Genomic DNA, 56,380 nt, shown 5'->3' on the forward strand with positions numbered 1-56,380 from the left:
GGGCTACCTGAAGGCCACGGGAGCGGAGACGCTTCTGTCGCGGGCCTTCGAAGGGCGGGAGAGCCGGATGATCGTGATGGCGGCGCTGCTGGGCGGGCTGTCACCCTTCTGTTCCTGCCAGGTGATCCCCTTCATCGCGGCCCTGCTGGCCGTGGGCGCACCGCTGAGCGCGGTCATGGCCTTCTGGCTGGCCTCGCCGCTGATGGATCCGGCGATGTTCTCGATCACCATGGGGACGCTCGGGCTCGACTTCGCGATCGGCAAGACGGTGGCCGCCGTCGGGCTGGGCCTCTTCGGGGGTGCGGTGGTGATGGCGCTGAAATCCTCCCCCGTCTTCGCGGACCCGCTGCGCAGCCGGCCCCGGGTCGGGGGCTGCTGCGGCGTGAAGAAACCCTTCCAGGGCGCGCCCCTCTGGGCCTTCTGGCGCGAGGCGCCGCGGCGCGGGACATTCCGCACCACGGTGCAGGAGAACCTGCTGTTCCTGGGCAAATGGCTGCTGCTGGCCTACCTGCTGGAGGCGGTCATGCTGCGTTACGTGCCCGCCGGCTGGATCGCGGGCGTGCTGGGTGGAGAGGGCCTGCGCCCCGTTCTTCTGGGCGCGCTGGTGGGGGCCCCGGCCTATCTGAACGGCTACGCGGCGGTGCCGCTGCTGGACGGGCTGCTGTCGCAGGGCATGGCGCCGGGCGCGGCGATGTCCTTTGTCATTGCCGGCGGCGTCAGCTCCGTCCCCGCGGCGGTGGCGGTCTGGGCGCTGGTCAAGCCGCGCATCTTTGCCGCCTACCTGGGCCTGGCCGTGATCGGCGCGATCCTGGCGGGCCTGGCCTGGGGGCTCATCGCCTGACGCAGGCCACAGCCGCGCCGACAGGGAGAACGGGCGCCGCTGCATGCGAAACGGAAAACCCGGGCGCCCCTGCGGCGCCCGGAGCGCTTTCCAACCTCCGGACAGCAACCTTTCCTTGATCCTGCCGCAGGCCGGGGCCACCAAGGTCACGCGACAGGCTGCGCTGCCCGGTTGTGCAGGCAGGCCCGAAGCCGCGCCGAATGCCACCAGCGGACCCGGAGAAGGGACAACTCCACGTGCCAAGACCGTCCGAGATGTTGCTGTCGCTGGGTAAATCCCTTAACCCCGGCTCAAAGAACTCAGGGAAACGGGTGAGGGCCTTCATGTATCGTGTCTGGAATTTCGTCACGAACTATTCGCTGCTGCTCATCATCGGCGCGCTGATCGCGCTGGGATGGGCCAACCTGGATGCGGACAGCTACCATCATTTCATACATACGGTGATCTGGGACCATGCGCCCATCGGCGAAGCTCACCTGGCCGAGGACGGGTCGGTCGCCTACCGCGAACTGTCGCTGCACTACCTGGTGAACGACATGCTGATGGCCTTCTTCTTTGCCATCGCGGCCAAGGAAGTCTGGGAAGCGGTGATCCTGAAAAACGGATCGCTGCGCGGCAAGAAGGCGGCGACGCCGCTCTTTGCCACGGCGGGCGGCATGCTGGGTCCGGTCACGGTCTACCTCGGGCTGGCGTTGCTGTTCGGGTCGGACACCTTCGACGCGGTGAAGAACGGCTGGGCCATCCCGGCGGCAACCGACATCGCGTTTTCCTACCTCGTCGGGCGGCTGGTCTTCGGCGCGGGGCACCCCGCGGTGCGCTTCCTGCTGCTGCTGGCCATCGCCGATGACGCGGCGGGCCTGATCATCCTGGCGATCTTCTATCCCTCGGCGGAGCTGGCCCCGGAATGGCTGCTGCTGTCGCTTGGCGCGGCCGTTGCGGTCTTTGCCCTGTGCAACGCCCTGCCCCGCCGCCTGGACCGCCACAACCAGGACCGCCCGAATTCCACCTGGGTGCGCGAAAAGCTGGGCTACTGGCCCTACCTGCTGGCCGCCTGCATCAGCTGGTATGGCTTCATGCGCGCGGGCATCCACCCCGCGCTTGGCCTGCTGCCGATCGTGCCGACGATCCCCCATGCGGACCGCGCCTTCGGCATCTTCTCGGAGGCGGAACAGTACCTGTCGGACCTGCTCAACTCCATCGAGCACAAGCTGAAGCACCCGGTGGAGATCGTGCTGTTCTTCTTCGGCCTGATGAACGCGGGCGTCGAGTTCAGCGCCATGTCGGAGCCGACCTGGCTGGTTCTGGGCGGGCTGTTGCTGGGCAAGCCGATCGGGATCTTCATCTTCGGCTTCATCGGGGCGCACCTGCTGCGTCTGGGGCTGCCGGAGGGCATGCGCACCATCGACCTGCTGGTCGTCGGCTGCGTCGCCGCCATCGGCTTTACCGTGTCGCTGTTCATCGCCTCGGTCGCCTTCGATGCCGGACCGGTGCAGGACGCCGCCAAGATGGGGGCGCTGTTCAGCTTTGCCGCGGCCATCGTTTCCATCGTCGTGGGAACGGTCTGCAGGGTGCAGAAGGTCAACGTCTGATCCCGGATCACGGTGGCAGGCCGGGCTGGCCCCGGCTTGCCCGGCCTGACCCTGCCTCCGACAGGGTCACCGACACGGCCACCGACACGGCGCTTTCACGAGAGTTTGCGGGGCGACGTTCCCCTTGAAATCCGGCAGCTTGGCTGCCGGATTGTCTTTTCCGGGTCACATTTTCGCCGGGATCACTTGGCATGTTGTTTCCAGAGCCGACATAATAGAACCATCGTCCGCAAAGGGCGCGTCAACCAAAGTCGGCTAGGCCAGGGTAGATCCATTCGGAGCGCGAATGCTCGAGTTCGTCAACGTCAGCAAGTCCTTCTGGACGGGCAGCCACAGGAAGGTGATCCTTGAAAAGGTCAGCTTCCGGGTGGAACTTGGCCGGTCGCTGGGCATCCTGGCGCCGAACGGCACCGGCAAGACGACCCTGATCAACATGATGGCCGGCCTGGAGAAGCCCGACGAGGGGGAGATCCGGCGCCTGTGCAACATCTCCTTCCCGCTGGGGTTCATGGGCGGGGTCATCAAGAAGCACTCCGCCATGGAGAATTCGCGCTACATCGCGCGCCTCTACGGGCTGGATCCCGACTATGTCGAGGCCTTCTGCCGCTGGCTTTGCGGGCTGGGGGAATACTTCGACCAGCCGCTTGGGACCTATTCTTCGGGCATGCGGGCGCGGTTCAGCTTTGCGCTGCTGCTGGCGCTGGACTTCGACATGTATCTGATCGACGAGGGCATGCCCAACTCCACCGACGTGGAATTCAACAGGAAGGCGGGCGATATCCTGCGCGAGCGGCTGGAGACGACGACGGTGATCATCGTCTCTCACCAGCCCAAGACGCTGGAGAAATTCGCCCGGGAGGCCGCCGTTCTGCGCGACGGCAAGCTGCATATGTTCGACACCTTGGAAGAAGCGAAACAGCTCTATGACTACGAAACCCAAGGCTAGGAAATTCCGCATCCGCCGGGCGCCCTCCGCCGCCGAACAGGACTTCGGCCGCGAGGAGGACGATTTCGGCCCCGACGACATCGAGATGATGGACATCCCCGAGGCCGCGCCCCGGGCCACGGCCCCGCGTGCCGAGGCGCCGCTGGACCTGGGCCAGCATGCCGTGCGCGACGAGGGCCCGCAAAGCCTGGCGGAGCGCCGGCGGATGGCCCTGGAACGGCTGCGCTCTGACGGGATCGACGAGGCACATCCGACCCGGCGCCCCGCCAACGGGACGGAGCCCGCAGGCACCACGCGGCAAGCAGCGCCCCAGCAGGCCGCACCCCAGGCGACGACGCCACCGCGCCGGCCCGCCGCCCCTGATGCGGCGGGTGCACCGCAGAGGCAGCAGCCCCAGCCGCTGCACCCGCGCAGCCTGCCGCCACGTCAGAGCCAGGGCGCCGCAAGGGGACCGCAGGCCGGCATCGCCTCCCCTCATCAGCCGCAGGGCGACGCGCCCGCCGCCACCCCCGAAGAGCTCGATTCCATCCGCAAGGAGGGCCTGACCGGGCGCCAGCTGCGCATGGCGCGGCGCGTGGCCCAGAAGCATGGCCTGAACGTGAGTTCCGACTTCGACGCCGTGCGTCAGCTGCGGGCCCGCGGGGTCGACCCGTTCAAGCGGGCCAACATGCTGGAGGTCGTGCCGCAGCACGGCAGCAAGGAAGTCGCGCAGCGCGAGGGCGACGTGAAGCTGCCGCAGACCGTCCCGGCGGATGGCGGCGCCAAGCTGCCCTCGACCGAGGTGGGCCAGCCGGGCGGCTTCAGCCCCTCTGAACGGCGCCAGCGCGAGATCATGGAGATCCAGCGCGACATCGCCCGCAGGCGGCGGCGCAAGACGATCCAGCTGATGACGCGGCTGGCCTTCTTCGTTTTCCTGCCGACGCTTCTGGCGGGCTTTTACTACTACCGCGTCGCCACCCCGATGTACGCGGCCAAGTCCGAATTCCTGATCCTGCAGGCGGATGCCACCTCCGGCTCGCCGCTTGGGGGGCTGTTGTCGGGCACGCAGTTCGCCACCAACCAGGATTCCATCGCGGTGCAGAGCTACCTGCAGTCGAAGGATGCCATGGTGCGGCTGGACGAGGACCGGGGCTTTGCCGAGCATTTCGCCAATCCCGAGATCGACCCGATCCAGCGCCTGCCGGAGAACCCGACGACCGAGGATGCCTACAAGCTCTACAAGAAATACGTGAAGATCGGCTACGATCCGACCGAGGGCGTGATCAAGATGGAGGTCGCGGCCTCCGATCCGCAGACGGCGCAGATCTTCTCCACCCAGCTGATCGACTACGCGGAACAACGCGTGGACGAGCTGTCGTTGCGCAAGCGGGACGACGCGATGAAATCCGCCCGCGAAAGCCTGGAGAAGGCAAAAGCGGAACGGCGCGAGGCGCAGCAGCGGCTGGTGTCGCTTCAGGAAGGGACGCTGGTCGACCCGGAGGCGGTGATCGGGACCCTGCGGACGCAAATCTCGACCTACGAGATCCAGTTGCAGGAAAAGGAGCTGCAGCTGGCCGCCCTGCAGGACAACGCCCGCCCCAACCAGGCACGGGTGGACGGCGTGCAGGCCGATATCGACCGCCTGCAGGCCCTGCTGGACCGGCTGAACGAGAAGATGACCAAGGCCAGCGGCAGTGGCGCCTCGCTCGCCTCCGACACGGCGCAGATCCAGATGGCCCAGGCGGACCTGGCCACCGCCGACCTGTTCCTGCAATCGGCCCTGCAGAACGAGAAGCAGACCGAGCTGGAGGCAAACCGTCAGGTGCGTTACCTGACGACCTCCGTCCGGCCCGTGGCCCCGCAGGATCCCAGCTATCCGCGCGCCTTCGAGAACACGATCCTCGTCTTCCTCGTGCTGTCGGGGGTCTACCTGATGATCTCCCTCACCGGGGCGATCCTGCGGGAGCAGGTGTCGAGCTGACCCAGGCGGCGCGAACCGGGGGCCAGCCCCCGGACCCCCGGGATATTTCCGGCCAAAAAATGGGCGCGCGCTTTCGCTGTTGAAACGAGGCCGGTTCGCAGGCGGATAAGGAGGAGGCGCGAGCCCCCCTGCCCCGCCCCCGGAAAGGTCACGGGGAGACTGCCTGGGGGGACTGCCTGGAATGAAGGAAGGCCGCTCTTTCGGGCGGCCTTCTTCGTTTCGCAGTTCAGGTCGGTAAGGGGCGCGGCGCGCCCCTTCCATCTTTCCCGAAGTGCTCCGGGAGGGGCGCGCCGTGGGTCACTCCGCCGCCAGGCCGCGGCCCTTCAGCAGGGCGTCCGGCCCGGGCATGCGGCCGCGGAACCGGGTATAGAGCTCATCCGCCTCGACCGAGCCGCCCTTGGACAGGATGTTCTCTTCCAGCGACCTGGCCGTTTCCGCATCGAAGGCCCCGCCCGCTTCCTTGAAGGCGTCGAAGGCGTCGGCGTCCATGACTTCGGACCACATGTAGCTGTAGTAGCCCGAGGAATAGCCGTCGCCGGAGAAGACATGGGCGAACTGCGGCGTCGCATGGCGCATGACGATGGCATGGGGCATGCCGATGCCATCCAGGATCTCCTGCTGTTTCTGCATGGGATCGGCGGGTGCGGGGCCGTCGTGGAATTCCAGGTCGACGAGGGCGGAGGCCACGTATTCGACCGTGGCGAAGCCCATGTCGAAGGTGGCAGCCCCCAGCACCTTTTCCAGCATCTCTGCCGGCATGGGTTCGCCCGTGTCCACGTGAGTGGCAAATTCCTGAAGCACTTCGGGCACTTCCAGCCAGTGTTCATAGAGCTGGGACGGCAGTTCGACGAAATCGCGGCTGACCGAGGTGCCCGAGACGCGTTCATAGGTCACGTCCGACAGCATCTGGTGCAGGGCATGGCCGAATTCGTGGAAGAGAGTGCGGGCGTCGTCGTAAGACAGCAGCGCCGGTTCGCCCTTGGCGGGCTTGGTGAAGTTGCAGACGTTGACCACGATGGGCGCCTGTTCGCGGGGCAGCCGGGCCTGGGACTGGATGGCGGAGCACCAGGCGCCGGAGCGTTTGGAGGCGCGGGCGAAGTAGTCCCCGATGAAGAGCGCCACATGTTCGCCGTTCCGGGTCACCTCGAAATGGCGGCAGTCGGGGTGATAGCCGGGCAGCGTGATTTCCTTGAATTCCAGCCCGAAGAGGCGATTGGCGCAGGCAAAGGCCGCTTCGATCATCCGATCGAGCTGCAGGTAGGGTTTCAGCGCGGTTTCGTCGATGTCATGCAGCGCCTTGCGGCGTTTCTGCGCATAGTAGCGCCAGTCCCAGGGCTGGAACGGCAGCGCCTCGCCATCGGCGGTCAGCATCTTTTCCATCTCTGCCTGGTCCGCCAAGGCGGCGGCGCGGGCAGGCGTCCAGACCTGCATCAGCAGATCGCGCACGCGCGCCGGCGTGCCGGCCATCTCCGGTTCCAGCTTGAAGGTGGCGAAGTTGTCGTAGCCCAGCAGATGCGCGCGTTCCTCGCGCAGGGCCAGGATTTCCTTCACGATCTCGCGGTTGTCCGTCGCGCCGCCATTGGCACCGCGCGCGGCCCAGGCGGTGAAGGCCTTCTGACGCAGGGCTCGGTCGGGGGAGAATTGCAGGAAGGGCGTGATGAGCGACCGCGAGAGGGTCACGACGGGGCCGGGCTTGCCGCGTTCTTCGCCCGCGCCACGGGCGGCGGAGGCAAGAAAGCCCGGCAGCGGGGCAAGGTCGGCTTCGGACAGGTCCATGGACCAGTCACGCTCATCGGCCAGCAGGTTCTGCGTGAACTGGGTGCCGAGTTCCGCAAGCCGCCCCATGATCGCCTTCATGCGCTTCGACTTCTCGCCTGTCAGCGCCGCACCGGCGCGGATGAAGCCACGATGCACGAGGTAGAGCAGCCGCGCCTGATCGGCTTCCAGCCCCAGGTCATCGCGGGTTTCCCAGAGCATCGCCACGCGGGCGAAGAGATCCCGGTTGGCGTTGATATCGGCGAAATGGGCGGCGAGTTTCGGGGAGAATTCCCTCTGCAGCGCCTCTCGCGCGGGCGTGCTGTCGGCACCGGCGAGGGCGAAGAAGGGCGACAGCACCTTCTCCAACTTCTCGCCCGAGGCTTCGAGCGCGAGGATCGTGTTGTCGAAGCTGGGCGCGTCGGCATTGTCCGCGATATCGGCGATCTCTTCCTCATGCGCGGCCAGGGCCTCATCCAGCGCGGGGGCGAAATCCTCATCGCTGATGCGGTCGAAGGGCGGCAGGTTGAAGGGGGTGTTCCACGGGGCGAGGAGCGGGTTGGTCATGGTGTTACCTCATGTCTGGCGCCGCAGACGGGGCAGTCGGGCCGCCGTTTCAGCGCAATCTTGCGGGTTTCGCCCCAGAGGGCGTCGTAGATCAGCATCTCGCCCCGCAGGGGGGCGCCGGCGCCGGTGATCAGCTTCACCGCCTCGACCGCCATCATGGCGCCCACCACCCCCGGCAGGGGGGAGAGCACGCCAGCTTCGGCGCAGGAGGGGGCAAGGCCGGGGGCCGGGGCTTCGGGGAAGATGCATTCGTAGCAGGGGGTGCCGCGCGCGGGGTCGAAGACGGCGACCTGCCCTTCCCATTGCGACAGCGCGCCGGAGATCAGCGGCTTGCCCGCGTGGGCGGCGACGCGGTTGGACAGGTAGCGGGTTTCGAAATTGTCCGATCCGTCGAGGATCAGGTCGTAATCGGCCAGCAGGTCGGCCGCGATACCCTCTGCGAAGGGGCGTTCGTAGGGGCGCAGGGTGACATGGGGGTTCAGGTCCCGGATCGCGCGCTGCGCCGACTGGACCTTGGGCAGGCCGATGTCGGCATCCCGGTGGATGACCTGCCGCTGCAGGTTGGAGGTGGAGACGGTATCGGGGTCGATCACACCGATGGTCCCCACGCCCGCCGAGGCCAGGTAGAGCAGCGCCGGAGAGCCGAGCCCCCCCGCGCCGATCACCAGCACGCGGGCTTCCTTCAGCTTCTTCTGCCCCGGCCCGCCCAGTTCGCGCAGGATGATGTGGCGGGCGTAGCGATCCAGCTCCGCCTCAGAGAAGAGACCGGCCCGGGCGGGTTCGGGCGCCGAAGGCCTGGCGCGGCTGTCGATCCAGCGCAGTCCCCGGCGATACAGAAGGACGATGGCCCCCGCGCCGAGCAGCAGGAGCCAGGCCGGGCGCGGCCCGAGAAAACCGCGCACCGGATGTGTCGCGGGCAGTGCGAAGAGCAGCAACAGGACAACCCCGAGGATCCCGGCCAGCAAGCCGGCCCGCCCCGCGCGGGAAACGCCGAAGCGGCCGCCGGCAAACCACAGAAACAGGGCCAGGAAGAGGATCCAGCCCATGCCTGTCATCCCCGCCCGGTGGAGCCGAAGCCGCCGCTGCCGCGCGCGGTGTCGTCCAGCGCATCCACCAGGTCGAACCGCGCCTGGATCACCGGGGCGACCAGCATCTGCGCGATGCGGTCCCCGTGGGAAATGATGAAGGGTTCGCTGCCCGTGTTGAGAACGATCACCCCGAGAGGCCCGCGATAGTCGCTGTCGATGGTGCCGGGGCTGTTCGGCAGGGTGATGCCGTGCTTCAGCGCCAGGCCGGAGCGGGGGCGGATCTGCACCTCGTACCCCGGCGGAATGGCGAGGCGCAGGCCCGTCGGGATCAGGGCACGCGCGCCGGGGGACAGCTCCAGCTCACCCCGGTCGGGCAGGTTGGCACGCAGGTCGGCCCCCGCGGCGCCCGCGCTTTCGTAGCGCGGCAGGCCGAGGCTCTGGTCGGCGCCCTCATCCCAGGTGATGCGGATCAGAAGTTCTTGCAATGTCTTTACTTTCCTTTGTACGGCCCGGCCTTCTTGCAGCCAGGCCCGATAGCAGCCCGGGGCCGCGAACGATCAGGCAAGGGCGGCTGCGACACGCGCGGCCAGACGCTCTGCCACCGCATCCTTGCCCATGCGCGGCCATTCCTCCGCCCCGTCTTCGGATATCAGGACAACGGCGTTTTCGCTGCCCCCCATGATCCCCGTGGCGGGGCTGACATCATTGGCCAGGATCCAGTCGCAGCCCTTTCGCAGGCGCTTTGCCGTGGCATGGGCCAGGACGTCATCGGTTTCCGCCGCGAAGCCCACGACGAGGCCGGGCCGCCCCTCGGCCATCTGCGACACGGTGGCGAGGATGTCCGGGTTTTCCGCGAATTCGAGGACCGGCAGAGAGGCACCGGCCTGCTTCTTGATCTTCGATCCGGAGGCGGAGGCGACGCGCCAGTCTGCCACCGCTGCGGCGAAGATGGCTGCATCCGCAGGCAGCGCGGCCTCGACGGCTGCGCGCATCTGGGACGCGGTTTCGACCTTCACCACCTCTGCTCCTTCGGGGGGCGGCACCTCGGCCGGGCCGGTCACGAAGGTCACCTGCGCACCAAGCGCCACCAGCGCCCGGGCGATCGCGGTGCCCTGCGCCCCGGAGGACCGATTGGCGATGTAGCGCACCGGGTCGATGGGTTCATGGGTCGGGCCGGAGGTCACCAGGATGTGCTTTCCCGACAGGGGCCCGGCCGTGAAATGGGCCCGGATCGCCGCCAGGATCGTTTCGGGTTCCGACATGCGGCCCGGTCCGTGTTCACCGCAGGCCATGTCGCCGTGATCGGGGCCGGTAAAGGCGATGCCATCGGCCTTCAGCCTGGCGATATTGCGTTGAGTTGCGGCATGTTCCCACATCCGGACATTCATCGCCGGCGCAACGAGAACCGGCGTATCGGTGGCCAGCAACAGGGTGGAGGCGAGATCATTGGCCAGCCCCGTGGCCATCTTTGCCATCAGATCGGCGGTGGCGGGCGCAACGACGACCAGGTCGGCGGATCGGGACAGTTCGATATGCCCCATCTCTGCCTCTGTCGTCAGGTCGAAGAGGGCATCATGCACCTTTTCACCGGCCAGCGCGCCGATGGTCAGGGGGGTGACGAACTCTGCCCCGGCAGAGGTGAGGACGGGCGTGACCGCAGCCCCCTGGGCGCGCAGCAGGCGGATCAGCTGCGGGATCTTGAAGGCGGCGATGCCGCCACCGATGATCAGTAGAATGCGCTTGCCAGCCAGCATGTCCGTCCCTGCTCTTCCGCCACCACCCTTTCGGCAGCATGGGGGAGACTAGAGCCAGCCAACGGCAGGCACAAGCAGGGCGGGCGCATCTGGCCCGGCTCCGCCCCCGGGCTGCCACCCCTGGCCCGGGCGGACAAAAGGCGCCCGGTGGGCGCCTTTGCATCATCCGCGATTGAGCCTTGCGATCCGCGGCTCAGTGCAGCAGGGCTTCGGCCTCCCGCCCCTGCCCTTCGAGGACCTTGCGCATCTTGGAGAAGGCCGCCGCTTCCAGCTGCCGGACGCGTTCCTTGGACAGGCCCAGTTCCTGGCCCAGGCTTTCGAGCGTGCGGGGGTCATCGCGCAGCTTGCGTTCCGACACGATCAGGCGTTCACGGTCGTTCAGCTGGGCCATGGCACCGGCCAGCCAGTGACGCAGGGCGCGCAGGTCGTGGGCCTCTCCCACCTGCTCCTCCGGACGGGCGCCCTCATCTTCGAGCGTGTCGATCCATTCCCGCCCTTCCTCGTCCGCGCTTTGCGTCGCGTTGAGGGAAAAGTCGGATCCGGAGAGGCGCCCTTCCATCATTTCCACATCGCGCAGGGGCACGCCGACCTCGGTCGCGATCAGCTGGCGCAGCTGGTGCCGGTCGAGGGTCTCGCCCCGCGACATCGCCTCACGCTCCAGCCGGGCCTGGACGCGGCGCATGTTGAAGAACAGCGACTTCTGGGAAGAGGTGGAGCCGGTGCGCACCATGGACCAGTTGCGCATCACGTAGTCCTGAATCGAGGCCTTGATCCACCAGACGGCATAGGTGGAGAAACGCACGCCACGATCAGGATCGAACTTGTCCGCGGCCTTCATCAGGCCCAGGCCGGCTTCCTGGATCAGGTCGTTCATCGGCGCGCCGTAGCGGCGGTATTTCGAGGCCATGGAGATGGCAAGACGCATGTAGGCGGTCACGAGACGGTGCAGCGCTGCGGTGTCCCGACGGTCTCGCCAGGCATAGGCAAGATCCAGCTCGGTCTCCGCGTCCAGAAGTTCCGCTTTCATCGCGACCCGCGACAACGAGCTTGTCGAGATTTCTGCTTGCGCCATATCGTCCCCTAACCTGATCCTGTCATTTCAGGCGCCGCGCCCGGCTGAGGGTTCGCCGGTGTCGTTGACACGCCTCTTTGGAAGATTATACGCGCGGAACCCCCTTCCGGTTCCATGCGAGGAGCAAAAAAGTGCCCGGCAGCCTCATCCTGGTCATCGGCGGCGCCGCCTCCGGCAAGTCGGAATTCGCGGAACAGCTGGTCTGCAAGATGGGTCCGGAGCGGCTTTACCTGGCCACTGCGGAGGCCGGCGACAGCGAGATGGACCGGAAGATCGCCGTCCATGCCGCGCGACGTGGCGAGGGCTGGCAAGTCCTTGAAACGCCACTGGATCCGGCGCCTGCATTGCAGGGGACCAAGCCCGTCCTTTTCGACTGCGCCACCATGTGGCTGAGCAATCACATGCTGGCCGGGACGGACCTGGAGGCGGCGCGGGCGGCACTGCTTTCCGCGCTGGCCCGCTGCCCGGGGCCGGTGGTCATGGTGACCAACGAACTGGGCCAGGGGATCGTGCCCGCCGATGCGATGACGCGCCGCTTCCGGGAGGTTCACGGCAGGCTTAACATCGCGCTTGCCGCGCAGGCCGACTGCGTGGTGCAGGTGGTGGCAGGTCTGCCGAACGTGCTGAAGGGACAGCTGCCATGAGCCGGCTCTATCTTGTCCGTCACGGGCCGACCCACGCCAAGTGCATGGTCGGCTGGACAGACATGCCCGCGGACCTGACCGACACCGCCAGGATCGAGGCCCTGTCCGCCTTCCTTCCGCAGGAGGCGCGCATCGTCTCCTCCGACCTCAGCCGGACGCGCGCGACGGCCGATGCGCTGGCAGCCCCCGGCCGCAGGCGCCTGCCGGACGAAGCGGCGCTGCGGGAAATTCACTTCGGGGAGTGGGAGATGCTGACCGCGTCGCAGATCGAGGCGCGCGACGCCGATCTGGCCCGGCAATACTGGAGCGATCCGGGCGATGTCGCCCCGCCGGGCGGCGAAAGCTGGAACGCGATGGAGGCACGTTGTTCTGCCGCGCTGGACCGGCTGCTGTCCGGAGGGGGGGACCTGATCGTGGTCTGCCATTTCGCGGTGATCCTGGGGCAGATCGCACGACATCAGCAAGAAGCGCCGTCACGGGCCCTGCGACACAAGATTTCGCCGCTCTCCGTCTCTTGCGTGGAGTTCACCCCAAGCGGGGCGGTCGTCCCGCTGATCAATCACGATCCGTGATGATTTTACCCTCAAAATATCATTATTTGTGATGCAAAATCCGTGTATCCTGACCCTGCAATGGCGGAGGGACGCATGTCTTACGAACTTTTCATCGGTGCGCGCACCTTTTCCAGCTGGTCGCTGCGCGGCTGGCTCATGTTCGAGAGTTTCGGCCTGCCGGTCAAGACCCGGATGGTGAACCTTTACGGTGGCGACATGCCTGCCGAACTGGCCGCGGCCGGCCTCTCCCCTGCCCGCCTGGTGCCGGTGATGCGCACTCCCGAAGGCCATGTGGTTGGCGAAACCCTGGCTATGGCCTCCGTTCTGACCGAACGCCACCCGGAAGCGCCCCTGTGGCCCAAGGATCCCGCCGCGCGGGCCACGGCACATTGGCTGGTGTCGGAAATGCACGCCGGGTTTGCCGCCCTGCGCGGCGCCTGCCCGATGCAACTGCTTGGCCAGTATCGGGATTTCCCAGTCACCGATGCCGTCCGAGGGGATCTGGAACGGCTGGACGACCTCTTTGCCCATGCCGAAAGCCAAGCTGGGGCGAAGGGTCCGTGGATCTTTGGGGACTGGTCCATGGCCGATGTGTTCTACGCCCCGGTCGCCGCCCGCATCGCGGGCTACGGCCTGCCGGTATCGGACCGGTTGGCAGGCTTCGCATCTGCCATGCTGGCTCACCCTTCCTTCCGCCGCTGGCGCGCCCTTGCCCTGACCGAGGTGTTCGACCCTGAACCCTATGCGCAGCCCTACCCCCGCGGCCCCTGGCCCGGCCCCTCGCCACGTCCGGCCCGCGCGGTCACCAGCGGCAAGGCGATCAACGACCTGTGCCCCTACTCCGGCAACCCCGTGACGGACCTGGCCGAAATCGACGGTCGGATCATCGGGTTCTGCAACCCGACATGCCGTGACAAGACGGTCAACGACCCGGAGGCATGGCCCGAAGCCATCGCCCTGCTAACCGCGCAGGAGTCCGCAAGTTAACGCCTTCAACCGCATTAACCGATCAAAGGCGTTAACCAATTTCTAACCGCTGTCCCCTTAACCATGTTTTCGGACATCCGGGGGGATTGCATGGTCTTGAGGACATATACCGTCGCCTTCCACGGGGCAGAGGCCGCCCCGGTGGAGGTGCAATGCGCCCTCTCCCCGGGGGTTCCCGGCTTCTCGGTCGTGGGGTTGCCGGACAAGACCGTTTCCGAAGCCCGGGAACGGGTGCGCGCGGCCCTTTCGACGATGCGGATCGCCCTGCCCTCGCAGCGGATCACGATCAACCTGTCTCCGGCGGACATGCCGAAAGCGGGCAGCCACTACGACCTTCCGATCGCGCTTGCCATCCTGGCTGCGCTGAAGGTCGTCCCCGCCGATGCGGTGGCCGAGCATTCGGCCCTCGGTGAATTGTCCCTGGATGGCAAGCTGGTGCCGGTGGCCGGCACGCTGCCTGCGGCCATGGCCGCCGCCGAAGAGGGGCGTGGGCTTCTGTGTGCAGCGGCCTCCGCCGCCGAGGCCGCCTGGAGCGATGCCACCCGGGTGATCGGCGCCGCGACCCTGGGGGAGTTGGTACGGCATCTGACCGGACAGTCCACCCTGCCCCCGGCCGAGGCCGGCCGGGTGACCCGAGCCCTGTCGCCACCGGACCTGCGCGACGTGCGCGGGCAGGAGAAGGCAAAGCGCGCCCTGGAAATCGCCGCCGCCGGGCGGCACCACCTGCTGATGATCGGTGTCCCAGGCGCGGGAAAATCCATGCTGGCCAAACGATTGCCCGGGATCCTGCCCGACTTGACGCCGCGTGAGGCGCTTGAAACCTCCATCGTGCATTCCCTGGCCGGCCTGCTGGACGGCGGCGGGATCAGTTGCTCCCCGCCCTTCATGGAACCGCACCACACGGCCTCCACCGCGGCCATCGTCGGCGGCGGGCGCGGCGCACAGCCCGGCGAAATCAGCCTGGCACACAACGGCGTGCTTTTCCTCGACGAGATGCCGGAATTCGCGCCGGCTGTCCTGGATACGCTGCGCCAGCCGATGGAAACGGGAGAGGTCACGGTTTCCCGGGCGAACGCCCATGTCCGCTACCCCTGCCGGTTCCTGCTGACCGCGGCCGCCAATCCCTGCCGCTGCGGCTACCTGGGGGATGCGGCACGCGCCTGTTCGAAGGCGCCGAAATGCTCGGAAAGCTACCTGGGAAAGATCTCCGGTCCGCTGATCGACCGTTTCGACATCCGCCTGGACGTGCCCGCCGTGCCTTTCCTGGAGCTGGAACGCGGCGATCCCGGAGAGAGCTCGGCCACGGTGCGCGCCCGTGTCATCACGGCGCGCCAGCGCCAGCAGGCGCGTTTCGACGGAACCCCGGGGAAACTGAACGCCGATCTCTCCGGCGAAATGCTGGAGGCCTGCGCCAGCCCGGATCGCGAGGGGCGGGAGCTGATGATGCGGGCGGCGGAACGGTTCTCACTCTCCGCCCGTGGCTATCACCGGGTGCTGCGGGTCGCGAGAACCATCGCGGACCTGGATGGATCGGAGGCCGTACGGCGGCCGCACCTTGCAGAGGCGCTGGCCTACCGGGTGTCCTGCCTGCCCTTCTAAGCTTGGCGGGCGATCAAGCGCGCTTTGCCTCGATCGCCTGCCAGATCTTCTCGGCAATGTTCACGCCGTCGAAGCGTTCCAATTCCTGGATGCCTGTGGGGGAGGTCACGTTGATCTCGGTCAGCCAGTCGCCTATCACGTCGATGCCGACGAAGACCTGGCCCTTTTCCTTCAGGATCGGACCGATCGTCGCGCAGATCTCGCGATCGCGCTCGGTCAGCTCGACCTTCTCCGGCCGCCCGCCCACATGCATGTTGGAGCGCGTTTCGCCCGCGGCGGGAACACGGTTGATCGCGCCCACGGGCTCTCCGTCGACGAGGATCACCCGCTTGTCGCCCTTGGTGACGGCCGGCAGGTATTTCTGGACGATCAGCGGCTCCCTCGAGAAACCGGTGAAAAGTTCGTGCAGGGAGGACAGGTTGCGGTCATTGGCATCGAGCCGGAAGACGCCTGCGCCACCGTTGCCGTAAAGCGGTTTCAGGATGACATCGCCATGCTCTTCCTTGAAGGCCCGGATTGTCTTCAGATCCCGCGCGATGGTGGTGGGCGGGGTCAGCTGCGGGAAGTTGAGCACCAGCAGTTTTTCCGGCGAATTCCGGACCCAGAACGGGTCATTCACCACCAGCGTCTTCGGATGGATGCGTTCCAGAAGGTGGGTGGTCGTGATGTAGAACATGTCGAAGGGCGGATCCTGTCGCAGCCAGACGACATCGAAATCCGCCAGATCGACCTCTTCCTCCGCCCCGAGGATCGCATGATCGCCCTGAACGCGCTGCACCTTCAGAGACTGGCCGCGCGCCATGATCCGCCCTTCCTGGAAGGAAAGCTTGTCGGGCGTGTAATAGAACAGCTCATGCCCGCGCGCCTGCGCTTCCTCGGCAAGCCGGAAGGTGCTGTCTGCATTGATGTCGACGGCACCGATGGGGTCCATCTGGAACGCGATCTTCATGGTCGGTCGGGCCTCCGCTAGGTCTCACACGACGGTGATGACCTATCCCGGCCCGGTCTGCAATGGCCCCTCAGGCCGCCATGCTCACGTTTTCGAGGATCCGAACCTGCCCTTGACCATCGACCAGAGCCACGTCGATGCGGATTTCGCAGAAGGGCCCGGCATGCTGCCCCGCGTAGGCCGCAGCCGCACGCATGATGCGGTTCAACTGGGACCAACGCACCCGCTGCGCCGCCTGATCGAAGGTCTTGCCGGCCTTGACCTCCACGAAGACGAGGCGCTCGCCTTCGTGAAAAATCAGGTCGATCTCCGCTCCCGCGCCGCGCCAGCGGCTGGTTTCCAACCGGGCACCCTGCGCCTGGAAATGCCGTGCGACACTCTCCTCAGCCGAAAGCCCCGCCAGATAGGCCGTGCGCCCGCGTTCCACACGTGGATTATGGAAGTCCAGAACATCAGCCATTGCCAGCCCTCAGCGTTTCGCCATCGCGAGCGCCATCTGGTAGACCTTGCGCCGGGGCAGATCGAAGCGGGCCGCGACCTCATCCGCCGCGTCGCGCACCGACAGCCTTTCAAGCGCCGCGCTCAGCGTCGTTTCTAGATCGCCTTCGTTAACATTGTCTGAATCTCCGCGGTCGATCAGGAGGACGATCTCTCCGCGCGGGGGATCGGTTTCGCAGCTGGCAGCGAGTTCGGCCAGGGTTCCCCGACGGATTTCCTCGAACCGCTTGGTCAGCTCCCGGCAGAGCGCGGCGGGGCGATCGGCACCCAGCACCTCTGCCGCATCGGCAAGGGCCGCGGCAATGCGATTGGGGGATTCGTAGAAGACCAGCGTCGCGCGGATGTCGCGCACATCCATCAGCGCGCTCCGACGGGCCCCGTGGGCCGAAGGCAGGAAGCCCGAGAAGAGAAACCTGTCCGTGGGCAGCCCGCCGAGGGTCAGCGCCGTGATCACGGCACAGGCCCCGGGGGCGGAGGTCACCGACAGCCCTTCGTCCCGCGCGGAATGGGCCAGGTCATAGCCCGGGTCCGCGATCAGCGGCGTGCCCGCCTCGGACGCATAGGCCACCGACTTGCCGGCCTCGATCTCCGCCAGCAGCCGGGGGCGCACCTTGCCGCCGTTGTGATCATGGTAGGCGAGCAGGGGCCTGTCGCCCAGGGGAATGCCGTGGATATCCATCAGCCGGCGCAGCGAGCGGGTGTCCTCCGCCGCCAGCACATCGGCCGAGGCCAGGATGTCGAGGGCGCGCAGGGTGATGTCCCGGGCCGTTCCGATGGGCACGGCGACGAGGTAGAGCCCCGCCGTCAGTTTGGCTCTTTCGGCATTCATCTCTGGACCCTCTGCACGATCAGTTTATTATTTCCGCGTATCACTTTCCTGCCGCAGAACGCCCGCCGGGCCGCACGTGGCCGCTGGACCCGAGGAGATCCCCATGTTCGCTCTTTTGAGCGCCGCCCGCAAGGCGCTGACCGGTCGAAGCCAGCCGGAGCCCCGCCGCTCGAAGGGCCGCCGCGCTCTCGTGCTCAGCCTGCCCGCCCTGGCCCTTGCCACGGCCTGCCAGCCGATCTCGATGGGGGGCACGGGACCCAGCATCAACACCTCGAAACCCGTCCCGGTCGCCCTGCTGGTGCCCAAGGGATCGGGCACCTCGGGGGACGCCATCCTGGCCGCCAGCCTGGAAAACGCCGCCCGTCTTGCCGCCTCGCAGCTGAACGGCGTGCAGATCGACCTGCGGGTCTACGACACCCAAGGCAATGCCGATGTCACCGCCTCGGTCACCAGCCAGGCGATCAGCGACGGCGCGAAGATCATCCTGGGCCCGGTCTACGCGGCCAATGCAAATGCCGCCGGTCGCGTTGCCGCGTCACGCGGGGTCAACGTTCTGGCCTTCTCCAACAACCCCGAAATCGCGGGCGGCAACGTGTTCATCCTGGGGCCGACCTTCCAGAACACCGCAGACCGCTTGACCGCCTATGCCGTGCGCCAGGGCAAGAGCCGGCTGGTCATCGTGTCGGGGCAGACGCCGGAAGGCCAGGCCAGCGCCTCTGCCGTGCAGACGGCGGCACTGCGCAATGGCGCCACGGTCGTGGACAGCGTCGGCTACGAGTTCTCCCAGCAGGGTGTCCTGGATTCGATCCCCTCCGTGAAGGCCGCGGCCGGCAACGGGGCGGCCAATGCCGATGCGATCTTCCTGACGGCGAACACGGCCGGCGCGCTGCCGCTCTATACGCAGATGCTGCCGGAGAACGGGCTGGGCAACGACACGATCCAGTACATCGGCCTGACCCGCTGGGATATCCCGCCGCAGACGCTGGACCTGCCGGGCGTTCAGGGTGGCTGGTTCGCCCTGCCCGATCCGGGCCTGACCGCGCAGTTCACCTCTCGCTACACCGCCGCCTACGGTGGCGCCCCGCATCCCATCGGCGGCCTGGCCTTCGACGGCATCGCCGCCATCGGCGCGCTGGTCCAGCAGGGCCGGTCGGACGCGCTGTCGGTTTCGGGCCTGACCCAGGGCTCCGGCTTCCAGGGTGTCGGCGGTGTCTTCCGCCTGCTGCCCGACGGCACCAACGAGCGTGGCCTGGCGATCGCCACCATCCAGGACCACAAGGTCGTGGTCATCGACGCCGCACCGCGCAGCTTCTCGGGCACCGGTTTCTGACCACCCGACCCACAGATCCCCGGCCCGGCAGGGGCCGGCCCGGGGTATACGGATCCTGAACGGACACCACATGGACAAGACCCTCGCGCTGCCGGACGACCTCATTCGTCCGGCGAAGGACATTCTGGACCCCGCCGCGCTGGAACGCGATCTCGACGCGATCCGCGCCGAGGAAAGCGACGAGGCGAAGGCACGGGCCCGCGTCGTGGCACGGCTGACCCAGGCCCGCAACGAAGGCGCGGAAGCGATCGCCGAGGCCTTCGCCAAGGAGCCCTTCGCCGCGCGCCGGACGACCCGGGCCTACACCTGGTTGACGGACTGCATCATCCGGGAGGTGCTGGCCCATGCACGCGCCAGCCTGCCGAAGGCCAAGGCCGACAAGATCGGCGATTTCGCCATCTGCGCCGTGGGCGGCTATGGCCGGGGCGAAATGGCCCCCTTCTCCGATGTCGACCTGCTGTTCCTGACGAAAACTCGCATCTCTGACGGGCTGGAAGCCCTGATCGAGGCGATGCTTTACGTGATGTGGGACCTGCACCTGAAGGTCGGCCATTCCAGCCGCACCATCCGGGAGTGCATCAAGCTGGGCGGAGAGGATTACACCATCCGCACGGCGCTGATGGAGAACCGTTTCCTGTTTGGCGATGCCAAGCTGGACGACGAGCTGAACGACCGGCTGTGGTCCGACCTCTTCAAGGGGACCGAGAAGGAGTTCGTCGAGGCCAAGCTGGAAGAGCGGTACAACCGCCACCAGAAGCAGGGCGGCCAGCGTTACGTCGTCGAACCCAACGTGAAGGAGGGCAAGGGCGGGCTGCGCGACCTGCAATCGCTCTACTGGATCGGCAAATATGCCCACGGCGTGCAATCCGTGTCCGACCTGGTCCGCCTGGGCGTCTTCACGCCCGAGGAATACAAGACCTTCCAGAAGGCCGAGGATTTCCTCTGGGCGGTGCGCTGTCACCTGCACCTGCTGGCCGGTCGTCCGCAGGATCAGCTAACCTTCGACATGCAGGTCCAAGTGGCCGAGCGCATGGGGTACAAGGACCGGGGCGGGCGCCGCGGGGTCGAACATTTCATGCAGGCCTACTTCCGCGAAGCCAATGCCGTGGGGGAGCTGACGCGGATCTTCCTGACCCAGATGGAGGCGGAGAACGTCAAGGCCGACGCGATGCTGGAGCGGGTCTTCCGCCGCAAGCCCAAGATCGGATCGCCCTACAGCGTGGTCCACGGCCGGCTGGCCGTGCCGGACGAAGAAGGTTTCCTGAAGGACCCGCTGAACATGCTGCGGGTCTTCGACGAGGGGCTGCGCACCGGCATGCTGCTGCACCCCGATGCGATGCGGATGGTGCATGCCAACCTCGACAAGATCGACGATCGCATGCGGGAGGATCCGGAAGCGGCGAAGATCTTCCTCGGCACCCTGTTGAAGCACGGCAACCCCGAACGCGCCCTGCGGCGGATGAACGAGGTGGGCCTGCTGGCCGCCTTCATCCCCGAGTTCGAACCGATCGTGGCGATGATGCAGTTCAACATGTACCACCACTACACGGTGGACGAGCATACCATCCAGTGCATCAGCAACCTGGCCCTGATCGAGCATGGCGACCTGACGGAGGAACTTCCCGTCGCCTCCACCATCCTCAACGAGGGGGTCAACCGCCGGGTTCTTTACGTTGCCCTGTTGTGCCATGACATCGGCAAGGGCCGGGAAGAGGATCACGCGGTCCTTGGCGCGAAGATCGCCCGCAAGGTTGCACCGCGCCTGGGGCTGAGCCAGGAAGAATGCGACACGGTGGAATGGCTGGTGCGTTACCACCTGCTGATGTCCGACATGGCGCAGAAGCGTGACCTGGCCGACCCCCGCACGGTGCGGGACTTTGCGAAGGCCGTGCGGTCGCGCGAACGGCTGGACCTGTTGACGGTGCTGACGGTCTGCGACATCCGCGGCGTGGGCCCCGGCACCTGGAACAACTGGAAGGCGCAGCTGTTGCGCACCCTTTACCGGCAAACCCGGCGCGCGCTGGAAACCGGCATGGAAGAGCTCAACCGCAGCTACCAGGGCCAGGAGGCGCAGCGCATGCTGGTCGAAAGCCTGAAGGGCTGGAGCCAGGAAGAAATCGACCGCGAAATCGCGCGGCATTACCCGCCCTACTGGCAGGGCCTGCATACCTCGACCCAGGCGGCCTTCGCAGAGATGCTGCGCGGCCTCGGGGTGGACGAGATCCGGATCGACCTGCATGCGGACGAGGATCGCGATGCGACCCGGGCGCTGTTTGCCATGGCCGACCACCCGGGCATCTTTGCCCGGCTTTCGGGATCGCTGGCCCTGGTGGGTGCGAACGTGGTGGATGCCCGGACCTATACCACGGTCGACGGCTATGCCACCGCGGCCTTCTGGGTGCAGGATGCCGAGGGCAGCCCCTACGAACCGACCCGCCTGCCCCGCCTGACGCAGATGATCCACAAGATCCTGCGCGGGGAGCTGGTGACCCGCGAAGCCATGGTCGACCGCGACCGGATCAAGAAGCGCGAGCGCGCCTTCAAGGTGAACACCTCCGTCGCCTTCGACAACGAGGGGTCGGAGATCTACACGATCATCGAGATCGACACCCGGGACCGCGCCGGCCTGCTCTATGACCTGACGCGAACCCTGGCGACCGCCAACGTGCAGATCTCTTCGGCGGTGATCGCCACCTATGGGGAACAGGTGGTGGATACCTTCTACGTGAAGGACATGTTCGGGCTGAAACTCTTCTCCGACGCCAAGCAGAAGTCGCTTGAAGCCAAGCTGCGGGAAGCCATCGCCGCCGGCCAGGAAAGGGCCAGATCTTGAAGCCAATCCGCCTGGTTGCCGGTGTCTTCACCGTCGGGCTGTGGACGATGCTGAGCCGGGTGCTGGGGCTGGCGCGGGATATCATCCTGCTGGCCACCCTCGGCACCGGGCCCGTCTACGAAGCTTTCGTGGTGGCCTTCCGGCTGCCCAACATGTTCCGCCGCTTCTTTGCCGAAGGGGCGTTCAACATGGCCTTCGTGCCGATCTTCTCCAAGAAGCTGGAGGCAGACGACGGGCCGGAGCGTTTCATGAACGAGGCCTTCGCCGGACTTGCCGCCGTGCTGATCGTGCTGACCCTGCTGGCGCAGGCGACGATGCCCTGGCTGATCCTGGCGCTTGCCTCTGGCTTTGCCGGGGATGAGCAGTTCCCGCTGGCCGTGACCTTCGGCCGGATCGCCTTTCCCTACATCCTGTTCATCTCTCTCGCGGCGCTGCTGTCGGGGGTGCTGAACGCCGCCGGGCGCTTTGCCGCTGCGGCCGCCGCGCCGGTGCTGCTGAACGTGCTGCTGGTCGGCACCCTCCTTCTGGCCGGGCCGCTCGGGCTGGACATGGGACATGCGCTGATCTGGGCCGTTCCCGTGGCGGGCGTGGCGCAGCTGGCGCTGCTGTGGATCGCGGCCAGCCGGGCCGGGTTCCGCATCCGCGCGGTCCGGCCAAGGCTGACCCCGGACCTCAAACGCCTGATCCGCATCGCCATTCCCGCCGCCCTGGCCGGGGGCGTGGTGCAGGTCAACCTGCTGGTGGGTCAGCAGGTCGCCAGCTACTTCGACCGCGCCGTGGGCTGGCTGTTCACGGCCGACCGGCTCTACCAGCTGCCCCTGGGCGTGGTGGGCATCGCCATCGGGATCGTCCTGCTGCCGGACCTGTCCCGCAGGCTGAAGGCCGAAGATGCCGACGGGTCCCGCAGGGCATTGTCGCGGGCGGGCGAACTGGCGTTGGCGCTGACCCTGCCCTGTGCCGTGGCGCTGGTGGTGATCCCGCTGCCGATCGTTTCGGTTCTCTTCGAACGTGGCGCGGCGCGGCCCGAGGACAGCCTGGCCATTGCCCAGGCCGTGGCCGTCTACGGCCTGGGCCTGCCGGCCTTTGTCCTGCAGAAGGTGCTGCAACCGCTCTACTTCGCGAGAGAGGACACCCGGCGCCCGTTCAACTACGCCCTGATCGCCATGGTCGCCAATGCCGTGGTCGCGATCGGACTGGCGCCGGTTCTGGGCTGGATCGCCTGCGCCCTGGCCACCACGGTGGCGGGCTGGGTCATGCTGGGCAACCTGGTGCTGGGCGCCCGCCCGATGGGAGAGGTCGCGCGGTTCGACGACAGGTTCCGCCGCCGGGCCCCCCGGATCCTTCTGGCCTCCCTAATGATGGGCGCCGCCCTCTGGCCTGCGAAGCTTGTCCTCGCCCAGTGGCTGGGGAGCGACTACATCCGGTACCTCGCCCTGGCGATCCTCGTCATCGGCGGCGGCGCCTTCTACTTCGTCATCGGCCCGCTGATCGGCGCATTCCAGCTCAACGACTTCACGGGAGCGGTGAAACGACGCAACCGGGCCTGAAACCGGATCGCCACGCCGCGCGTTGGATAGGCACCTGCAACCGCTGATGAGGCGAAATGGGCATGCCCAAGGACACCGAGCTTTCCCCGCGTGTGAGACCGCTGGTCACCGCGGCAGAGATGTTTCCCACCCTGGAAACCCTTTGCCTGGAGGCGCGGGATGAATTGCTCATGTCCTTTCGGATCTTCGATCCGCAGACCCGGTGCCGCAGCGATGCGGCAGAGCAGCTGGGCCTGAAGACCTGGGCGGATCTTCTGGCCCACGTTGCCGCACGCGGGGTGAAGTTGCGCCTGCTGATCGCGGATTTCGACCCGCTGTTCACGCCGGATCTGCATCGCGCCGCCTGGGACAGCGGCACCGGCTTTGGCCACCGCCTGATGGCGCGCGCCCGGCAGGAAGAAGGCGAAGAAGACGGCAGTGCGGAGTTCCTTGGCGCAGAGGTGCTGGTCGCCCAGCACGAGGCGCGCTCCGCCCCGCTGTGGAAGGCCGTCTTCAACAGCCGCATCCGCAAGGCCCTGGAAGCCCTGAAGACACGGTCGCCGGATCGCCTGACGGCGCTGCAGCTGCAGGCGCTGAACGGACGGATCAGGCTGCGCCCGGCAACCCTGCACCAGAAGTTCGCCGTGGCGGACGGCAGGCGGGCGATCATCGGCGGGATCGACGTGGACGAACGCCGCTGGGATGACGAGGATCACGACCGGCGGGCCGAGGATACCTGGCATGACGTCTCCGTCGAAGTCCGCGGCCCCGTCGCGGGGGAGATGCGCCGCCATTTCGCCGAATGCTGGGACCGTGCAATCGCCGGCGGCGCCGCGCGGTTCGCGGCCGAACCGACCCCGGTCAGCGCCTCCGGCCCCCTGCCCCGCAAGGTGCATAGCGCCATGGGTCCACGCCTGTTGCGCACCCTGTCGCGCGGGCGCCGCGGTGTCCTGTCCATCGGCCCCACCCCGGACGTGGTCGAACATGAGGATGCGCATCTGGCCGCCTTCGACAGCGCGCAGCGCTTCATCTACATCGAGTCGCAGTTCTTCCGCCACATGCCCCTGGCCCGGTCGCTTGCCCGCGCCGCACGCCGTGCGCCCGATCTGAACTGCGTTCTCATCCTTCCGACGGAGCCGGAGCGGGTCATCTTCGAAGGCGCGAAGGGGGTCGATGCGCGGCACGAACAGGCGCTGCAGCTGCGTTGCCTGACGCATCTGAGGCAGGCCTTCGGTGATCGGCTCGCCGTGCTGGCCCCGGCCCAGCCGCGCCCCGCGCCGCGCCACACCCGGATGCCGCTGAACGGCGCCGGGGTGGTCTACCTTCATTCCAAGGTGACCCTGGTGGATGACACCCTGGGCATCATCGGCTCTGCCAACCTCAACGGCCGGTCGATGCGGTGGGACACCGAGGCCTCGCTGCAGTTCCAGGATGCGCAGCAGATCAGCGCGGTCCGGGAACGCCTGGCCCGCAGCTGGCTGCGCGGGGCCGAAGACAGTATCGACATCCATCGCGCCGCCGACTGGATGGCCCTGGCCGAGGAAGAGGCCGCGCAGCCCCCGGAGGCGCGCCGGACCTACCTGCAGCCCTGGCCGATGGAGCGGAACCGGAAATTCTCCCGCTTCGTCCCGATCCTGCCGGCCGAGATGTTCTGATCAGCGGTGGCGCAGCTTCTCTCTCAGCCGGGACATGCCCCCCGGCAGCAGGAGCGGCGCCAGCGCGAAGCCCAGAACGAACCCCGTCAGTTCGGCGATCCAGCTGTGCCCGGTCTGGAAGAACAGACCGAAGAGCAGTTGAAGCCCCATCAGGAACCCGATCAGGCGGAAGGCCATCAGCTGGTTCTGCCCGACGGCGCGCATGTAGACGGAAAGCATGTAGCTGTAGGCGCCGATCAGGCCGTAGGCCGGGGGAAAGGCACCGTAGAGCCATTCGCGCGATGGTGCGAAAAGCCCGAAGACCAGCGCGCCGCCGATCGTCGTGATGACAAAGAGCGCCGCGAGCCCTGCGGGTTTCATCGCTTCGCCCACGAACTTGCCGAGCGCCAGGAACATCACGCCGGAAATCAGCGTGGACTGGAAGCTGGCGTTCACGAAGGGATAGGTGATGAACCGCTGCAGCAGGTGCAGCGACGTGTCCCCGGTGCTGAACAGGTACTGCATGAAGGCGGGCGCGAAGGCGTAATCCTGTAGCGCCGCCGTGCGCCAGCCTACGGCCTGGGCCCCGCCGATCAGCCCTGCATTGCCCAGGGAAAAGATCCCCTCGATCGCGACGATCACGATGAAGATCACAACGATCACCGGCGAAACCGGGTTCACCGGGCTCTCGTTCGGGCTGTGGTCGTCGTACATGCGCGTTGGTCCTCTGCTCTGGTCCCCGGGACGGTTGGCTGCACCGCATGCGCGGTTGACGCCCCTTTGGGGCATGGGTAAGCCAGCCCAGGCACGATTACCAGACGCCGCTGACAGGAGTGCGGAGATGTCCGACGCAAGCGAGACCACCACCAAGCAATTCCAATCCCGGGTTTTCTCGGGGATTCAGCCCTCTGGCGGGCTGACCCTGGGCAACTACCTTGGCGCCATGCGGCGGTTCGTGGAATGGCAGGAACGTGGTCTGAAGGAAGGCTTCGAAACCATCTACTGCATGGTCGACCTGCATGCGATCACCGTCTGGCAGGATCCTGAAAAGCTGCGCTTCCAGACCCGCGAACTGGCCGCGGCATATATCGCATCGGGCCTCGATCCTGAAAAATCCATCCTGTTCAACCAGTCCCAGGTGCCCGAACACGCGCAGCTGGCCTGGATCTTCAACTGCGTCGCCCGCATGGGCTGGATGCAGCGGATGACCCAGTGGAAGGACAAGGCGGGCAAGAACAGCCAGAACGCCTCGCTGGGCCTCTTCGCCTACCCGGCGCTGATGGCCGCCGACATCCTGATCTATCACGCCACCCATGTTCCCGTGGGCGAGGACCAGAAACAGCACGTGGAGCTGACCCGCGACATCGCGGCCAAGTTCAACCATGACTACGGGCAGGAATTCTTCCCGCTGACCGAGCCGGTCATCGAGGGCACCGCCACCCGCGTCATGAGCCTGCGCGACGGGTCGAAGAAGATGTCGAAGTCCGATCCCTCGGACATGGCGCGCATCAACCTGACCGACGATGCGGATGCCCTGGCCAACAAGATCCGCAAGGCCCGCACCGATCCCGATGGCCTGCCCTCCGAAGCGGAGGGCCTGGAAGGCCGGGCCGAGGCCCGCAACCTGGTGACGATCTATGCCGCGCTCGCCGGCATGGACGTGGCGGGTGTGCTGTCCGAATTCGGCGGCAAGCAGTTCTCCGAATTCAAGCCTGCTCTGGCGGACCTGGTGGTCGACAAGCTGGCGCCGATCTCCACCGAGATGGCCCGCCTGATGCAGACCCCCGACGAGATCGACCGCATCATCGGCCGCGGTGCCGAAAAGGCCCGCGCGATTGCCGAGCCGATCCTGAAAGACACCTACGAAATCGTGGGCATGATCCGGTCCTGACACCGGCAGATCGGGCAGACCCGGCAAACCCGGATCAAGCGAAATGCGAGAGGGGCACCCTGGGGTGCCCTTTTTCATGTCCGGCCAGTCATATCCGGCTATTCAGGCCCCCCCTGTCACACCCGGCGTCAGGGCCTGCCGCGCATGCGCCGGATCGGGCCACGATCCCGCACGATTGATGAACCTGGACGAGGCTGGATGACCCGCGCCGTGGAAGGCCCTCCTTGAGGATGCTATCCCGCTGTGAACGGGCGCAGCCGGCATTCTGCGGCGCGGATTGCCCGCTGGTTGGGCAAAGCCACGCAGCGCCCGGCCCGACAGCCCCGCGCCCCTCCGGCGCCCGGCCCATGTTCACGGAACTGTTTCAGAATCTGAATAGCGTCAGGTTGTGCTTGGGGTGCTGGAGTTCCCCCCCGATTTCCGGATCCCCTGTTCCTTTTTCCCAAAGTCCTTTTCAGAACCAAATCCCCGGCCCACTGGGCCGGGGACGTTTTGCGCGCCAGCGCACAACACGTGGCGCCCCCCTTTCCTCCCCCTGCGCAAAGGTCTATCCCTGCGCCGACAGACGCAGGAGACGGAAATGGCAGTCGAGACTCATACCTATTTCGAAGGCAGCTGGCACCAGGGCGACATCGCCGTGATGAAGGCCGGTGACCACGGTGCATGGCTCGGTTCCACCGTATTCGACGGCGCGCGCATGGTGGATGGGCTGATGCCCGACCTGCGGCCCCACCTGGAACGCGTCAACCGCTCTGCCAAGGCAATGCTGATCGAACCGACCCATACGGTCGAAGAGATGATCGAGATGGTGCTGGAGGGCCTGAAGCGTTTCCAGCCTGGCGAGGCCGTCTACATCCGCCCGATGTACTGGGGCATCACCGGCGAGGCCTCTGTCGTGGAGCCCTGCTACGGCGGCGGCACCGGGTTCTGCATGGCCCTGGAAGCCCTGCCGATCCCGCCCGCGGATAGCGCGGCCACCCTGGGCAAGACCCGCTTCCGCCGCCCGACGCTGGACTGCGCGGTGACCAATGCCAAGGCCGGGGCGCTTTACCCCAACAATGGTCGCATGCTGGCCGAAACCCGCGCGCGCGGCTTCTCCAACGCGCTGGTGACCGATATCGCGGGCAACGTGGCCGAAAGCGCCACGGCCAACGTCTTCATGGTCAAGGATGGCGAGGTCTTCACCCCGATCGCCAACGGCACCTTCCTGTCCGGCCTGACCCGCAAGCGCCACATCTCCAACTTCCGGGCCGATGGCGTGACCGTGCACGAAGCCGTCCTGACCTACGAAGACTTCGAGAACGCGGACGAGATCTTCCTGTCCGGCAACTTTGCCAAGGTCACCCCGGTCGTGAAGTTCGAGGACAAGACCTACGAGGTCGGCCCCCTGACCAAGCGCGCCCGCGACCTTTACTGGGACTGGGCGAAGAGCGACTTCAAACTGTAAGCGAAAACGGCCTCAGACCTCCGGGTCCGAGGCCACCCGGACCAGCCGCGTGAGATCCGAAAGGCGCTCCCGCTGCTGGCCCTCCCCGTCGAAGTTCGACGGGCTCAGCCAGACGCCGTAGGCCTCTTTCAACGCGGGCCAGTCGCCGTCGGTGATGGCGAACCAGGCGGTGTCGCGGTTGCGTCCCTTCACGACCATGTGCTGCCGGAACACCCCTTCGAAGCTGAACCCCAGCCGCTGCGCCGCCCGGCGCGACGGCAGGTTCAGCGCGTTGCATTTCCATTCGTAGCGCCGGTATCCGGCGGAAAAGGCCCAGTTCATCATCAGGACCATGGCCTCGGTCGCCGCGGGCGTGCCCTGCAGGGCGGGCGCGAAGGTGATGTTGCCCACCTCGATGGAGCCGTTGGCCGGCACGATGTTGAGGAAGGAGGCCACGCCGCAAAAGCCGCTTGCGCGGTCTTCGATGGCGAAGAAGACGGCGGCGCCTTCCTCTGCGGTGCGAACCCAGCGGTGAAACTGCGGGGCGGAATGGAAGGGGCCCACGGGCATGTAATCCCACAGCCAGTCCTGATCATCGAAGGCACGATGCAGGAAGGCGGCATGGGCATCGGCGCGCAAGGGCACCAGGCGCACGCGCGGACCTTCCAGAACCAGATCGCGCGGCGGCACGGGCGGGGCCTGCCAGTCCTTCACCGGCGGGCCCATGGGGCGGTCCTGGGTCATGCTACGTCTCCCTCTGTCGGCCCTGTCCCGGGGCCGTCCGACCCGGTGAGGTTAGGGAAAACCCCGGGCCATGGGAAGGGGCGAGCCGCGCTTCATCCCGGAATTCAAGCACTTGCCGCAAGGCGCGCTACAGGACGAGCCCTGCGGCCCCCGACATGTCCAGCCCGGGGAAAACGCTGCCTTCTAGAACCGCGCGATCAAGTCCGAAGAGCCCCTGCATCACCCCTGCGGCCTGGGCCCGCACGTCCGAGGTCGGCATCAGGTCCCGCCGGGCATAAAGGGCGGCTTCGGACAGGCCGGGCCAGGCCCCCGCCACCTGGCCACCCCGCAGCGCGCCCCCGGCGTAGAGCATCAGCCCGGCGGTGCCGTGATCACTGCCGCCGGTGCCGTTGAGCCGGGCGGTGCGGCCGAATTCGGTCATCGCGATGACGCCTGTCTTCTGCCATGTCGACCCCAGTTCCTCCCGCAGGGTGAGGATGACCGAGGCGAGGTCCTCCAACGGGCGGACCATGGTGCGGTGCTGCACCGCGTGGGTATCCCAGCCGTTGATCGAGAAGGTGGCGATCCGCGCCTCCGCCTTCAGCTTTTGCGCGGCGAAGCGGGCCAGTGCGTCGTATCCCCCTGCCCCGCGGGCACTTTTGGCGGCATCCGACAGCATCTGCCGGGCCTTGCGCGCGTCAGCTTCGGTCATGGCCGCCAAATCTGGCCCCATATCGCCCGCCATGCCGTCTTCGCCCATCATCTGCATCATCTGGGCCATGTCGGCACCGCCGTCGGCCATGGTGGAGGCATCCACCAGGCCGGAGAGCAAGAGAGCCTCCCCCAGGGCATCGCGGAAAAGCGGATCCTCGTGCGTGACCAGCTCCAGCAGGCGTTCGGTTTGCGACGACAGGGTCAGGGCGCTGTCGGGCGACCAGTTGGAGACCGGGGCATCCCCGCTGGTCAGCAGCATGTCGGACCGGCCAATGGCATAGGTCGTTTCCGAACGGATCCCGGGCACGGCCTGCAGCATCCGGTTCAGCCAGCCATCATGCGCCTGCCCGACGCCGGCGGTGCCTGCTTCCAGGATGTCCTGCCCATCAAAATGGCTGCGCTTGTCGCGGTAGGGGGTGGAAACGGCGTTGACGAAGCCGAGCTCCCCCGCCTGCCAGAGCGGCGCGAGGGCGGAAAGCGCGGGATGCAGTTCGTGATAGCCGTCAAGCGGCGCGCCACCGGAGAGGCGATCGGGGCGCAACGCAGCGAAATCCGGGTCGCCCACGGGGCGCAGCGCGTCCAGCCCATCCATGGCCCCCCGCAGGATCAGCACGACAAGCCGATTGTCCCAGGGGGCGGAGGCAAAGCTCATCGGGGTGATCAGGGGGCTGGCCGCCGCGGAACAGCCAATGAGCGCGGATCGAACCAGGAAAGCGCGCCTGTTCAAGGTGTTGGTCATCCTGCTCTCCCGTCACATGCGCTGAAACGCGGGGGCGGCGAAGGCCACGGCGAGGCCTTCGGCACGGGTCTGGGCGGCAGAGACCGCGAAGGTCAGCGCCTGCGGTGCGAGGGGGCCAAGCGCAGAGGTGAGCACCTCTCTCGGATCGGGGAGTTCCTCCAGCAGGAGGAGCGGCGCGGAGGTCAGCCATTGCAGGCGGGCCGCGTAGCGCTGTGCGGTGATCCAGTCCGGATCCGCCTCGGTCCAGCCATCGGGGCCGACCGGCGCCTCCCAGGGTTGGCCCATCTGATCGAGCGGCGCGGAGATGCCGATGCGGAAGGCCCTTTCGTCCCCGAGGGGAAGGTTTTCGACCGGCACCTGCAGGGCACGCAGAACGGACCCCATGAAATCCACCGGCTGTTTCACGTTTCCGCCCAGGGGGTTGGCCCAGGAAGCCGGGTGATCCAGCATGACGGCATAGACCTCTGCAAGGTGGCTTTCGGTTTCCAGGTAGCGGGCGGCCATCGCCTCCACCAGGTCGTCGGGCGGGCTGTCTGAGACGAAATGCACCGCGAGCTTCCGCGACAGATGCCGGGCCGTGGCCGGGTGCAGGGCGAGGTCGTGCAGCGCCTCCGAGACCTCCCGGAGGGAGGCGACACGGGCCCCGCCATAAGTCTTGCCCATCACCGTTTCCGCCCCCGGTTCGGCAAAATCGGGGTTGAAGGCAAAGCCCTCCTCGAAGGTGAAAGTCAGCCCCGTGAGCAGTTCCGCCAGCTGGCGCACATCGTCCTGCGTATAGGGGCCACCCACGCCAAGCGTATGCAACTCCATGATTTCGCGGGCCAAATTCTCATTGATCCCGCCCTTGTCGTTGCGCCTCTTGATCTCCCTCGCGGCAGGGCCGATGGAGTTCGCCTGATCGAGGTAGTGCAGCATCATGGGCGCGGTGGCGACGGCCTGCAGCATGTCGGAGAAGCGTCCTGCGACATGGGGACGGATCGATGTCTCGGTAAAGGGCGCGACGCCGCGGCGCAGCAGGCCGAACTTTCCCTGCACCGTGAAATGATCCGCCCAGAAGGCCGTCAGACGTTCGCGGAACCCGTCCCCGGACAGCGCGCGACGCGCCAGCATCAGGGTCACCCAGTCGGCGCGGGCCTTGCGGGCGTGTTCGTTGAACTTGTTCTGGATCTCGTTCGCGCGCTTCCTCTCTGCCTCTGTCTTCGCCTGCCGGCGCGCCTTGTTCAGGGCCGGAGCCTGGGCGAGACGTTTCTGGAATTCCGGCCAGGTTTCAATGGGATAGTCCTGCGCGGCCCGATCCGGCCCGGTCAGGCGCGACAGGATTTGACCCGCCGAAGCGGCCGGCGCCACCTGCGGGGAAAGGCCGGTGCCGAAGCGGATCTCGGCAAGGTAGGGATCGAAGGCCATGGGCAGAGTCGCTCCGTCTGTCGGCACAGTTTAGCACGGCTCCGCCGCTGGGGGAGAGGATCGCGGGGATGTTACATTGCCGCGCCATAAGGGATGCACACGATTGCAAGACACCATTGAAAGACCTGCCCATGCTGACCCTGCCCCGCCTGATCACCGCCATTTGCCTGCTTGCCGCCACCGTTCCCACCGCCGGGGCCGCCCCCGTCGCATTGGTCAGTCACGCCCATTCCCATAATGATTACAGGCAGATGCACCCGCTGGACACGGCGTTGGAGATGGGGTTTGCCTCCATCGAGGCGGATATCTGGCTGCAACCGGACGGCACGCTTCTGGTTGGTCACACGGCCAAGGACGTGGTGCCGGGGCGCAGCCTGCAGGCGCTGTACCTGGACCCGCTGCGCGCGCGGATCGCCGCCAATGGTGGCCATGTTTATGAGGGGGATGACCGGCCGGTGATCCTGCTGATCGACCTGAAGTCCGACGGTGACGCGACCTATGCCGCGCTGAGCAAGGTCCTGGCGGAGTACCAGGACGTGATGACCTGGTGGGAGGGAGACGAGGCCCATCCCGGCGCCCTGCTGCCGGTGATCACAGGCAACATGAACCGGCTGACCATTGCCCGCGAAAACCCCCGCCGCGCGGCGATTGACGCCAACATCAAGGATTCAAAGACTATTTCCCCAGCCCTGACCCCCATGGCCAGCGAAAAATGGAGCAAGATGTTCGACTGGGACGGGGAGGGAGAGATGCCTGCGGAGGAGCTGGAACAGCTGCGCGAAGCGGTCCTGATGGCCCATGCGGCGGACCGCGTGCTGCGGTTCTACGCCACGCCGGACAAGCGCGGCCCGGCCCGCGACAGGCTGTGGACCCGCCTGCTGGATGAAGGCGTGGACCTGATCAATACCGACGATCCGCGCGGCCTGCGCGCCTTCCTGGACGCCCGTGATCAGTGAGCTGCCGGGCGTGCGTATGAACGACAGGTAAAGGCTGCGTTTCCAACGTCGGTACTGCAGTGCAGCGAAAATGGCGGAAAACCTAGGTTAACAGCGCTTTGATGCCGAAATCGCAACGTCGGTATCACGTCGGTATTGCGTCGGTATCGCGGCGGTGCAGAAAGGGCGAAAACGGGGTGCGTTAACGCAGCGCACGCCGGGTCCGGTTGCCTGCCGCCGGGTGCCGCAGGGGCCGCGCCGCGCGCCCTGCGGCCTGCGATCCCGTGACGTCGGGATGGTCGTCCCATGGCATCGGTGGGATGGTCGGCACGCCCCCCAAAAGGCAGGTCGGAAGACGCAGCAAAGACGGGGCCCGGGCCGGGGAGGAACCGGAGCCCGAAACGGCGCCGGATCCGGTGGACCGGCGCGGCGAATGCCGCCCAGCCCCGGCAGCAGGATCTGCCGTGGCCCGTGCGAAAAAGGCGCCTTCTGCCGCCCCCTGCCCCGGATTCCGCGACTTTCACCCCCGGCCATGTGACAGCATGACCGTGACAGCCAAAGAGGACACCCCATGACCACGCACAAGATCGCCCTCATCCCCGGCGACGGGATCGGCGTCGACGTCACCGAGGCGACGATGCAGGTGCTGAACGCCGCCGCCGCGAAGCACGATTTCGCGCTGGAGGCCGAGACCTTCCCCTGGTCCTGCGAATACTACCTGGAAACCGGCACGATGATGCCCGAGGACGGGATCGAGACCCTGCGCGGCTTCGATTCCATCTACCTGGGCGCCGTGGGCTGGCCCGAAACGGTGCCGGACAGCGTTTCCCTGCACGGGCTGCTGCTGCCGATCCGCAAGGCCTTCGTCCAGTATGCCAACATGCGGCCGCACCGCCTGCTGCCCGGCGTGACCGGGCCGCTGCGCGCCGAAGGCTTTGACATCCTGTGCATCCGCGAGAACACCGAGGGCGAATATTCCGGCGCCGGTGGCCGCGTGCACGTGGGCACCGAAAACGAGGTGGCGACCGAGGTCGCGATCTTCACCCGCGCGGGTGTCGAACGCATCCTGCGCTTCGCCTTCGACCAGGCGCGGGCGCGGCGGGGCAAGCTGTGCTCCGTCACCAAGTCCAATGCGCAGAAGTATTCCATGGTCTTCTGGGACGAGATGACCCGCGAGATCGCCAAGGAATACCCCGATGTGACCGTGACGCCGATGCATGTGGACGCGATGGCGGCCAAGATGGTCATGGCGCCGCAGGACCTGGACGTGGTCGTGGCCTCGAACCTCTTCGGGGACATCCTGACGGACCTGGGCGCGGCGATCCAGGGCGGGCTCGGCTTTGCCGCGTCGGCCAATATCGCCCCCGGCGACACCGGCCCGTCGATGTTCGAGCCGGTGCATGGCTCCGCCCCCGACATCGCGGGCAAGGACATTGCCAACCCGATCGCCGCGATCTGGTCCGGCGCGATGATGCTGGAACACCTGGGCGAGACCGCCGCCGCCGCCGCCGTTCTGGACGCCGTGGCGCAGGCCACCGGCCAGGGCATCGGCGTGACCCCGGGCGGCCACTCCACCTCTGAAATCACCACCGCCATCCTGGAGGCGCTCGCATGACCCTGACGCTCAAAGACCCCAGCCTGCTGCGCGAGGCCGCCCTGATCGACGGCACCTGGATCGAACGGGCCGACATGGACGTGATCGACCCGGCCACCGGCCTGGCCCTGGGCCAGATGCCCGACTGCACCGCCGAGGAGACCGAGGCCGCGATTGCCGCCGCCGAGACCGCGATGAAGGCCTGGAAGCAGACCACCCATGCGCATCGCGCCGACGTGCTGCTGGAATGGCACCGGCTGATCCTGGAAAACGCCCAGGACCTGGGCGCGATCCTGTCGGCGGAACAGGGCAAGCCCCTGGCCGAGGCCGTGGGCGAGATCGGCTATGGCGCCAGCTTCCTGCGCTGGTTCGCGGAAGAGGCGCGGCGGATCAACGGCAAGATCATCCCCTCCCCCGTGGCGGGCAAGAAGATCCTGGCGCTGAAGGAGCCGGTCGGCGTCTGCGCGATCATCACGCCCTGGAACTTCCCCAATGCGATGATCACCCGCAAGGTGGCCCCGGCGCTGGCCGCGGGCTGTGCCGTGGTGATCAAGCCGTCGGATTTCACCCCCTATTCGGCGCTGGCGCTTGGCGTTCTGGCCGAGCGGGCGGGGATCCCCGCGGGCCTGATCAACGTGCTGACCGGCCGGCCCGAGGTGATCGGTGCGACGCTGACCGCCTCTCCGGTGGTGCGCAAGCTGTCCTTCACCGGCTCGACCCGGGTGGGCGCCCTGCTGGCGGAGCAATGCGCGCCGACGCTGAAGCGGATGAGCCTGGAGCTGGGCGGAAACGCGCCCTTCGTGGTCTTCGACGATGCCGACCTGGATGCGGCCGTCGAGGGCGCCATGGTGTCGAAGTTCCGCAACGGCGGGCAGACCTGTGTCTGTGCCAACCGGATGCTGGTGCAGTCCGGGATCTACGATGATTTCGTGGCCGCCCTTGCCGCGAAGGTCGATGCGCTGAAGGTCGGCCCCGGCACCGAGGACGGCGTGGACATCGGCCCGATGATCAACGCCGCCGCGATCGAGAAGATCACCGCCCATGTCGAGGATGCGGTCTCCAAGGGGGCCGAGGTGGCCACGAAGCCGCGCAACCTGACCAACCAGTACGCCGATCCGGTCGTCCTGCGCGGCGCCACGACCGAGATGCGCCTGGCCCAGGAAGAGACCTTTGGCCCCGTCGCCCCGATCTTCAAGTTCGAGACCGAGGAAGAGGCGCTGGAGATTGCCAACGGCACGCCCTTCGGCCTGGCGGCCTATTTCTACACCCGCGACATGGCCCGTGCCTTCCGCTTTGGCGAGGCGCTGGAATTCGGGCTGGTCGGGCTGAACACCGGCGCGGTGAGCCATGCCGAGGCGCCCTTCGGCGGCGTGAAGGCCAGCGGCCTGGGTCGCGAAGGTGCCGAGGAAGGCATCGAGGAATACCTGGAGACCAAGGCGTTCCACCTCGGCGGTCTCTGAGCCGCCCCCTACTCCCTGTCCCGGCTCCCGGGACAATCGGGTGGCTTCCCCCTAGGCTGCCCGAACTGGCCCGCGCCCCCGGCGCGGGCCCTTTTCATGTCCGCCCGCCTGCTCCGCAATCAGGCCCGCCACAGGGCTGCGAAACCCGCCCGAACGGGCCATCCGGGGGCCATTCCGGGGGGCCTGGATGACAAAGGCAGTCACACTCCGTCCGGGGCGCCCGCGGCGCTTGCAATGCCGCCTGCCAGGCGCCAAGTCTTTCTCAAGACAACGGAATACAACGAAATTTTCCCAAAGCCCCGCACGGAAGTGAGCCGTGCCAACCCAAAAGGTGACACATGAAAAACCTCGTTCTTGCCGCCCTCGGTGCCGCAGCTTTCGCAACCACTTTCGCCGCCCCGCAGGAGGCTTCTGCCCGGTGGTACGACATCTGCTACAACGCCCAGTCCGGCCACTACGACCAGGTCTGCGCCAACCGCCAGTCCGCGGCCGAGGCACAGCGGCATCGCCGGGAATACAACAACGGCCATTACACCAACTACGGCTACACCGGCCTGCCCGGCCAGATCCGCCCCATCACCCCGGGCGTGATCATCACCCGCGGCACCTACTGAGGTTCCCCCGAGGCAGCAGCAGGCAACGGACCCCCGGCAGAGATGCCGGGGGTCCTGTCATGTCCGGCCCCGTCCCGGGCCGGGGGATCATTTCAGCTGGCTGTCCTTGGATCCGCGCCGGTTGATGCCCCCACGCTGCGCGGTCCGGCCATCGCGTTCGGCCTGGCAGTCGATGCAGAGCTTCACCCCGGGGATCGCCTTGCGGCGCGCTTCGGGGATGGGTTCCTCGCATTCGGCGCAATGGGTCAGGCTTTCGCCCTGCGGCCCCTTGCGGGCCTGCATGCGCTTCAGCTCATCACTGATCGAGGCTTCGATCTGTTCGCTCACCGCGCCATCGCGCGCCCAGCCGCCTGCCATGGGAACCTCCTGAAGGGTGATCGGGAAAGCCTAGCAAGGGCGCGTCCGGCTGGGAAGTGGCTACGACTAAGGTCGCGAGCAGTCGCGCCCGCCTTGCTTTACCATCGAAATATACCAGAGGATTCCTGACTGCATTGTACAGAACGGAAGACTTTGAATTGCTCAGAATGAACTGCAAAAGACTACGCCCTTTCACCGCACCGTTGCTTGGCATCCTGTTCCTTTCCGGATGTGCCAGCGCCATAATGGAGGGCTATGTGGGCAAGCCAATCCAAGAACCGATGCTCGACTATGGACCACCAACGCATGTCGTAGAGCTCGGAGATGGAAGAAAGGCCTTTCAATGGAGGATTGAGGACACCGGCATCATGCCGATTTCATCTCCCTCCTCTTCGACATTCTACGGGCCTTCAGGCGTTGCGACGGTCTCGACGACCACGACAAGTTACATTCCCTATAGCAACAGCTGTCTCTATACGCTTACTGCGAAACCTGTCGCTGACACCTATGTTGTGGACGGCTTCAGAAAACCGAGCTTCTGGTGCGAATAGGCCCTAGGCCATTATCACGCTTCATGTTTTGCGCTGCTTCGGCATGCAACCGCCCACGAACCTGGACTTGCTTGCCGCGAGGGTGCGGGAGGCTACCCTGAGGGATCCGGGAGCGCTCCCACCGCGTGACCGGAGACATGACTACAGGAGTATCCCCATGAAGACCCTCAGCCTTGCCCTGCCCGCCGCGCTGGCGCTTGCCACCCAGGCCCTTGCCACCCAGGCAGGTGCCGTGACCACCCAGCCGGTGCTGGAGGACCAGGACGTCGCACAGGTGGTCAGCGCCGCCGAAGCCGCGATGGAGGAGAACGGCGTGAAGGGCTGTGTCGCCGTGGCCAATGCGGATGGCGCGATCATCTTCTTCGAACGCCAGCAGGGCGCCTATGCCAGCTGCGATGCCTCTGCCATTCACAAGGCGAAGACGGCGGCGATGTTCAACGCCAAGACCGACGATTTCATGAACATGCTGAACCAGGACGGGGCGCAGAACCTGCTCGGCGTGCCGGACCTGGCGCCGATGCCGGGCGGCATGCCGCTGACCCTGGATGGTGCCTTCCTGGGCGGTGTGGGCGTGTCGACGCCGGATGGTGCCATCGACACCCCGGTGGCCGAAGCTGCCGCAGCGGCGCTTTCGGCAGAGTGATCCGGGACCCTGAATGACAGGCCCCTGAGCAACGGGGGTCCTGAAACGACGAAGGGGCCCGCCGGCTGGCGGGCCCCTTTCACATCCCCGTCCGGGGTGCCCCATCGAGGCACCGCCAGGGCGGATCACATCAGGTCTTCGAGCGGAAGCGCGTGCTTCTGGATCGGCGACTTGATGACGATGTAGCTGAAGTACTGCGAAATCCCGAGGTTGCGGTCCAGCAGGCTGTCGATGATTTCCTGGTAATCCGCGACCCCGCGGGCCGTGAACTTCACCAGGTAGTCGTAGCCGCCGGAGATCAGGTGACATTCCGTCACCTGGGCGATCCGCGCCATTTCCTGTTCGAACCGGGAAAACAGCTCCCTGCGGTGATCGGAGAGCGTGAATTCCGTGAACACCGTCACCGTCTGGGACACCTTCGACAGGTCGAGGAAGGCACCATAGCCGGTGATGATGCCCGCCGCTTCCATCCGCTTGATGCGCTGGAGACACGGCGAGGCGGAGAGCCCCACGTGCTCGGAAAGGCGGACGTTCGAGATACGGCCGTTCTTCATCAACTCGCTGAGGATGTTGATGTCGATCCTGTCCAGTTTCAATGACACGCGGGGCTACTCTTCAACAGTGGTCGCAGGGACGTCAGGATGCCTGACGCAGGGATTTCTGGTGGGCTGCCACCAGGTCCGCCATGGAATTGAAGCGGAAATCGTACTTGGGCATTTCGCCCGGGTTCATCGTGGCGCCGAAGCCTTCCTTGTCGTGGCGGCGGTAGATCCAGGCCGAGGTCAGGCCGTGGCGGTTGGCCGGCTGGTGATCGTGGAACATGGACTCGGCGGTGTGAAGAATGTCCTTCTTCTCGATGCCGACGCGGGCCAGGTGTTCGATCATGTAGTCGAAGTTGCGGTCGGAGGGCTTGTAGGAGCCGACGTCCTCTGCGGTATACACGTGGTCGAAGGTCACGCCCAGCTTGTCATTCGAGTATTTGAACGATTGTGCATCGACGTTGGAGAGCACGCAGAGCTTGAAGTACTTCTGCAGGTACTGCAGCGCGCCTGCGGAATCTTCGAAGGCGGGCCAGTTCTTCACGCTGTCGCCGTAGACCTGGCATTCTTCCCAGGTGACGGGGATGTCCCATTCTTCCGCCAGGCGACGGTAGACGGTGGCCAGCAGGCGGCGGTAGGGCATCGCCGGGGTCCAGCGCTGCTGGGTGCTTTCGTGGTAGGCGTGCGCTTCGAGGATCTGGTCGCGGGTCTTGGGCTCTTTCAGCTGCGCGGTCAGGGGCGCGAGGCCCGCGATCATGCCGGATTCCCAGTCGATCAGCGTTCCGTAGACGTCGAAGGTCAGGATCTTGTAGTCGGAGAGGTTCATTTGAGTGTCCTTCAGCAGGCTTTGGCTCAGACGTTGATGGCGTTAAGGCTGGTTTCGATGCGATCGACGATCAGGTCAATCTCATTGCTAGAGATCGTCAGGGCGGGTGCAAGACCGATCGTGCCGTCGTTGAAGCAGCGCGCGATCAGGCCGTTGGAGAGCATCTCCTTGAAGAGCTTGGGGGAGATGCCGCTGTCTGCGGCGAAGGGGGTCTTCTTGTCCTTGTCGGTGACGATTTCCACGGCGGCCAGCAGGCCCAGGCCGCGGATGTCACCGACCAGCGGGTGATCCGACAGACGCTTCAGCGCTTCCATGAAGTAGGGCGACTGTGCTTCGGCATTCGCCAGGATCCCGCCCTCCTGGTAGAGGCGGATGACTTCGAGACCGACAGCGGCGGAGACCGGGTGACCGGAGTAGGTGTAGCCGTGGCCGACGGTGACGTTGCCTGCGGAGATGCCGTCGAAGACCTTGTCGGAGAGCACGCAGGCGCCCATGGGCGAGTAGCCCGAGGTCAGGCCCTTGGCCATGGTCATGATGTCGGCCTGAACGCCTTCGTGTTCCTGGGCGAACATCTTGCCGGTGCGGCCGAAGCCGGTGATGACCTCGTCCACGACGAAGAGGATGTCGAGTTCATCGCAGGCCTCACGCATGGCCTTCAGCCAGCCGTGCGGCTGCACGATGACCCCGCCGGAGCCCTGGACGGGTTCCGCGAAGAAGGCCGCGACGGTGCCCGCGCCGAGCGCCTGCACCCGGTCCTTCAGCGCCTGGACGGAGGCCGCGATGACGGCGGCGTCGGAGGGATCCTCGGACCGGTAGGGACCGGGAGCCGGGATGTGGTGCTGGGTCGCGGTGGGAACCGAGAAGCCCGCGTGGAAGGGCGCCAGGCCGGTGACCCCTGCCCCGGTGGAGGAAGAGCCGTGATAGCCCTTTTCCAGCGAGATGATGTGCTTGCGCGCCGGCTGGCCCTTGGCCGTCCAGTAGTAGTCGATGAAGCGCAGGGCGCTGTCGACCGCGTCGGAGCCACCGAGGGAGAAGTAGACGTGGTTCAGGTCACCGGGCGTCAGCTCGGCCACCTTTTCGGCCATGCGGATCGCCGCTTCGGAGGCGAAGTCGAAGTAGCCGGTGGCATAGGGCAGCTTTTCCATCTGCGCCATGGCGGCCTCGACCACGGTCTTCTGACCGTAGCCTGCGTTGACGCACCACAGGCCCGCGAAACCGTCGAGGTATTGCTTGCCGTGGGTGTCGGTCAGCCAGAGGCCTTCAGCCTTGTCGAAGATCAGCGGGCCTTCTTCGGACTTGCCGGCCCATTGGGAAACGGGGTGGACCCAGTTCAGGCGGTCCGTGCGACCAAGGGAGTTCGTGAGCATTTTTCTATCCTTAGATCACGAGATTAGATGACGAGGCAGAGCCGGAAGGCATCGTAGATCGACGCGTGGATCGAGCGGGAGGCCACGGCATCGCCGATGTTGTACATGACGTAGCCCTTGCCCTGCTCTTCGGGCTGCTGCGGCTGGGGTTCCAGCGCCAGCAGCTGATCCAGGTGGGTTTCGCCGTTGTTGACGGTGCCGCCACGCATTTCCTGGTAGAGCTCATCGAAGGGGATGGAGCCGTGATCGACGATCACGTCGTCCACCTCGTATTCGAAGCGTTCGCCGGTGAGCATGTGCATCATGGTGGCCTTCAGCCCGTTGCCGGCGCGTTCGACCTTCATGATCTCCATGTCGATGTCGACCTTTGCGTGCAGTTCCGCCAGCTTCTTCCGGTAGGTGACGCGGGACTGGTATTCCATCTCCTGCGCCATGAACTCGTCCATGGTGGTCAGCGTCACCTCGTGGCCGAGTTCGGCCAGGGTCAGCGCGGTGGAGGGGCCCTGGTGGCGGCCGGTGCCATCGACGACGAGGACGCGCTTGCCCACGGTCTGCGGTTCGTTCAGGGCGTCCCAGGTGGATTTCACCAGCTCTTCGCCGCCCTCGGGCACATTGGTGTCCGGCAGGCCGCCGGTGGCCATGATGACCACGTCGGGGTTTTCGGCCGCGATGGTTTCATCATCGGCGAAGGTGTTGGTGCGGACGGTGACGCCCAGGTGCTCCAGCTCTGCCTCGCGCCAGTCGACGATGGCGATCAGGTCGCGGCGCCAGCCGGCCAGCTGCGCCAGCAGGATCTGGCCACCGACCTTGGGCGCGGCTTCGAACAGGACGACCTCGTGGCCGCGTTCACCCAGCACGCGGGCCGCTTCCAGCCCGGCGGGACCTGCGCCCACGACGACGCATTTCTTCTTCACCTGCGCCGGCGGCACGATGTGCGGCAGCTTGAATTCGCGGTTGGTGGAGACGTTGTGGATGCAGTTGCCCAGACGGTAGAGGCAGTGCGAGGTGCCGATGCAGGGGCGGATCCGGTCGGCTTCACCCTGTTCCAGCTTCTTGACGATGTAGGGGTCGGCGATATGGGCGCGGGTCATGCCGACGAGGTCCAGCAGCCCTTCGGAGATCGCGTAGCGCGCGGTTTCCAGATCGGCGATGCGCGCGGCGTGGAAGACCGGCAGCTTCACGTGCTTCTTGAACTCGCCCACGATCTTGAGGAAGGGCGCGGAGGGCTGTGCCATGTTCGGGATGTTGTGTTCCACCAGCGCCTTGCCGGTGTCCATCTTGCCGAAGATGCAGTTGAAGAAGTCGATCGAGGTTTCATCCTGCAGGATGGTGGCGATTTCGACGCATTCCTCGAACGACAGGCCGATGTTGTCGCCTTCGTCGACCACGTAGCGCATGCCGACGACGAAATCGTCGCCCACTTCGGCGCGGATGCTGTCGTGCAGTTCCAGCGCGAAACGCATGCGGTTCTTCAGCGAGCCGCCCCACTTGTCGGTACGGTGGTTGGTCAGCGGAGAGAAGAACTGGCCGATCAGGTGACCGCCCGCCAGCGTTTCCAGACCGTCGAAGCCGCCTTCCTTCAGGCGCCGCGCGGCATTGGTGTAATCGCGGATGATGCGGTGAATGTCGTGTTCATCCATCTCGTGCGCGATGGCGCGGTGGCGCATTTCGCGCATCCGCGAGGGGCCCATTGCGGGCAACCACTGGCTGACCGTGGCATCGGCACGGCGGCCCAGGTGGGAGATCTGGCACATGATGTGGGCACCGTGCTTGTGCACGCGTTCCGACATCTGCTGCAGGTAGGGGATGGCGTCGTCATGGGAGACATCCATCTGGTTGCCGCCCCAGTTGCTGTCGGGCGAAACCTGCGACGAGCCGCCGATCATGGTCATGGCAAGGCCACCCTTGGCCTTTTCTTCATGATAGGCCTGGTATTGTTCCCGCGGGTAACCGCCGCCGCCGGCCGTGGCCGCGTGGCTGGTCGAAATGATGCGGTTGCGCATCGTGAGGTGTTTCAGCTTGAACTCGGTCAGCAGCGGATCCCGAGTACGCATCTGGGCCGGTTTGACTTGAGTGTTCATCTTGCTCTCCATGGGGATATGCGGGGTGCAGGCGGGCCCTTGCGGTCCGCCCGCCAAGTCATTGGCCGGCGCGGTACAGCTGGGAGCCGGAGGCGGAAGCGGCGGTGACCTCTTCCAGCCAGCCCTGGCGAAGCTGCGGCACGGCGGCGACAAGTTGTTGCGTGTAGGGATGTTCCGGCGCGGCGGTCAGCCGGTCGCGGGGGGCCCGTTCGACCTCCCGTCCCTTGAAGAGGACCATGACCTCGTTGCACATCGCCTCGACCTTGCCGAGGTCGTGGGAGATGAAGAGGTAGGACAGGCCCAGTTCACGCTGCAGTTCGACCAGAAGTTCCACGACGGCGTTGGCGACCACCGTATCGAGGGCCGAGGTCACCTCGTCGCAGATCACCACCTTGGGGTTGGCGGCGAGCGCACGGGCCAGGTTGATCCGCTGCTTCTGCCCGCCCGAGAGTTCGCGCGGGGAGCGGTCGGCGAGCGAGGCCGGCAGGCGGACCATGTCCAGCAGTTCCAGCACGCGCTTGCGCCGCGCCTCTCCGGTCATGCCGTGGTAGAACTTCAGCGGGCGACCGAGAATGTCGGCGTTGGACTGGCGCGGGTTGAGCGCGGTATCGGCCATCTGGAAGACGATCTGCAGGTCCTGGCGGTCCTGCTTGCGCCGCTTGGAGGCGTCCTGAAGATCCAGATCGCGCCCGTCGAGCTTTGCCACGCCCTGCGCGGCGGGCAGCAGACCCGCCAGCACGCGGCCCAGCGTCGACTTGCCGGAGCCCGACTCGCCGATCAGGCCCAGGGTCTGCCCCTGCTTGATGCGGAAGGAGATGTCGTGCAGCACCGGGTACTGCGGCTGCCCGTCCTTGATCGTGCCGTAGCCCGCCAGAACCCCTTGCGCGCCAAGGACATAGCCATGTTCCGGCCCGTCCTGCAGATCGAGCAGGCGCGGTTCGGAGGCCTGGAGCAGCTCCTTGGTGAAGGCCGACTGGGGCCGGTTCAGCAGCTGTTCGGCCGGGGCGTTTTCCATCGCCTCGCCATCGCGCAGCACGAGTATGCGGTCGGCCACCTGCGCCACGACGCCCAGGTCGTGGGAGACGTAGATCGCCGTCACGCCGCGTTCGCGGATCATGTCCTTGAAGGCTTTCAGCACCTCGACCTGGGTGGTCACGTCCAGCGCGGTGGTGGGTTCGTCGAAGATCATCACCTCGGGGGTGTTGATCATCGCCATGGCCGCCATCATGCGCTGCAGCTGCCCGCCAGAGACCTGGTGCACGTAGCGGTCACCGATGTTGTCCGCATCGGGCAGCGCCATGGTGTGCATCAGCTCCTTCTGCCGCGCGAAGGCATCGGCCTTCGACATGGAGTTGTGCAGCGTCGCGGCTTCGACGATCTGGTTCTTGATCCGCTTCACCGGGTTGAAGGCGGCGGCGGCGGACTGGGCCACGTAGGACACCGTCTTGCCGCGGAAATCCTTCAGGGCGGCGCCCTTCAGCTGCCGCACGTCGCGGCCGCCGATCTTGATGGATCCGCCGGTGATGGCACAGCCCGAGCGGGCGTAGTTCATCAGCGACAGCGCGATCGTGGACTTGCCGGAGCCACTTTCGCCGATCAGGGCGATCACCTCGCCCTTCTTGGCGGAGAAGGACACGTCGTTGACGATGCGGCGGCCACCGGCCTCGATCACCAGGTTCTCTACCTCGATGAAGTTTTCACTCGTCTGGGTGGTCATCTCAGCGGTCCTTCTTCTGGTGGGAGACGGCATCGACCATCAGCGTCATGGAGATCGTCAGCGAAAGCAGGCAGATCGCCGGGGCGAAGATCGCGGGCGCGCCGTAGCTGAGGCCCACCATGTTTTCCGACACCAGCGCACCCCAGTCCGCTTCGGGCGGCTGGATGCCCAGGCCCAGGAACGACAGGCCCGACAGCAGCAGCGCGATGTAGATGAACATGATGCCGAAGTGGGTCATCAGGTTGGGGATGATGTTCGGCAGGATTTCCCGGAAGATGATGTGCATGTTGCCCTCCCCCCGGACGCGGGCGGCGTCGATGAAATCCATCTTCGACACGTTGATCGCGGCGGAGCGCACGTTGCGGTAGGCGGAGGGGATGTAGAGGATGGTGATCACGATGATCAGCACCGGGATGGAGGTACCGAAGCCCGCCACGGCCACCAGCGCGAAGATGGTGGACGGCAGGGAGTTCACCGTATCCATCAGCCAGGACAGTGCCGTGTCGATCCGCTTGGACAGCAGCGTCGCCATGACCCCCAGGATCAGGCCGAAGAACAGCGCCAGCGCCGCGGTCACGAAGGGCAGGCCGACGGTGTACTTGGCCCCCGTCATGATGCGGGAGACGACATCGCGGCCAAGGTAGTCGGTGCCCAGCCAGTAGTCGCCGGTCATCGGACCCAGGACGTTCCAGCTGTCGACGAATTCGCCGGGGTCGTAGGGGGTCAGCCAGTCGCCGAAGACGGCGATGAAGACCCAGAAGAGGAAGATCACCGCGCCCACCAGCGACAGGACCGGCCAGTTGGGCAGGCGCGGCCGACGGCGCTGGACGACGGGTGCGGAGGTGGTTTCCATGGTCATTCGGTCCTCAGCTTCGGGTTGGCGAGAATGGCGATGATGTCAGCGATCAGGACGAGCACCAGGAACCCGGCGCAGAAGATGACGGCACAGGCCTGCATCAGCGGCAGATCGCGGGTCGAGACGCTGTCGACCATCAGCTTGGTCAGGCCCGGGTAGGCAAAGATCACCTCGACGAAGACCACACCGGAGATCAGCGCGTTCAGCGACAGGGCCGAGGCGTTGACGATGGGGCCCGCCACGTTGGGCAGCGCGTGGAAGACCGTGGCCCGCAGGCGCGAGGCCCCCTTCAGCATGGCGGTTTCCACGTAGGGTTCCTGCAGCTGGGTGATCAGGATGGCGCGGGTCATCCGGGCCATCTGGCCGATCACCGAAAGCGACAGGGCCAGCACCGGCAGGGTCATCACACGGAAGAGGCCACCGATCGAATCCACCCGGTTGATGTTGGACAGCGCCGGGAAGAGGCCGGACCAGACCGACAGGATCAGCACGATGATCGTGGCGATCAGGAAGGACGGCGTGGACAGCGCAAGGATCGACAGGAAGGTCGTCAGCCGGTCGAAGACCGAGTTCGGCTTCATCGCGGAAACGATGCCCAGGAGCAGCGAAACGGGGATTGCCACCAGGGTGGAAAGCCCGGCCAGCAGCAGGGAGTTCGGCAGGCGGGAGGCGATGACCTCGTTCACCGGCATGCCATTGGCCAGCGAGACGCCGAAGTCACCGTGAAGGATGCCCTTCAGCCACTTCAGGTAGCGCACGATTTCAGGCTGATCGAGGCCCATCTGGCTGCGCAGGGCAGCCAGAGTTTCGGGCGTCGCATCCTGCCCGAGGAGCGTCTGTGCCGCATCCCCGGGGAGGGCGCCGCTGACCCAGAAGACCAGCGTCGCCACGAGCCAGAGGGTCAGGACCCCCAGGACAAGTCGTTTCAGTAGGAGTTGAATCATTCCTCGATCCATACGTTTTCGGCAAAGGCGTAGCCCATCATGTTCCCCGTCGGGATGGGTTCGAGACCCTTGAGCGAGGTGGAGTGGGCGTCGATGTTCGAGAAGAACACCGGGATGCCGGTGCCGGCTTCGTCGCGGACAAGCTGCTGCATGTCCGAATAGAGCGCCGCACGTTTTTCCTCGTCGGTTTCGACCCGTGCCTGCAGCAGCATCTGGTCGAACTGGGCATTTTCCCACTTGGAGGAGTTGTAGGCGCCGGTGGAGGCGTAGCAGAGGGAGAAGATCATGTCGGCGGTCGGACGCTGGGTGATCGTGCCGAAGCCGAAGGGCACCTTCATCCAGACGTTGGACCAGTAGCCGTCAACGGGGACCCGCTGCACGTCGATGTCGACGTTGATCTCTTTCGCGGCCTGCTGGAGGATCAGGGCGATGTCCAGCGTGTTGGCGATGCCCGCGGAGGCGATCAGCGGCACGGTGGAGCCGATGACACCGGCCTTTTCCAGGTGGTACTTGGCCTTTTCGGGATCATATTCGCGCTGCTCGATGCTGTCGTCGTAGTACTTCATCGTCGGGGCGATCGGCTGGTCGTTCGCGATGGAGGCGAAGTCGCGGTAGATCGAGCCCTGGATGGTTTCACGCTGCAGCAGGTACTTCATGCCCAGGGCGAAGTCGTCGGAGCCGACGGTGCTGTCGGTCTTCTGCATGATCAGGTCCGAGAAGGTACCGGACTTGGTCACGAAGAGCTCGATGTTCTTCTCGCGCTGGATCAGCGGGGTGGAGCGCGGGTTGATGCCCGTGGTCAGGTGGAATTCACCGGCGCGCAGGGCGTTCAGGCGGGAGCTTTCGTCGGTCAGGCCGAAGAATTCGACGGTGTCGACGTGCTGCTTGCCGTCCTTCCAGTAGTCGTCGTTGCGCACGGCAAGGGAGCGGACGCCGGGTTCGAACTCTTCCAGCTTGTAGGGGCCGGTGCCGATGCCGCTGTTGAAGTCGGTGGTGTCGGCCTTGGTGATCAGCAGGTTGAAGGTGCCGAGGATCACCGGCAGGTCGTAGTTGGGTTCCGACAGGGTGATCTTGATGGCGTATTCGCCGTCGGCGACCACGTCCTGGATCGAGGCGACGTAGGATTTCGCGCGGGAGGCCGTTTCGGGATCCTTGTGGCGCAGGATCGAGAAGACCGCATCGGCGGAGGTGAAGGGCGTGCCGTCGTGGAAGGTGACGCCCTTGCGCAGGTTGAAGACCCAGTCGGTGCCGTTGGAGGTGGACCAGTCGGTGGCCAGTTCCGGCTGCGGCGTCAGGGCGCCGTCGAGGAAGGTCAGGCCGTTGTAGAACATGAAGCCGCGGGAATAGTCGGTCCCGTTGCGGAACTTGGCCGGGTCGAGACCCTCTGCCGTGGAAGCGGAGGAGCCTGCAACGCGCAGGTCGCCACCGCGGATCGGCGTGGCAGCATACGCGGTGGTGGCGCGGGTGGCCGCATACCCTGCGGCGGCAATGGTCATACCGGAGGCGACGAGCATCTTCATGACGTCACGGCGGGAGGCGCCGCGTTTCATGGTTTGCTGCATCCGTGCCATGTCACGCGCGGACAGGCGGGGAGTCTCGAAATCGGTCATTCTGGGTCTCCGTGTTGGGCGGGCTTGTCATCGTTTGTTCAGCGCCCGGGCTGATGGGATGAGCATGGGCCGGGGGGCGCGACAGAAATTCACGAAAACGACGGGTCGTGCGGTGGAATCCACCTTTCTCGCCCCGCAATTCGAAGAATCTCCCTGCCCGGGGCGGGCTATCCCTAGGCTAGCCCCATATGCCCGGCACGGGCCCGACACGGAAGGAAGACGCATGGATCAGACGAGATTCTATATTGATGGCCAATGGGTTGAGCCGCTTTCGGCCCGGGTGGTCGACGTTCTGAATCCCGCCGACGGCAGTGTCACCGGCCGCGTTGCCCTGGGATCTGCGGAAGACGTGGATCGTGCGGTGAAGGCCGCCCGCGCCGCTTTCGACCGCGGCCTTGCGCCTCTGGAAGAGCGGATCGCGCTGCTGCATCGCATCGCCGACGTGATGGAAAAGCGCGAAGAGGACCTGGCGCAGGTCATCACCGACGAGATCGGCGTGCCGCTGTGGTATTCGCGCAAGGGTCATGCCGCCGCCGGGGCCGCGCATATCCGGATCCTGTGCGAAGAGATGGAGAAGTTCCCCTTCGACTGGATGCAGGGCGACACCCTGGTCACCCGGGTGCCGATCGGCGTGGCGGGGCTGATCACGCCGTGGAACGTGCCGATCAACCAGATCGTCATCAAGGTGGCCCCGGCCCTGGGCGCCGGCTGCGCCACGATCCTGAAACCCTCGGAGATCGCGCCGGGCAACGCGACCATCATCGCGGAGATCATGGACGAAGCTGGCGTGCCGGCCGGCATGTTCAACCTGGTGCACGGCGACGGGCCGGGCGTGGGCGACGCGATGTCGAAACATCCCGGCATCGACATGATCAGCTTCACCGGGTCCACCCGCGCGGGCATCGCCGTGACCCAGGCCGCCGCCACCACCGTCAAGCGTGTCGGGCTGGAACTGGGCGGCAAGTCCGCCAACATCATCCTGGATGACGCCGACCTGGACGTGGCCGTGGAAAAGGGCGTGCGCGCCTGCTTCATGAATTCCGGTCAGGCCTGCTCTGCCCCGACGCGGATGCTGGTCCAGAAGGACCAGATGGACGCCGCCGCGGAAATCGCCGGCCGCGTCGCCGACAGCCTGGTTGTCGGCCCGCCGCGCGAGGAAGGTGTCAACCTGGGCCCCGTCGCCAGCCAGCAGCAATGGGAACGCATCCAGGGCTATATCGAAACCGGCATCTCCGAAGGGGGCCACCTGGCCGCGGGCGGGCTGGGCCTGCCCGAGGGGCTGAACACCGGCGCCTACGTCCGGCCCACCGTCTTTGCCCATGTCACCCCGGAGATGACCCTGGCCCAGGAAGAGATCTTTGGCCCGGTGATCGTGCTTATTCCTTACGAGGATGAGGCAGACGCGGTCCGGATCGCCAATGATACGGTCTACGGCCTTGCGGCTTACGTGCAGGGCAGCAATATTGAACGGGTAAGGCGCGTGGGCCGGCAATTGCGGGCCGGGCGCGTGCTTCTGAACTATCCCGTGCTGGACCGCACCGCGCCTTTCGGCGGCTTCAAGCAGTCCGGCAACGGCCGCGAGCAGGGCAAGTACGGCCTGGAAGAATTCCTCGAATACAGCGCGTTGATCGGTCATGGAACGGAATGAGCAGATGCGGGGCAACGTGATCTCCGCCAGCGAAGAGCCCGGCAAGACCGGCCGCACCGCGCCGCCCGAGTACATGGAGGCCTACAAGGAGGCCTTCGTCGAGGACACGGCGGAATTCATCCATTCCTACGACCTGGCCCATGTGCTGATGCTGGGCGAGCGGGGCATCCTGCCCGCCGAGACCGCGCTGGAGGTCCTGTCGGGCCTGCGGGAAATGCAGGCATCGGACATGCGCGAGTGCCGCCGCAGCGCCGGTGGCGGCAACCACGCGGGCGAAGCCTGGCTGACCCAGCAGTACGGATCGGCCGTGGGCGGTGCGATCGGGCTTGCGCGGTCTTCGGGCGACCTGTCGGCAATCTCGTTCAGGATGTACGCGCGTCATACCCTGCTGGAGATGCGCGAACGCCTGCTGACCCTGCGCCATGCGCTGGTCGATTTCGCGGAACGCCATGTCGATCACGTGATGCCGGGCAATACCCATGGCCAGCACGCGCAGCCGATCACCTTCGCCCTTTGGGCGATGATGTTCCACGATGCGCTGGCGCGCGACGGGGCGCGGCTGGGCGCGATGATTTCCCGCTGCAACTATTCCCCCGCGGGCGCCGGGATCATGTCGGGGACCGAGTTCCCGATCGACCGCCGCCGCGTGGCGGAAATGCTGGGCTTCGACGGGGTGGTGCCGAACACGCTCGATGCCGCGCTGTCGCATGACCTGGAAATCGAGTTCGCCTCGCTGCTGAACATCCTGTGCTACACGCTGTCGCGCATGGCAGAGGACCTGTTCATGTGGAACACCACGGAACACGGGCTGGTCACCCTGCCCGACTGGTTCATCGGCACCTCTTCGATGATGCCGCAGAAGCGCAACCCCGACGGGCTGCAGGATCTGCGCAACCTCTCGCCGCAGGCGCAGGCCACGGTGACCATGGTCATGGGGACGGAGCGCGGGCCGACCGGCTTCCCGATCATCGAGCGGCGCAATTCCGATCGCATGCTGCGCGGCATCGCGACCGCGGTGCAGCAGCGGCTGGACATCCTGCCCGAGCTGCTGGCGGAGCTGAAGGTCGAGGCCGACCGGGCCGAAGCCCATGCCAATGCCTACTGGGCCTCGGTCACCGACCTGGCCGGCGCGCTGGTGCGCAAGAACCGCATCGACTGGCGCACGGCCCACGGGCTGGTGGCCGGGTTCGTGCGCGACTGCATCGCCCGCGAACTGCCCCCCTTCGAGGTGACGGCAGATGATTTCAACGCCTATGCCAGCCGCAACGGCGCGCTGAAGGTGACGCTGGACGATGCGACGCTGTCGCGCTGCATGGATGCCCGCGCCTTCGTCAGCCGCCGCGACACCTTTGGCGGGCCGGGCCCGGAAGCCATGGAGCAGGCGCTGACCCGCGCCCGCAATGCCATGGAAGACGAGGCCCGCGACATCGCCGACTTCCGCGAGAAGCTGGCCAGTGCCGAGGCGGAGCTGATCTCCACCGTGGATGCGGCGCTGGAGGGGAGGCGCTTCCGTTGACCCTTGCCGACACCGCCCCCCGGGGCGGCGGGGCCCGGGTGGTCTGGTCCGTGGGCTATGTCCACGGGCTGAGCCATCTCTACATGCTGGCCCTGCCCCCCCTCTTCCCGCTGCTGCGGGCGGATTTCTCCGTCACCCTGCCGGTGATCGCCGCCGTGCTGGCCGCCTTCAACCTGATCACCGCCGCCACCCAGTACATCGCTGGCGTCGCGGTGGACCGTTTCGGCGGGCTGCTTTGCCTGCGGGCCGGACTGGCCCTGTCGCTGGCCTCCCTGCTGGGGGCGGCGCTGGCGCCCGGCTACTGGAGCTTTGCCCTGGCCTTCGGCATCTGCGGCCTGGCCAATGCCGTCTACCATCCGGCCGACTTCCGCCTGCTGAACAGCTGCGTCGACAAGAGCCGCCGCGCCTTCGCCTTCTCCGTCCACAGCTTTTCGGGCAACATCGGCTTTGCCCTGGCCCCTGCCCTGCTGGCGCCGGTGGGCTTTGCCTATGGCTGGCGCGCGGCGCTGCTGGTGGCCGTGGTGATGGGCCTGCCGGGCCTGCTGGCGCTGTTCCTGCTGCCTGCGGATGCACCGCAGGGCAGCGATGGCCCCGCCCGCCCCAAGGCCGGACTGAAGGAAGTCGCAACCCCCGCGATCCTGCTGCAACTGCTGGTCTTCACGCTGTTTTCGCTGGTCTCCGGCGGTGTGCAGAGTTTCTCCGTCCTGGCCGGGGCCGATCACTTCGGCTATGGCCTGACCGAGCTCAACGCGGTGCTGTCGATCTACCTGCTGGTGGGCACGGCGGGGATCATCGCCGGCGGCGCCCTGGTCAGCCGGGGCTGGACCGAAACCCGGGCCTTCACCGCCGGCATCATCCTGGCGATGGCGGGCTGGGGCCTGGCCTGGTCGGGCCTGGGCGGACTGCCCGGATATTCGGCAGGCATGCTGATGATCGGCTTCGCCATGGGCTTCATCCTGCCCGCGCGCGACCTGCTGGTGGCCCGCGCCACGCCGCCGCATCTGCAGGGCCGGACCTATGGTTTCGTGACCACCGGCATCAACATCGGCCAGTTCGCCGCCCCTGCCCTGATCGCGCCCCTGGTGGAGCACGGTCATTTGCACACATATTACCTCTTGCTTCTGGTGGTGCTTGCCGCCAGCCTCGCCGCCGGACTTGCCAGCCGTCCCCGGAGCTGAAACGCCCGACGCCAGCGCGCCCTCGAATGAACGAAAGGAACTCCATGTCCCCGACGCCCCCCAAACCCATCGCAGACTATTCCAACTTCGAAGCCCTCGACCTGCGGGTCGGCAAGGTCGTCGAGGTGAAGCCCTTCCCGCGTGCCCGCAACCCCTCCTACAAGGTGGCGGTCGACTTCGGCGGAGAGATCGGCGTGAAATGGTCCTCGGCCCAGATCACCCGCTATTCCGAGGAAGAGCTGATGGGCAAGGTGCTGGTCTGCATCGTCAACTTTGCCCCCCGCAACATCGCGGGTTTCCAGTCGGAAATCCTGATCATGGGTGCGGCCAATGCCGCCGGTGAAACCGTTGTCCTGTCCCCCGAAAGCGACGTCGAAATCGGCGGCGCGATCTACTGAGGAGCAGCCAGATGAAAATCCTCGTCCCCGTAAAGCGGGTCATCGACTACAACGTGAAAGTCCGCGTGAAGGCGGATGGCACGGGTGTCGATCTTGCCAACGTAAAGATGTCGATGAACCCCTTCGACGAGATCGCCGTGGAAGAGGCGATCCGGCTGAAGGAAAAGGGCGTCGCGACCGAGGTGGTCGCCGTCTCCATCGGCGTGAAACAGGCGCAGGAAACCCTGCGCACCGCGCTGGCCATGGGCGCCGACCGGGCCATCCTGATCGTCGCCGCCGATGACGTCCATACCGACATCGAACCGCTGACCGTCGCCAAGCTGCTGAAAGGCGTGGTCGAGGCCGAAGAGCCCCAGCTGGTCATCGCCGGCAAGCAGGCCATCGACAACGACATGAACGCCACCGGCCAGATGCTCTCCGCCCTGCTCGGCTGGTCCCAGGCCACCTTCGCCGGCGAAGTTGCCGTCGAAGGCGATGCCGCACAGGTCACGCGTGAGGTCGATGGCGGGCTGCAGACCATCTCGGTCAAGCTGCCCGCGGTCGTCACCGCCGACCTGCGCCTCAACGAGCCGCGCTACGCTTCCCTGCCCAACATCATGAAGGCAAAGAAGAAACCGCTGGAGGAAAAGACCCCCGCGGACTACGGCGTCGACCCGGCGCCGCGGCTGCAGGTCGTCAAGACCTCCGAACCGGCCACCCGCCAGGCAGGCGAAATGGTCGGCTCCGTGGATGAGCTGGTGGCGAAACTGAAAGAGAAGGGGATCGTCTGATGGCCGTACTTCTGCTTGCCGAAATCACCGACGGGGCGCTCGGCCTCGACGCCACCGCCAAGGCCGTCACCGCCGCCACCAAGCTGGGCGACGTGACCGTGCTCTGCGTCGGCGAAAAGGCCGCCGATGCCGGTGCCGAAGCCGCCAAGATCGCGGGCGTTGCCAAGGTGCTGGTGGCCGAGGATGCGCTCTACGGGCACCGCCTGGCGGAGCCGGTCTCTGCCCTGGTGGCCGCCCTTGGTGCCGATTACGACCACATCGTCGCCCCCGCCACCACGGATGCCAAGAACATCCTGCCGCGCGTCGCGGCCCTGCTGGACGTGATGATCCTGTCCGACGTCACCGCCGTGGTCGATGCGGACACCTTCGAGCGTCCGATCTACGCCGGCAACGCCATCCAGACGGTGAAATCGCTGGATGCGAAGAAGGTGATCACCTTCCGCACCTCGACCTTCGACGCGGCCGGTGACGGCGGCGCGGCTGCGGTCGACAACGTGGCGGCGGGCGAGGATCCGGCCCTGTCGAGCTGGGTCGAAGACAAGGTCGCGACCTCGGACCGGCCGGAGCTGACCTCCGCCGGCATCGTCGTCTCGGGCGGTCGCGGCGTGGGCTCCGAAGAGGACTTCGCGCTGATCGAGCAGCTGGCGGACAAGCTGGGTGCGGCCGTGGGGGCCTCGCGCGCGGCGGTCGATTCGGGCTTTGCGCCGAACGACTGGCAGGTGGGCCAGACCGGCAAGGTCGTGGCACCGGAGCTCTACGTGGCCGTCGGCATCTCCGGCGCGATCCAGCACCTTGCGGGGATGAAGGATTCCAAGGTGATCGTGGCGATCAACAAGGACGAGGAAGCGCCGATCTTCCAGGTGGCCGACTACGGCCTGGTCGCGGACCTCTTCGAGGCCGTGCCGGAGCTGATCGGGAAGCTTTGATCGGGATGGTGGGGTAAGCCCCACCCTACGCCGGGAACGGTGGATTGGCATCCACCCTACGGATATCGGAAGGGCCCGTGCAACGCGCGGGCCCTTTTGCTTTTGAGAGGAGGGAGGGGCTCCCCCGGAGTATTTCGGCGCAGTGAAAGAGCGGGGCGGGGCGCCATCTAGCCGCGTTCGAGCAGGGCCTTGAGCGGGCCCTGGAGCGCATCCGCGACCTCTCCGTGCGCGGCGGAGGGCAGTTCGGCCGCAGCTGCAGGCGCGTCCATGGCGGAGAAGATCATGCCGCGGGTGCCTTCGGCCAGGACCTCCGCGCCCGGCACGCAGGTGATGATGTCGCTCACCCGCGGGCGCAGCGCCTCCACCATCTCCGGCCGGATGAAGAGCGGATCCCGGTCGAGGTCGGCGCCCTCTTCCTCCGTTTCCCCGGAGGGCGGATGGGCGGCGAACCAGAGCAGGAGCACGGGCACCGGGATCCGGTCGAGCAACTGGCCCATGCGGGCGACCCAGGCCTGCTGCAACTCCTCCCGCAGCATGGCGAAACGTTCGGCGGAGCGGTCGCGCAGCGCCGTCAGCAGGTGGCGGGTGAAGTGGAATTCAGTGAAGTCGACGTCGCGGTAGACGGTCTGCAGCAGCGACGAGGCCTGCAGGAACCGGTCGTTGCGCCGGGGGTGGACCGCGTAGAAGCGGTTCGACATGTTCTGCGCCCCGGGCAGGCGGATCACCACCGCCCGGGCCTGGCCGGTGATCTGCAGCAGGTCGGGATCGCCCAGGAAGGCATCCACCCCGGCATTGGGCCAGCCCAGGTTGACCGCCGGAAGGCCCAGACGTTCCTCCAGTATCGCGGGATAGGGATGGGCGATGAAGCGCCCGTAGGTTTCCGCCCCGCCGAGATAGGCGATGAAGGCGCCATCGGTGCGCCGTTTCGGCCCGCGGAACAGCGTCTTGCACCGGCCGTAGCGGCACGGGAAATAGTCAAGGCCCGACCGGCCCCGTTGATCGAAGGTCATGTCACCCACCAGTCATAACTCACCCATCCGCCAGTCTCGCTCCGAAAGCTTGCGAAAGGCCTAAGGGCAGGCCGGACGACGGTGTAGGGCTTGCGGGCTGCGCCGTGGCAGTCCACATTGCGCGCGAACCGCGGACGACGAAGGAGGACAAGGTGGAGATCAGATCGGTTGGTGTGGTCGGAGCAGGCCAGATGGGCAACGGCATCGCCCATGTCTTCGCCCTTTCGGGATATGACGTCCTGCTGAACGACATCGCCCAGGATTCGCTGGATCGCGGCATGGCCACGATCACCAAGAACCTCGACCGGCAGGTCAGCCGGGGCAAGATCACCGAGGCGGAGAAGGATGCCGCGCTCGGCCGGATCTCGACCACCATGGTGCTGTCGGACCTTGGACCCACGGACCTGATCATCGAGGCCGCGACGGAGAAGGAGCATGTGAAGGAGGCGATCTTCGCCGACCTGCTGCCCCACCTGAAGCCCACGACGATCCTGACCTCCAACACCTCCTCCATCTCGATCACGCGACTGGCGAGCCGCACCGACCGGCCGGAGAAGTTCATGGGGTTCCACTTCATGAACCCCGTGCCTGTGATGCAGCTGGTGGAGCTGATCCGCGGCATCGCCACCGACCAGCCGACCTACGAGGCCTGCCTGAAGGTGGTCGAGAGCCTGGGCAAGACGGCGTCGAGCGCCGAGGATTTCCCGGCCTTCATCGTCAACCGCATCCTGATGCCGATGATCAACGAGGCGGTCTATACGCTGTATGAAGGCGTGGGGAACGTGAAGTCGATCGACGAGGCGATGAAGCTGGGCGCGAACCATCCGATGGGGCCGCTGGAACTGGCGGATTTCATCGGGCTGGACACCTGCCTTGCGATCATGAACGTGCTGCATGACGGGCTGGCCGATACCAAGTACCGCCCCTGCCCGCTGCTGACCAAGTATGTCGAGGCCGGCTGGCTGGGTCGCAAGACCGGGCGCGGCTTCTACGATTACCGGGGCGAGGCGCCGGTTCCCACGCGCTGAGACAGGAGGGACGCGAGGCG

The 56,380-nt window shown here is 66.4% G+C and carries 49 protein-coding genes (2 of these 49 running past the window's edge); 26 read left to right on the forward strand and 23 right to left on the reverse strand.

Going from position 1 to position 56,380, the window contains the following annotated elements:
- From AC2IR1_RS18050 to AC2IR1_RS18065, 4 genes are all read left to right on the forward strand, one after another.
- Window positions 1–841: the 3' portion of a permease gene (locus AC2IR1_RS18050; RefSeq protein WP_486473357.1), read on the forward strand. It extends 188 nt beyond the left edge of the window; only the last 841 of its 1,029 coding nucleotides appear in the window; its start codon lies beyond the left edge, outside the window; its stop codon occupies window positions 839–841.
- A 323-nt stretch (window positions 842–1,164) separates the two neighbouring features.
- A complete protein-coding gene (locus tag AC2IR1_RS18055) occupies window positions 1,165–2,430 on the forward strand; it encodes a Na+/H+ antiporter NhaA (protein WP_486473358.1) in 1,266 nt (421 codons plus the stop codon).
- A 286-nt stretch (window positions 2,431–2,716) separates the two neighbouring features.
- The gene (locus AC2IR1_RS18060; RefSeq protein WP_486473359.1) at window positions 2,717–3,376 is read left to right on the forward strand and encodes an ABC transporter ATP-binding protein; all 660 of its coding nucleotides are present in this window, start codon (window positions 2,717–2,719) and stop codon (window positions 3,374–3,376) included.
- On the forward strand, window positions 3,354–5,336 hold the full coding sequence (locus tag AC2IR1_RS18065) for a KpsE/RkpR family capsule polysaccharide export protein (RefSeq protein ID WP_486473360.1): 1,983 nt from the start codon (window positions 3,354–3,356) through the stop codon (window positions 5,334–5,336). Before AC2IR1_RS18060 ends, AC2IR1_RS18065 begins: the two co-directional genes overlap by 23 nt.
- Window positions 5,337–5,633: 297 nt before the next feature.
- Here AC2IR1_RS18065 and AC2IR1_RS18070 read toward each other — a convergent pair whose 3' ends face one another.
- The 5 genes from AC2IR1_RS18070 to AC2IR1_RS18090 all read right to left on the reverse strand — a co-directional run bounded on the left by AC2IR1_RS18070 (window position 5,634) and on the right by AC2IR1_RS18090 (window position 11,512).
- Window positions 5,634–7,658 (reverse strand): M3 family metallopeptidase, encoded by a 2,025-nt coding sequence (locus AC2IR1_RS18070; protein ID WP_486473361.1) that lies wholly within the window; start codon window positions 7,656–7,658, stop codon window positions 5,634–5,636.
- Window positions 7,655–8,704: a HesA/MoeB/ThiF family protein gene (locus AC2IR1_RS18075; protein ID WP_486473362.1), complete on the reverse strand. Its 1,050-nt coding sequence runs from the start codon at window positions 8,702–8,704 to the stop codon at window positions 7,655–7,657. Before AC2IR1_RS18075 ends, AC2IR1_RS18070 begins: the two co-directional genes overlap by 4 nt.
- 5 nt (window positions 8,705–8,709) lie before the next feature.
- Entirely contained in the window at window positions 8,710–9,171 is a 462-nt protein-coding gene (gene dut, locus AC2IR1_RS18080) for a dUTP diphosphatase (protein WP_486473363.1), read from the reverse strand.
- 72 nt (window positions 9,172–9,243) lie between these two features.
- Window positions 9,244–10,440, reverse strand: coding sequence for a bifunctional phosphopantothenoylcysteine decarboxylase/phosphopantothenate--cysteine ligase CoaBC (gene coaBC, locus AC2IR1_RS18085; RefSeq protein ID WP_486473364.1), 1,197 nt, complete (start codon window positions 10,438–10,440; stop codon window positions 9,244–9,246).
- A 193-nt stretch (window positions 10,441–10,633) separates the two neighbouring features.
- Complete coding sequence (locus tag AC2IR1_RS18090) at window positions 10,634–11,512, reverse strand: RNA polymerase factor sigma-32 (protein WP_486473365.1); 879 nt, start codon at window positions 11,510–11,512, stop codon at window positions 10,634–10,636.
- Window positions 11,513–11,643: 131 nt separating this feature from the next.
- On the opposite strand from AC2IR1_RS18090, the gene cobU reads away from it, so the two are divergent.
- The 4 genes from cobU to AC2IR1_RS18110 all read left to right on the forward strand — a co-directional run bounded on the left by cobU (window position 11,644) and on the right by AC2IR1_RS18110 (window position 15,296).
- Entirely contained in the window at window positions 11,644–12,156 is a 513-nt protein-coding gene (gene cobU, locus AC2IR1_RS18095; protein WP_486473366.1) for a bifunctional adenosylcobinamide kinase/adenosylcobinamide-phosphate guanylyltransferase, read from the forward strand.
- On the forward strand, window positions 12,153–12,728 hold the full coding sequence (locus tag AC2IR1_RS18100; protein WP_486473367.1) for a histidine phosphatase family protein: 576 nt from the start codon (window positions 12,153–12,155) through the stop codon (window positions 12,726–12,728). The genes cobU and AC2IR1_RS18100 overlap by 4 nt, the downstream gene beginning before the upstream one ends.
- A 75-nt stretch (window positions 12,729–12,803) precedes the next feature.
- Complete coding sequence (locus AC2IR1_RS18105) at window positions 12,804–13,697, forward strand: glutathione S-transferase C-terminal domain-containing protein (RefSeq protein ID WP_486473368.1); 894 nt, start codon at window positions 12,804–12,806, stop codon at window positions 13,695–13,697.
- A 90-nt stretch (window positions 13,698–13,787) separates the two neighbouring features.
- Complete coding sequence (locus AC2IR1_RS18110) at window positions 13,788–15,296, forward strand: YifB family Mg chelatase-like AAA ATPase (protein ID WP_486473369.1); 1,509 nt, start codon at window positions 13,788–13,790, stop codon at window positions 15,294–15,296.
- Between the two features lie 13 nt (window positions 15,297–15,309).
- Here AC2IR1_RS18110 and gshB read toward each other — a convergent pair whose 3' ends face one another.
- The 3 genes from gshB to rsmI all read right to left on the reverse strand — a co-directional run bounded on the left by gshB (window position 15,310) and on the right by rsmI (window position 17,572).
- Window positions 15,310–16,245, reverse strand: coding sequence for a glutathione synthase (gene gshB / locus AC2IR1_RS18115; protein ID WP_486473370.1), 936 nt, complete (start codon window positions 16,243–16,245; stop codon window positions 15,310–15,312).
- A 70-nt stretch (window positions 16,246–16,315) separates the two neighbouring features.
- Complete coding sequence (locus AC2IR1_RS18120) at window positions 16,316–16,705, reverse strand: YraN family protein (RefSeq protein WP_486473371.1); 390 nt, start codon at window positions 16,703–16,705, stop codon at window positions 16,316–16,318.
- 9 nt (window positions 16,706–16,714) lie between these two features.
- Entirely contained in the window at window positions 16,715–17,572 is an 858-nt protein-coding gene (gene rsmI, locus AC2IR1_RS18125; protein WP_486473372.1) for a 16S rRNA (cytidine(1402)-2'-O)-methyltransferase, read from the reverse strand.
- 103 nt (window positions 17,573–17,675) lie between these two features.
- Here rsmI and AC2IR1_RS18130 point away from each other — a divergent pair, with 103 nt between their 5' ends.
- The 4 genes from AC2IR1_RS18130 to AC2IR1_RS18145 all read left to right on the forward strand — a co-directional run bounded on the left by AC2IR1_RS18130 (window position 17,676) and on the right by AC2IR1_RS18145 (window position 24,916).
- Window positions 17,676–18,902 (forward strand): penicillin-binding protein activator, encoded by a 1,227-nt coding sequence (locus tag AC2IR1_RS18130; protein WP_486473373.1) that lies wholly within the window; start codon window positions 17,676–17,678, stop codon window positions 18,900–18,902.
- A 70-nt stretch (window positions 18,903–18,972) separates the two neighbouring features.
- Window positions 18,973–21,735, forward strand: coding sequence for a [protein-PII] uridylyltransferase (locus AC2IR1_RS18135; RefSeq protein WP_486473374.1), 2,763 nt, complete (start codon window positions 18,973–18,975; stop codon window positions 21,733–21,735).
- A complete protein-coding gene (gene murJ / locus AC2IR1_RS18140) occupies window positions 21,732–23,282 on the forward strand; it encodes a murein biosynthesis integral membrane protein MurJ (RefSeq protein ID WP_486473375.1) in 1,551 nt (516 codons plus the stop codon). Before AC2IR1_RS18135 ends, murJ begins: the two co-directional genes overlap by 4 nt.
- Before the next feature lie 62 nt (window positions 23,283–23,344).
- A complete protein-coding gene (locus tag AC2IR1_RS18145; protein ID WP_486473376.1) occupies window positions 23,345–24,916 on the forward strand; it encodes a phospholipase D family protein in 1,572 nt (523 codons plus the stop codon).
- On the opposite strand, the gene AC2IR1_RS18150 is transcribed toward AC2IR1_RS18145, so the two are convergent.
- Window positions 24,917–25,609 (reverse strand): rhomboid family intramembrane serine protease, encoded by a 693-nt coding sequence (locus AC2IR1_RS18150; RefSeq protein WP_486473377.1) that lies wholly within the window; start codon window positions 25,607–25,609, stop codon window positions 24,917–24,919.
- 127 nt (window positions 25,610–25,736) lie between these two features.
- On the opposite strand from AC2IR1_RS18150, the gene trpS reads away from it, so the two are divergent.
- Complete coding sequence (trpS, locus tag AC2IR1_RS18155; RefSeq protein WP_486473378.1) at window positions 25,737–26,786, forward strand: tryptophan--tRNA ligase; 1,050 nt, start codon at window positions 25,737–25,739, stop codon at window positions 26,784–26,786.
- Window positions 26,787–27,366: 580 nt separating this feature from the next.
- Entirely contained in the window at window positions 27,367–28,233 is an 867-nt protein-coding gene (locus AC2IR1_RS18160) for a branched-chain amino acid aminotransferase (protein WP_486473379.1), read from the forward strand.
- A gap of 12 nt (window positions 28,234–28,245) precedes the next feature.
- On the opposite strand, the gene AC2IR1_RS18165 is transcribed toward AC2IR1_RS18160, so the two are convergent.
- The 3 genes from AC2IR1_RS18165 to AC2IR1_RS18175 all read right to left on the reverse strand — a co-directional run bounded on the left by AC2IR1_RS18165 (window position 28,246) and on the right by AC2IR1_RS18175 (window position 31,792).
- On the reverse strand, window positions 28,246–28,956 hold the full coding sequence (locus AC2IR1_RS18165) for a GNAT family N-acetyltransferase (RefSeq protein WP_486473380.1): 711 nt from the start codon (window positions 28,954–28,956) through the stop codon (window positions 28,246–28,248).
- Between the two features lie 127 nt (window positions 28,957–29,083).
- Window positions 29,084–30,388, reverse strand: a complete 1,305-nt coding sequence (locus AC2IR1_RS18170) for a DUF1501 domain-containing protein (RefSeq protein ID WP_486473381.1) — start codon at window positions 30,386–30,388, stop codon at window positions 29,084–29,086.
- A gap of 12 nt (window positions 30,389–30,400) precedes the next feature.
- On the reverse strand, window positions 30,401–31,792 hold the full coding sequence (locus AC2IR1_RS18175) for a DUF1800 domain-containing protein (protein ID WP_486473382.1): 1,392 nt from the start codon (window positions 31,790–31,792) through the stop codon (window positions 30,401–30,403).
- A 131-nt stretch (window positions 31,793–31,923) separates the two neighbouring features.
- Between AC2IR1_RS18175 and AC2IR1_RS18180 the strand changes: the two genes are divergently transcribed.
- The 4 genes from AC2IR1_RS18180 (at window position 31,924) to AC2IR1_RS18195 (ending at window position 36,395) form a co-directional block, all read left to right on the forward strand.
- On the forward strand, window positions 31,924–32,748 hold the full coding sequence (locus AC2IR1_RS18180; RefSeq protein ID WP_486473383.1) for a PI-PLC domain-containing protein: 825 nt from the start codon (window positions 31,924–31,926) through the stop codon (window positions 32,746–32,748).
- Between the two features lie 550 nt (window positions 32,749–33,298).
- On the forward strand, window positions 33,299–34,342 hold the full coding sequence (locus AC2IR1_RS18185) for a tartrate dehydrogenase (protein ID WP_486473384.1): 1,044 nt from the start codon (window positions 33,299–33,301) through the stop codon (window positions 34,340–34,342).
- Window positions 34,339–35,781, forward strand: a complete 1,443-nt coding sequence (locus AC2IR1_RS18190; RefSeq protein ID WP_486473385.1) for an NAD-dependent succinate-semialdehyde dehydrogenase — start codon at window positions 34,339–34,341, stop codon at window positions 35,779–35,781. Before AC2IR1_RS18185 ends, AC2IR1_RS18190 begins: the two co-directional genes overlap by 4 nt.
- Window positions 35,782–36,119: 338 nt before the next feature.
- The gene (locus AC2IR1_RS18195; protein WP_486473386.1) at window positions 36,120–36,395 is read left to right on the forward strand and encodes a hypothetical protein; all 276 of its coding nucleotides are present in this window, start codon (window positions 36,120–36,122) and stop codon (window positions 36,393–36,395) included.
- An 87-nt stretch (window positions 36,396–36,482) separates the two neighbouring features.
- On the opposite strand, the gene AC2IR1_RS18200 is transcribed toward AC2IR1_RS18195, so the two are convergent.
- A complete protein-coding gene (locus AC2IR1_RS18200; RefSeq protein WP_486473387.1) occupies window positions 36,483–36,752 on the reverse strand; it encodes a DksA/TraR family C4-type zinc finger protein in 270 nt (89 codons plus the stop codon).
- 708 nt (window positions 36,753–37,460) lie between these two features.
- Between AC2IR1_RS18200 and AC2IR1_RS18205 the strand changes: the two genes are divergently transcribed.
- Window positions 37,461–37,946: a GlcG/HbpS family heme-binding protein gene (locus AC2IR1_RS18205; RefSeq protein ID WP_486473388.1), complete on the forward strand. Its 486-nt coding sequence runs from the start codon at window positions 37,461–37,463 to the stop codon at window positions 37,944–37,946.
- Between the two features lie 125 nt (window positions 37,947–38,071).
- On the opposite strand, the gene AC2IR1_RS18210 is transcribed toward AC2IR1_RS18205, so the two are convergent.
- The 8 genes from AC2IR1_RS18210 to AC2IR1_RS18245 are packed head-to-tail and all read right to left on the reverse strand — an operon-like array spanning window position 38,072 to window position 47,886.
- Window positions 38,072–38,548 carry an Lrp/AsnC family transcriptional regulator gene (locus tag AC2IR1_RS18210; RefSeq protein WP_486473389.1) on the reverse strand — a complete coding sequence of 159 codons (477 nt, stop codon included), beginning with the start codon at window positions 38,546–38,548 and terminating at the stop codon, window positions 38,072–38,074.
- Window positions 38,549–38,582: 34 nt separating this feature from the next.
- On the reverse strand, window positions 38,583–39,311 hold the full coding sequence (locus AC2IR1_RS18215; protein ID WP_486473390.1) for a haloacid dehalogenase type II: 729 nt from the start codon (window positions 39,309–39,311) through the stop codon (window positions 38,583–38,585).
- Window positions 39,312–39,337: 26 nt separating this feature from the next.
- Window positions 39,338–40,678, reverse strand: a complete 1,341-nt coding sequence (locus tag AC2IR1_RS18220) for an aminotransferase class III-fold pyridoxal phosphate-dependent enzyme (protein WP_486473391.1) — start codon at window positions 40,676–40,678, stop codon at window positions 39,338–39,340.
- Between the two features lie 23 nt (window positions 40,679–40,701).
- Window positions 40,702–42,759: an oxidoreductase gene (locus AC2IR1_RS18225; protein ID WP_486473392.1), complete on the reverse strand. Its 2,058-nt coding sequence runs from the start codon at window positions 42,757–42,759 to the stop codon at window positions 40,702–40,704.
- 58 nt (window positions 42,760–42,817) lie between these two features.
- A complete protein-coding gene (locus tag AC2IR1_RS18230; protein ID WP_486473393.1) occupies window positions 42,818–44,476 on the reverse strand; it encodes an ABC transporter ATP-binding protein in 1,659 nt (552 codons plus the stop codon).
- A 1-nt stretch (window position 44,477) separates the two neighbouring features.
- Complete coding sequence (locus AC2IR1_RS18235; RefSeq protein WP_486473394.1) at window positions 44,478–45,335, reverse strand: ABC transporter permease; 858 nt, start codon at window positions 45,333–45,335, stop codon at window positions 44,478–44,480.
- Complete coding sequence (locus AC2IR1_RS18240; protein WP_486473395.1) at window positions 45,332–46,276, reverse strand: ABC transporter permease; 945 nt, start codon at window positions 46,274–46,276, stop codon at window positions 45,332–45,334. The genes AC2IR1_RS18235 and AC2IR1_RS18240 overlap by 4 nt, the downstream gene beginning before the upstream one ends.
- On the reverse strand, window positions 46,273–47,886 hold the full coding sequence (locus tag AC2IR1_RS18245) for an ABC transporter substrate-binding protein (protein WP_486473396.1): 1,614 nt from the start codon (window positions 47,884–47,886) through the stop codon (window positions 46,273–46,275). The genes AC2IR1_RS18240 and AC2IR1_RS18245 overlap by 4 nt, the downstream gene beginning before the upstream one ends.
- Before the next feature lie 223 nt (window positions 47,887–48,109).
- Here AC2IR1_RS18245 and AC2IR1_RS18250 point away from each other — a divergent pair, with 223 nt between their 5' ends.
- Genes AC2IR1_RS18250 through AC2IR1_RS18275 form a run of 6 tightly spaced genes read left to right on the forward strand, consistent with a single transcriptional unit; the run spans window position 48,110 to window position 54,322 of the window.
- Entirely contained in the window at window positions 48,110–49,534 is a 1,425-nt protein-coding gene (locus AC2IR1_RS18250) for an aldehyde dehydrogenase family protein (RefSeq protein WP_486473397.1), read from the forward strand.
- Window positions 49,521–51,050, forward strand: a complete 1,530-nt coding sequence (locus tag AC2IR1_RS18255) for an argininosuccinate lyase (RefSeq protein WP_486473398.1) — start codon at window positions 49,521–49,523, stop codon at window positions 51,048–51,050. The genes AC2IR1_RS18250 and AC2IR1_RS18255 overlap by 14 nt, the downstream gene beginning before the upstream one ends.
- Window positions 51,047–52,228, forward strand: a complete 1,182-nt coding sequence (locus tag AC2IR1_RS18260; protein WP_486473399.1) for an MFS transporter — start codon at window positions 51,047–51,049, stop codon at window positions 52,226–52,228. The genes AC2IR1_RS18255 and AC2IR1_RS18260 overlap by 4 nt, the downstream gene beginning before the upstream one ends.
- Before the next feature lie 44 nt (window positions 52,229–52,272).
- Window positions 52,273–52,626 (forward strand): tRNA-binding protein, encoded by a 354-nt coding sequence (locus AC2IR1_RS18265; protein WP_486473400.1) that lies wholly within the window; start codon window positions 52,273–52,275, stop codon window positions 52,624–52,626.
- A gap of 11 nt (window positions 52,627–52,637) precedes the next feature.
- Window positions 52,638–53,396 carry an electron transfer flavoprotein subunit beta/FixA family protein gene (locus AC2IR1_RS18270; RefSeq protein WP_486473401.1) on the forward strand — a complete coding sequence of 253 codons (759 nt, stop codon included), beginning with the start codon at window positions 52,638–52,640 and terminating at the stop codon, window positions 53,394–53,396.
- Window positions 53,396–54,322 (forward strand): electron transfer flavoprotein subunit alpha/FixB family protein, encoded by a 927-nt coding sequence (locus AC2IR1_RS18275; RefSeq protein WP_486473402.1) that lies wholly within the window; start codon window positions 53,396–53,398, stop codon window positions 54,320–54,322. Before AC2IR1_RS18270 ends, AC2IR1_RS18275 begins: the two co-directional genes overlap by 1 nt.
- A 167-nt stretch (window positions 54,323–54,489) precedes the next feature.
- Here the strand turns inward: AC2IR1_RS18275 and AC2IR1_RS18280 are convergent, their stop codons facing one another.
- Window positions 54,490–55,332, reverse strand: coding sequence for a DUF6473 family protein (locus AC2IR1_RS18280; protein ID WP_486473403.1), 843 nt, complete (start codon window positions 55,330–55,332; stop codon window positions 54,490–54,492).
- A gap of 152 nt (window positions 55,333–55,484) precedes the next feature.
- Here AC2IR1_RS18280 and AC2IR1_RS18285 point away from each other — a divergent pair, with 152 nt between their 5' ends.
- Window positions 55,485–56,360, forward strand: coding sequence for a 3-hydroxybutyryl-CoA dehydrogenase (locus tag AC2IR1_RS18285; RefSeq protein WP_486473404.1), 876 nt, complete (start codon window positions 55,485–55,487; stop codon window positions 56,358–56,360).
- On the opposite strand, the gene pdxR is transcribed toward AC2IR1_RS18285, so the two are convergent.
- Window positions 56,327–56,380, reverse strand: the final stretch of a protein-coding gene (gene pdxR / locus AC2IR1_RS18290) for a MocR-like pyridoxine biosynthesis transcription factor PdxR (protein WP_486473405.1). Its footprint extends 1,422 nt past the window's final position; 54 of the gene's 1,476 nt are visible here — the last part of the coding sequence; the start codon falls outside the window, past its right edge; its stop codon occupies window positions 56,327–56,329. The two genes, AC2IR1_RS18285 and pdxR, sit on opposite strands and share 34 nt — an antisense overlap.

The sequence above is a fragment of the Pseudooceanicola sp. NS-SX8 genome, from assembly GCF_057380755.1.

What these genes read in the sequence shown, in the direction of transcription:
- AC2IR1_RS18055 (WP_486473358.1), top strand. Translation starts at nt 1,165, where the DNA reads ATGTATCGTGTCTGGAATTTCGTCACGAACTATTCGCTGCTGCTCATC.
- AC2IR1_RS18060 (WP_486473359.1), top strand. Translation starts at nt 2,717, where the DNA reads ATGCTCGAGTTCGTCAACGTCAGCAAGTCCTTCTGGACGGGCAGCCAC.
- AC2IR1_RS18065 (WP_486473360.1), top strand. Translation starts at nt 3,354, where the DNA reads ATGACTACGAAACCCAAGGCTAGGAAATTCCGCATCCGCCGGGCGCCC.
- AC2IR1_RS18070 (WP_486473361.1), bottom strand. Translation starts at nt 7,658, where the DNA reads ATGACCAACCCGCTCCTCGCCCCGTGGAACACCCCCTTCAACCTGCCG.
- AC2IR1_RS18075 (WP_486473362.1), bottom strand. Translation starts at nt 8,704, where the DNA reads ATGGGCTGGATCCTCTTCCTGGCCCTGTTTCTGTGGTTTGCCGGCGGC.
- coaBC (WP_486473364.1), bottom strand. Translation starts at nt 10,440, where the DNA reads ATGCTGGCTGGCAAGCGCATTCTACTGATCATCGGTGGCGGCATCGCC.
- AC2IR1_RS18090 (WP_486473365.1), bottom strand. Translation starts at nt 11,512, where the DNA reads ATGGCGCAAGCAGAAATCTCGACAAGCTCGTTGTCGCGGGTCGCGATG.
- AC2IR1_RS18100 (WP_486473367.1), top strand. Translation starts at nt 12,153, where the DNA reads ATGAGCCGGCTCTATCTTGTCCGTCACGGGCCGACCCACGCCAAGTGC.
- AC2IR1_RS18105 (WP_486473368.1), top strand. Translation starts at nt 12,804, where the DNA reads ATGTCTTACGAACTTTTCATCGGTGCGCGCACCTTTTCCAGCTGGTCG.
- AC2IR1_RS18110 (WP_486473369.1), top strand. Translation starts at nt 13,788, where the DNA reads ATGGTCTTGAGGACATATACCGTCGCCTTCCACGGGGCAGAGGCCGCC.
- gshB (WP_486473370.1), bottom strand. Translation starts at nt 16,245, where the DNA reads ATGAAGATCGCGTTCCAGATGGACCCCATCGGTGCCGTCGACATCAAT.
- AC2IR1_RS18120 (WP_486473371.1), bottom strand. Translation starts at nt 16,705, where the DNA reads ATGGCTGATGTTCTGGACTTCCATAATCCACGTGTGGAACGCGGGCGC.
- rsmI (WP_486473372.1), bottom strand. Translation starts at nt 17,572, where the DNA reads ATGAATGCCGAAAGAGCCAAACTGACGGCGGGGCTCTACCTCGTCGCC.
- AC2IR1_RS18130 (WP_486473373.1), top strand. Translation starts at nt 17,676, where the DNA reads ATGTTCGCTCTTTTGAGCGCCGCCCGCAAGGCGCTGACCGGTCGAAGC.
- AC2IR1_RS18135 (WP_486473374.1), top strand. Translation starts at nt 18,973, where the DNA reads ATGGACAAGACCCTCGCGCTGCCGGACGACCTCATTCGTCCGGCGAAG.
- AC2IR1_RS18145 (WP_486473376.1), top strand. Translation starts at nt 23,345, where the DNA reads ATGCCCAAGGACACCGAGCTTTCCCCGCGTGTGAGACCGCTGGTCACC.
- AC2IR1_RS18150 (WP_486473377.1), bottom strand. Translation starts at nt 25,609, where the DNA reads ATGTACGACGACCACAGCCCGAACGAGAGCCCGGTGAACCCGGTTTCG.
- trpS (WP_486473378.1), top strand. Translation starts at nt 25,737, where the DNA reads ATGTCCGACGCAAGCGAGACCACCACCAAGCAATTCCAATCCCGGGTT.
- AC2IR1_RS18160 (WP_486473379.1), top strand. Translation starts at nt 27,367, where the DNA reads ATGGCAGTCGAGACTCATACCTATTTCGAAGGCAGCTGGCACCAGGGC.
- AC2IR1_RS18165 (WP_486473380.1), bottom strand. Translation starts at nt 28,956, where the DNA reads ATGACCCAGGACCGCCCCATGGGCCCGCCGGTGAAGGACTGGCAGGCC.
- AC2IR1_RS18170 (WP_486473381.1), bottom strand. Translation starts at nt 30,388, where the DNA reads ATGACCAACACCTTGAACAGGCGCGCTTTCCTGGTTCGATCCGCGCTC.
- AC2IR1_RS18175 (WP_486473382.1), bottom strand. Translation starts at nt 31,792, where the DNA reads ATGGCCTTCGATCCCTACCTTGCCGAGATCCGCTTCGGCACCGGCCTT.
- AC2IR1_RS18180 (WP_486473383.1), top strand. Translation starts at nt 31,924, where the DNA reads ATGCTGACCCTGCCCCGCCTGATCACCGCCATTTGCCTGCTTGCCGCC.
- AC2IR1_RS18185 (WP_486473384.1), top strand. Translation starts at nt 33,299, where the DNA reads ATGACCACGCACAAGATCGCCCTCATCCCCGGCGACGGGATCGGCGTC.
- AC2IR1_RS18190 (WP_486473385.1), top strand. Translation starts at nt 34,339, where the DNA reads ATGACCCTGACGCTCAAAGACCCCAGCCTGCTGCGCGAGGCCGCCCTG.
- AC2IR1_RS18195 (WP_486473386.1), top strand. Translation starts at nt 36,120, where the DNA reads ATGAAAAACCTCGTTCTTGCCGCCCTCGGTGCCGCAGCTTTCGCAACC.
- AC2IR1_RS18200 (WP_486473387.1), bottom strand. Translation starts at nt 36,752, where the DNA reads ATGGCAGGCGGCTGGGCGCGCGATGGCGCGGTGAGCGAACAGATCGAA.
- AC2IR1_RS18205 (WP_486473388.1), top strand. Translation starts at nt 37,461, where the DNA reads ATGAAGACCCTCAGCCTTGCCCTGCCCGCCGCGCTGGCGCTTGCCACC.
- AC2IR1_RS18215 (WP_486473390.1), bottom strand. Translation starts at nt 39,311, where the DNA reads ATGAACCTCTCCGACTACAAGATCCTGACCTTCGACGTCTACGGAACG.
- AC2IR1_RS18220 (WP_486473391.1), bottom strand. Translation starts at nt 40,678, where the DNA reads ATGCTCACGAACTCCCTTGGTCGCACGGACCGCCTGAACTGGGTCCAC.
- AC2IR1_RS18225 (WP_486473392.1), bottom strand. Translation starts at nt 42,759, where the DNA reads ATGAACACTCAAGTCAAACCGGCCCAGATGCGTACTCGGGATCCGCTG.
- AC2IR1_RS18230 (WP_486473393.1), bottom strand. Translation starts at nt 44,476, where the DNA reads ATGACCACCCAGACGAGTGAAAACTTCATCGAGGTAGAGAACCTGGTG.
- AC2IR1_RS18235 (WP_486473394.1), bottom strand. Translation starts at nt 45,335, where the DNA reads ATGACCATGGAAACCACCTCCGCACCCGTCGTCCAGCGCCGTCGGCCG.
- AC2IR1_RS18240 (WP_486473395.1), bottom strand. Translation starts at nt 46,276, where the DNA reads ATGATTCAACTCCTACTGAAACGACTTGTCCTGGGGGTCCTGACCCTC.
- AC2IR1_RS18245 (WP_486473396.1), bottom strand. Translation starts at nt 47,886, where the DNA reads ATGACCGATTTCGAGACTCCCCGCCTGTCCGCGCGTGACATGGCACGG.
- AC2IR1_RS18250 (WP_486473397.1), top strand. Translation starts at nt 48,110, where the DNA reads ATGGATCAGACGAGATTCTATATTGATGGCCAATGGGTTGAGCCGCTT.
- AC2IR1_RS18255 (WP_486473398.1), top strand. Translation starts at nt 49,521, where the DNA reads ATGGAACGGAATGAGCAGATGCGGGGCAACGTGATCTCCGCCAGCGAA.
- AC2IR1_RS18265 (WP_486473400.1), top strand. Translation starts at nt 52,273, where the DNA reads ATGTCCCCGACGCCCCCCAAACCCATCGCAGACTATTCCAACTTCGAA.
- AC2IR1_RS18270 (WP_486473401.1), top strand. Translation starts at nt 52,638, where the DNA reads ATGAAAATCCTCGTCCCCGTAAAGCGGGTCATCGACTACAACGTGAAA.
- AC2IR1_RS18275 (WP_486473402.1), top strand. Translation starts at nt 53,396, where the DNA reads ATGGCCGTACTTCTGCTTGCCGAAATCACCGACGGGGCGCTCGGCCTC.
- AC2IR1_RS18280 (WP_486473403.1), bottom strand. Translation starts at nt 55,332, where the DNA reads ATGACCTTCGATCAACGGGGCCGGTCGGGCCTTGACTATTTCCCGTGC.